This is a genomic window from Streptomyces sp. NPDC055966 (assembly GCF_042269865.1).
Lineage (GTDB): Bacteria > Actinomycetota > Actinomycetes > Streptomycetales > Streptomycetaceae > Streptomyces.
This window is the reverse complement of record NZ_JBHJYK010000003.1, coordinates 342,595-397,387: the sequence shown is the minus strand read 5'-3', so window position 1 is coordinate 397,387 and position 54,793 is coordinate 342,595. Positions and strand designations below refer to the sequence as shown.

Here is a 54,793-nt window from a genome sequence, read left to right as displayed (position 1 = left end):
GAAGTCGACGTAGCCGGGCACCTTCTCGGCCGGCAGATAGCGTGCGGAGATCTCCCGGAGCCCCTCGATCGTCGCCGGGTCCGTCCTCACCACCGGGCCCTCCACCGACACGTACCGGATCGTCGGCTCCAGCCGGTCGACCAACAGAGTGAACCGGCCCGCCTCGCCGATCAGGCCGTACTTGCGGGACTCCCGCCCCGTCATGATCCAGACGTCCCCGCCGGGCTCGTACCAGTACCAGATCGGCACGGTCAGCGGGGCCCGCCCCGGGCCCGCGTCCACCGCCAGCGCGGCGACGTGCGGCTCGGCCAGGAACGCCTCGCGCTCTGCGCGGCTCAACGCCATGTCGGTCTCCTCCGGCTGTCCGGTGTGGGGCCGCGGTGACAGCGGCCGGTACGGACCGTCTTCCCGCACCGCCGCCCGGCCGATCAGTTCCGGCCGAGCACCACCGTCCCGGACGAACAGAACCATCCCCCCGTCCCCGAGGCGACCCCGAGCCGGGGCGGCTGCCCGTCCCGGCCCCGCACCTGCCGCTCGCCCGCCTCCCCGCGCAGTTGCCGTACCGCCTCCGCCAGCAGGAACAGGCCCCGCATCCCGGGGTGTTGGGCCGACAGGCCGCCGCCGTCCGTGTTCACCGGCAGTTCCCCGCCCCGCACCAGCAGCCGCCCCTTCTCCACGAACGCCCCGCCCTCGCCCTTCCCGCAGAAGCCCAGGTCCTCCAGGGTCACCAGGGTCATGTAGGTGAAGGCGTCGTAGATCTCCGCGAAGTCGATCTCGGCGGGGCGCACGCCCGCCCGCTCGAAGGCGAGCCGGCCGCTCACCGCCGCCGGGGAGACCGTGAAGTCCGCCCACTCGGACATCGTCGCGTGCGAGGTGTGCTCGCCGGTGCCGAGGATCCAGACGGGGGCCGTACGGCAGTCCCGTACGTACTCCTCGGCCGCCAGCAGCACCGCCGCGCCGCCGTCCGAGCGGATGCAGCAGTGCAGCTTGGTGAACGGGTCGGCGATCATCGGGCCGGCCAGGACGTCGTCCACCGTGACGGGGGTGCGGAACATCGCCTCCGGGTTCAGGGCGGCGTTCGCCCTCGCCTGCACCGCCACCTCGGCCAACTGCTCGACGGTCGTGCCGTGTTCGACCATGTGGCGGCGGGCGGCCATCGCGTACTTGGCGATCAGCGTGTGGCCGTAGGGGACCTCGAACTGGAGGGGGCCGCGCGCGCCGAAGGACAGGTCGCCCGTCCTGCGGCCCGCCTTGATGTCGGCGCGGGCCGTGGAGCCGTAGACGAGGAGGACGGCGTTCGCATGGCCCGCCGCGATCGCGTCCGCCGCGTGCGCCGCCATCACCTCCCAGGTCGAACCGCCGACCGAGGTGGAGTCCACCCAGGTCGGGCGCAGGCCCAGATACTCGGCGACCTCGACCGGCGCCAGCGTGCCGAGGCCGGCGGAGGCGAGGCCGTCGACCACCGCGCGGTCCAGTCCGGCGTCCGCGAGGGCGCGGCGGGCCGCCTGCGCGTGCAGGGTGTACGGCGTCGCGTCGGCCACCCGCCCGCAGTCCGACAGCGCCACCCCGACCACGGCGACCTTCCGGCTCCCGGCAGTCATACGGTCCTCCGTCCCCTGTGCATCTCGCTTCGGCGCTTCTAATATGACGGACCGTCAGATCCGGTGGAAGAGGCCGGGACGAGGCAGCGAAGAGGCAGGGGAAAGCCATGGACACGCGTCTCACCGCCGAACAGCACGAGATCCGCCGCACCCTGCGTGAACTCCTCCACAAGCGCTGCGGCCCCGAGGAACTGCGCGCCGCACTCGCCGCCCCCGCCGGACACGACCCCGCCCTCTGGACCGCCCTCGCCGACCGGCTCGGCCTGCCGGGGCTCGCCCTGCCCGAGCGGTACGGCGGGATCGGCTGCCCGGTCACCGAACTGGCCCTCGCCTGCGAGGAGACCGGTCGCGCGCTCGCCCCCTCCCCGCTGCTCGCCACCGCTGTGCTCGTGGCGCCCCTCGTGCTCGCCCTCGGTACGGAGGCCCAGCGCTCCGGGCTGCTGCCCCGCCTCGCCGCCGGCACCCTCACCGCCGCCCTCGCCGTACCGGGCACCGGCCTCGCCACCGCGCTCGCCCTGACCGGCGACAACGGCGGCTTCTCGGCCGGCGGCGGCCGGGCCGGCGGTGTCCAGGCCCGGCGCGCGGCGGACGGCTGGCTGCTGTACGGGCAGGCCGACCAGGTGCTCGACGGGCACAGCGCCGGACTGCTGCTCGTCGCCGCGCACACCGGCGGCTTCGCCCGCGCCCGGACCCGGCTGTTCCTGGTGCCCGGCGACGCGCCGGGCCTCGTCCGCGCCCGGCAGACCGCCCTCGACGCCACCCGCCCCCAGGCGCGCGTCCAACTGCGCGACGTGCCCGCCGAGGTGCTGGGCGAGGAGGACACGGAGGTGCTGTCCGCCCTCGCCGGCCTCGGGGACGGGGTCGCCGCCGTGCTCGCCTGCGAGGCCGTCGGGGCGGCCGACCGGGTGCTGGAGCGGACCGTGGAGTACGTCGGGCAGCGCGAGCAGTTCGGCCGCCCGATCGGCTCCTTCCAGGCGGTGAAACACCGGCTGGCCGAGGTGTACGTGGCGGTGCAGGCGGCCCGCTCGGCCGCGTACTACGCCGCCTGGGCGACCGCTCAGGAATCAGAAGGTGCGGCGCGAAGCGCCTCGTTGGAAGGGCGGTGGCGGGAGGCGGGTGGGACGGCCGGCGGGCTGGCCCTCGCCCAGGCCCTGGAGGCGCTGCGGCTGGCCGCCGCCGAGGGCATCCAGCTGCACGGCGGGATCGGCTTCACCTGGGAGCACGACGCCCACCTGTACTTCAAGCGGGCGGCCGGGGACGAGCTGCTGTTCGGCCCGCCGCACCGGCTGCGGGAGCGGGCCGCCGAGGCCGCCGGGCTGTTCGGGCGCGGGGAGGTGGCGGTGTGATCGGCGTCCGGATGGTGCAGAAGGTGTCCTCGACGCGGGGGTTCGCGAAGGTCGCCCCGCATGTGATCCCGGCCCTCGACCGCACCGTGCACCGGCTCACCCGGGGCAGGGTGCTGCTCAGCGCCCAGATGCTGCCCGGGGTGATCCTCACGTCCACGGGCGCCCGAAGCGGGCTCCCCCGCAGGACCCCGCTGGCCTGCATGCCGGAGGAGGACGGACGGAGCTGGCTGCTCGTCGGCTCCAACTTCGGCCGTCCGGGCCATCCGGCGTGGACGCACAACCTCCTCGCCCATCCGGATGCCTCGATCAGCTGGCAGGGGCGGGACATCCCGGTGGCGGCCCGGCTGCTGACGGGGGAGGAGAGGGCGGTGGCCTGGCGGTCGGCCGTCGCGTTCTGGCCGCCGTACGTCGCCTACCAGGAGCGGGTGACGCGGGAGATCCGACTGTTCCGGCTGGTCACAAGGTAGCCAGGCGCTCCGCCAGCAGGATCGCCCCGATGCCCAGCATCGCCGCTCCCGACGTCCGCGTCACCGCCCGGGCCGCCGCCGGCCGGGCGGACAGCAGGGCGCGGGCCAGGACGCCCACGGTGAGATAGACGGCCGCGCAGCACGCCATGTGCAGCAGGCCGAGGGCCGCCGTCTGGGCCGGGACCGGCAGACGGGTGCCGCGCAGGGTGAGGAACTGGGGGAGGACGGAGAGGTAGAGCAGCAGGCCCTTCGGGTTCAGACCGCTGATCGTGGCGCCCCGGAGGAAGAGCCGCCCCCCGGCCGCGTCCGGGACCGCGTCCGGGGCCCCGGACGCGACGGGTACGGCCGGGCGCCGCAGGACCCCCCACCCCAGCCACAGCAGATACCCGGCGCCCGCGACCGTCAGCGCGGTCAGCAGCTTCGGCGAGCCCGCCACCAGGACCGCCAGGCCCGCCGTGGCGAGGGCCGTGTGCAGGGCGTACCCCGAGACCAGGCCCGCCACCGCGCGCGGCACCGAGCGGCCGCGCAGGGCGGTCGCGATGACGTACGCCCAGTCGGCACCCGGTACGCACACCAGCAGCAGGTCCACGGCGAGGAAGGAGAAGAGGAGTCCCGAATCCATGCCGGTGACATTAGGTGGGAATGGCCCGAAAGTGTTCCCGATGTTTTCCCGTGATCGCGTGCTTCGGGGGAAGATCTGCCGTATGGACGACGTGGACCGGAAAATCCTTGCCGAGCTCCAGCAGGACGGGCGGCTGACCGTGACCGAGCTGGCCGCGCGGGTGCGGCTGAGTGTCTCGCCCTGTCACCGGCGGCTGCGCGAGCTGGAGCGCTCCGGCGCCATCGAGGGCTACCGCGCGGTGGTGGACCCGGCCGCGCTCGGGCTGAACTTCGAGGCGCTGGTCTTCGTGTCCATGCGGCAGGAGGACCGGGACACGGTGGCCGACTTCGAGCGGGCGGTCAGCGAGCTGGAGCACGTGCTCGACGCCCAGCGGCTCTTCGGCGAGCCCGACTATCTGCTCCGCATCGCCACCGCCGACCTCGCCGCCTTCCAGCGGCTGTACGACGACCGGCTCGCGACCCTGCCGGGCGTGCAGCGGCTGACGTCGACCCTGGTGATGAAGCACGTCGTACGGGACCGGCCACTGCCGGCGTAGCACGGCAGGCGGCAGCTCATCTCGATGAACTACCGCCTGCCAGACAGGACTTGGGAAAGGGAAAGGAGGAGGGGGTTACTTCGTCGGCTTCTTTCCCGTCACGCCCAGGTGGACCAACAGCGCCAGGTTCGGCTTCAGTTCGGCCTGTTTCACGCCCCAGGACGAGAAGCCCTTCTGGTGGGCCGCCACCGCCGCGAGCATCGCGACCAGCGAGCCGGCCACCGCCGCCGGGTTCACGTCCTTGTCGACCCTGCCCTTGGCCTGGAGTTCGGCGATGGAGTCCGCGAGGGAGTTGTTCACCGAGTTGAGGATCTTCATCCGGAGCTTGTAGAACCGTTTGTCCCCTTCGGCCGCGCCAAGGTCGACCACCCGCAGGATGGCGTCGTTCTTCCGCCAGAACTCCAGGAATCCGTCCACGAGTTCCTGCGCGGTCTGCCACCCGGACTTGCCGGCCCATGACCGCCCTTCGAGCAGCTCGGTCAACCCGGCGCCCTCGGTGGCCATTTGCTCGGCGATCTCCAGGACGGCACCTTCGACGTCCGGGAAGTACTGATAGAAGGTCGCGGGCGAAGTGCCCGCTTTCCGGGCGACATCGATGACCTTGACGTCCCGGTACGGGGAGGAGCTGAGCATCTCGCTGAGGCAGTCGAGCAGCTTCTGCCGGGTCGCCTGCCCACGCCGGCCGGCCACGCGGCCGTCGACGGTACGCACTTGTCCTGTCATGCCGTCAGCTTACCGAGGGGTGATCGGAGCGCGATTCGGCCGACTGCAAATGGGGTGCACGGGGGCTCTGAGGGTGGTGTGCCTGGTCTGCGGGGTGCGGGCGGCCCGGTTACTTTGGCGGCATGGCCGAAAACAGGGCATCCGCGAACGAAGCGCCGGATGAGGCGGAAGAGGTGGTCGAGGGGGAAGTGGTCGAGGCGGCAGGTGCGGATGAGCCGTACGGGGAGGGCGTGCCCTGCTGGGTGGACGCCCAGCTGCCCGACGTCGAGGCGGGCAAGCGCTTCTACGGCGAGCTGTTCGGGTGGTCCTTCGAGGACGCGTACGGCTCCTCGGTGTGGGCCCGGCTGGACGGACGGCCGGTCGCCGCGCTCGTGCCCAAGACCGACGGCAGGATGCCCACCGTCTGGACGGTGTACTTCGCCACCCCCGACGCCGCTGCGTTCACCCGGCGGATCCTCGCGGCCGGCGGACAGGTGGTGACGGCGCCCACCCCGCTGGGCGACCTGGGCGCCGCCGCTCTCGCCGCCGACTCCGAGGGCGCGGTGTTCGGCCTGTGGCAGCCGGGCCGGCACCGGGGCTTCGGGGTCCGCCGCGAGCCCGGCAGCTTCGTCTGGGCCCAGCTGTACACGCGCGACATCTCCGCCGCCAACACCTTCTACGGCACCCTCTTCCACGACGCCCTCTTCGGTGCGGGCGCCGAGCCCGACTTCGGGCGGGCCGAGGTCACCGAGGTGTTCCCGGCCGAGATGCCCCCGCACGTCCTCGCCCACTTCCGGGTCGCCGGTCTGGGTGACGCGCTCGGGGCCGTCCAGCGGCTCGGCGGCCGGGTGCAGGCGCCACCCTTCGAGACGTCGTACGGAGCTGTGGCGGTCGTCACCGACAATCAGGGGGCGTCGTTCGCACTATTGCAGCGGTGATCCGGCCGACGCGGCGGCGATCCGTCAGCTTTGGTCGGATTAAGTGCCAGACACCCCGATATTTCGCCGGGTTCGCAACGAGCCGCCCGGCCAGGAAGAATCAGGGTGCGTGCCGCCACGGCGGTGCGGTGGTGAGACGCTGCACGTCGGTCGCGTACATATGGGGTGGCGCGGCCAGTACGGGGAGGTGGCAGGCAAGTGGTGGATCAGCTGACGCAGCACGATCCGCGGCGGATCGGGCCGTTCGAGGTGCTGGGGCGGCTGGGCGCCGGCGGCATGGGGCTGGTCTATCTCGCGCGCTCGGCGTCCGGCCGGCGCGTGGCGATCAAGACAGTGCGCACCGAACTGGCCGAGGACCAGCTCTTCCGCGTCCGCTTCACCCGTGAGGTGGAGGCGGCCCGCGCGGTCTCCGGGTTCTACACGGCCGCGGTGGTCGACGCCGACCCGCGCGCCGCCGTGCCCTGGCTGGCCACGGCCTACGTGCCCGCGCCGTCCCTCGAAGAGATAGTGAACGACTGCGGGCCCCTCCCGGCCCAGGCCGTGCGCTGGCTCGCGGCGGGCGTCGCCGAGGCCCTCCAGTCCATCCACGGCGCGGGACTCGTGCACCGGGACCTGAAGCCGTCCAACGTGCTCGTGGTCGAGGACGGCCCCCGGGTGATCGACTTCGGCATCGCGTCCGGCGTCTCGAACACCCGCCTGACCATGACCAACGTCGCCGTCGGCACCCCCGCCTACATGTCCCCGGAGCAGGCCAAGGACTCCCGCAGCGTCACCGGCGCCAGCGACGTCTTCTCGCTCGGCTCCATGCTGGTCTTCGCGGCGACCGGCCACCCGCCCTTCCACGGCGCCAACCCGGTCGAGACGGTCTTCATGCTGCTGCGCGAGGGCCCGGACCTGACCGGCCTGCCCGACGAGCTGCGCCCGCTCATCGAGGTCTGCATGCAGATGGAGGCCACGGGCCGTCCCTCCCCGGCCGACCTCCAGGCCCAGCTCGCACCCCATCTCTTCGGCTCCGGCTCCGACGACAGCGGCACCGCTTCGGCCTGGCTGCCCGAGAAGGCCGTCGCCCTCATCGAGTCCCGCCGCGGCGGCGGCCGCCCCGCCCCCAGGCCCGCCACCCCGGCCGGCACCGGCGGCGGGCGCAGCGGCGGCGGCCGTCCGGCGGTCCCCCCGCTGCCCTCGTACGACCCGCCCGTCCCCGCCCCGGCGCCCGCCGGTGTCCCGGACGCCGGCCCGGTCCGCCTCGCCGGCGCCCAGGTGCCCATCGGCCCCGGCCCGCGCGTCGCCGACGCCCGCGCCGCCGCCGTCAAGGCACCCCCGCCGGAGGCCGGCCTGGTGGCCACCTGGTCCCGCCCGCGCCCCGGCGTCGCCGGCGCCGGCGACGACCTGCCGGCCGCGCCGCCCGTGCCCCCGGAGACGGCGAGCGGCTGGCGCCCCTGGCGGTTCCGCATGTCCAACGACGTCTGGGGCACCCCCACCGTGGGCGGCGACCTGGTCTACGTCACCTCCTTCGAGGTGCACGCCCTGGACGTGGCCACCGGCCGCCGGCGCTTCAAGACGCGGGACGTCGCCTGGTCCATGGCCGTGGCGGACGGCCGTATCCACGCCTCCGACGGCCCGACCCTGTTCGCCCTGGACGCCCGCGAGGGCGGCGACCTGTGGCGGCTGTCGACGGACGCCTGGGTGTACTCCCTCAAGGCCGACCACGGCACGGTCGTCACCGGCACCCGCGGCGGCGGCGTCCAGGCCTGGGAGGCCGCGACGGGTCAGAAGCTGTGGGAGATCAGCGGCTGCCAGACCGACTTCGAGTCCCCCGAGGCCGGCCCGCTCGTCCACGACGGCACGGTCTACGTGTGGCAGAACGCCCGGCTGCGCGCCCTGGAGGCCCGCACCGGCGAGGAGCGCTGGTCGTACCCGGTCGGCGACGCGGCCTCCTGCGGCGGTGTGCCCGTGCGCCTCGCCCCGGCCGCCGACGGCTACGTCTACGTCTCCGCGGGCACCCGGGTGATCGCCGTCGAGGCGGCGAGCGGCATGGTCCGCTGGCACTTCGAGTCCCCGGCCGTCTTCCTGAGCCCGCCGACCTTCGCGCCCGGCCCGGCGGTCACGGGCGGCGGCGTCTACCTCGCCGACTACCTCGGCACGGTCTACGCCCTCGACGCCACCGACGGCCGTGACCGCTGGCGCATCGCGACCGAGGCCCGCTCCTCGATCGAGCCGGTCCTCGTCGCCGCCGGCCACGTCCACGTGGGCAGCGGCAAGGCCCTCTACACCCTGGACGCGGTCACCGGCACGCCCAAGTGGCGCTTCCAGGCGGGCGGCGACGTCGTGGGCGCGCCCGCGGTGGCCGAGGGCCGCATCCACTTCGGCTCCACCGACCACCTCCTCTACACCCTCAAGGCCGACGACGGCCGGCTGCGCTGGAAGCTGGCGACGGGCGGCGAGATCACCGGCTCCCCGGTGGTCAGGGACGGCGTGGTGTACGCGTGCAGCAAGGACCGGTGCGTGTACGCGCTGGACGCGGAGAAGGGCACGGGCACGGCGCGGACGGCGTAGCGCGGCCTCGCCCGGCGGCGTGCGTGACGGCCGTCGTACCGGTTGTCACGGAAAGGGCTCCGGACGGCGGCCGTCCCAGGGCTGACGCTACCCCCGGCCCCGGACACCCGCCATGCGGTGCCGCCGGTGACGACGCACGGTCACCGCACCCGGAACCCGCCCGTCCGCCGCCCCGCGAACAGCTCCGCCTGCCGCTCGGCCGGCAGGTTGCCGAGGGCGATGAGGTGCGGCGCCTGCGCGAACGCGTGCGCCAGCGCCGCCTCCCGCGCCGCCCACAGCGCCCGCACGGTCCCCTGCACTCCCTGCGCCGGATACCCGGCGATCACGCCCGCACAGCGCACCGCGGCGGCCAACGCCCCGCCCTCCTCGGTGACTTCCGACACGAGCCCGATCTCATGGGCCCGCCGCGCGGAGACCCGTTCGGCGGTGCCCATGAGCATCATCCGGGCCACCTCCCCGTACGGCATCCGCGCGGCCAGCAGCATGGACTCGTACGCGCTGACCATGCCGTACGAGGTGTGCGGATCGAAGAAGACGGCGCTGGCGTCGGCGATGACGAAGTCGCACTCGCCGAGCAGATAGAAGGCACCCCCGCAGGCCATCCCGCGCACGGCGGCCACGACCGGCTTCCACAGGTCGTTCGCCTTGGGCCCGAGCCGCAGCAGCGGATCGTCCTGCATGTACGGCGACGACGGCTGCGGCACGACGACGTCCCGGTCGATCCCGGTGCAGAAGGCCCGCTCCCCGCCGCCGGTGAGCACGACCGCCCGCACCGCGTCGTCGACCCTGAACTCCCGCCACACGGCGGTCAGTTCGCGCACCATCTCCAGATCGACGGCGTTGAGCCGCGCGGGCCGGTCCAGTGTGACGACGGCGACGCCGGTGTCCTTGTCGACGTCGACCCGGACGGTGTTCACGACAGGACCCACTGCGGGAGGCCGCCCGCGAACACGACATGCACCCGCGCCCCGATCCGCAGCCGCCCCGGATCGAGGGAACCGAGAGGCGCCCCGGCCCGGCTGACCACATTGCCCACGAGCCGGATGCGCGGGGCGTCCTCCAGCTCCACCACGACGACGTTGTACGGCGCCTGCTCCGCGTACGCGGGCAGCAGCGGCGGATGCGGCACCACGTACGACCAGATCCGCCCCCTCCCGGACACCGCCCGCCACTCGCTCGCGAACGACTGGCAGTGCGGGCAGCAGGGGCGGGGCGGGAAGCGGAGCTCGTCGCAGTCGGCGCAGGCCTGGACGCGCAGTTCGCCCCGGGCGGCGTACTCCCAGAAGGGGGCGCCGTCGGCGTCGGTGACCGGGGTCAGCATGGTCGGCTCCTTCAGTTCCTGAGGAGGAGGGCGGAGGTGGGCACGCCCTCGCCGGCGGTGACCAGGCAGGCGGCGGCGCCGGGCACCTGGGCGGTGCTGGTGCCGCGCAGCTGCTTCACCCCTTCGGTGATGAGGTTGAAGCCGTGCACATAGGCCTCGGAGAGCCCGCCCCCGGAGGTGTTGAGCGGCAGCCGCCCCCCGATCTCGATCGCGCCCCCCTCCGTGAACGCGCCCCCTTCCCCCCGCCCGCAGAAGCCGTACCCCTCCAGCGAGAGCGGGACGAGGGCGGTGAAGGCGTCGTAGATCTGCGCCACGTCGACGTCGTCCGGGGTGAGGTCGGCCTGCTTCCACAGCTGCCGGGCGGTGCTCCAGGCGGGCCCGGTGAGCGGGTCGTCGTTCCAGTAGTTGACCATCCCGTGGTGCTGGGCGGGCAGCCCCTGGGCGGCGGAGTGGACGTAGACGGGCCGCTGCCGGCAGTCCCGCGCCCGCTCCCTGCCCACGACGACACAGGCGAGCGCCCCGTCCGTCTCCAGGCAGTTGTCGAAGAGGCACAGCGGCTCGCTGATCCAGCGGGCGGTCATGTACATCTCGCGGGTCAGCGGCCGTTCGTACATCACGGCGGCCGGGTTCTGGTTGGCGCGGTTGCGGCAGGCGAGGGCGACATTGAAGAGATGGTCGCGGGTGGCGCCGTACTCGTGCATGTAGCGGCGGGTGAGCATCGCGATCTCGTCGGCGGGCCGCAGCAGCCCGAAGGGCCGGGTCCACTGGGCGGGGGTGGGCAGTTGGACGGTGGTGTTCGTCCACGGCCGGGGCCCGCTGCCCCGCTTCCGGGACCGCCATGCCACGCCCACGGAGGCCTGCCCGGAGGCGATGGCGGCGGCGAGGTGCGCGACGGTCGCACAGGAACCGCCCCCGCCGTACCCGACCTTGCTGAAGAAGGTCAGATCCCCGAACCCGACCGCCTTGGCCAGCTCGACCTCGTCGGTCTCCTCCATGGTGTAGGAGGCGAGCGCGTCGACCTCGCCGGGCGCGATCCCGGCGTCGTCGAGCGCGGCGAGCACGGCCCGGCAGGCGAGCGTCTTCTCGTCGTCCGGCAGGTGCTTGGCGAACGAGGTCTGCCCGATCCCGACGACGGCGGTGGCGTCCTTCAGCCCGGCGGCTGCCATGGTGTCCCCCTCATCGCGTCCCCACACCTGACTGAGTGTCAGATTACAGCTAATCTGACGGCTAGTCAGGTGCGAGATGGTGAAGGAGGCCTGCCATGGGCGACTGGGGGACTGTCCCGGAACTGGTGCGCTGGTCGGCCGAGCGGTACGCGGACGGCGAGGCCGTGGTGGACGGCCGGACGAGGATCACGTACGCCGAACTCGGCGCGCGCGTGGACCGCTCGGCGGCCGCCTGCATCGCGAGCGGCGTACGGACCGGCGACCGCGTCGCCGTCTGGGCCCCCAACTCCCTCGACTGGATCGTCGCGGCACTGGGCGCGGTGAGCGCGGGCGCGGTCCTCGTCCCGCTCAACACCCGCTTCAAGGGCGCGGAGGCGGCGGACGTACTGCGCCGCAGCGGAGCCCGGCTGCTCTTCGTGACGGGCACCTTCCTCGGCACGTCGTACGTGGCCTCCCTGCGCCGGGCGGCGGGAGAGGTCACGGCGGCACCCGGCACCGACGCGGGCGCCGGCACCCGGGGCCCCCTGCCGGGCCTGCCGGAACTGACGGACGCGGTGGTCCTGTCGGAGGACGCGCCACCGGAGTTCCGGACGTGGAAGGACTTCCTGGCGGCCGGGGAGGGGGTGTCGGAGACCGAAGTGCGGGCGAGGGAGGCGGAGTTGTCCGCCGATTCCCTCTCGGACATCGTCTACACGTCGGGTACGACGGGCCGCCCCAAGGGCGCGATGATCACGCACGGGCAGACACTGCGGGCGTACGGCATCTGGGCCGACCTGGCCGGCCTGCGCGCCACGGACCGCTACCTCATCGTCAACCCCTTCTTCCACACCTTCGGCTACAAGGCGGGGGTGATCGCCTGCCTGACGCGCGGGGCGACGATGATCCCGCAGCCGGTCTTCGACGTGGAGACGGCGCTGGCGAACATCGCGGCGGAACGGGTGTCGGTACTGCCCGGCCCGCCGACCCTCCATCAGTCGTTGCTGGACCACCCTTCCCGGGACGCCCACGACCTCTCCGCCCTGCGCCTGGTGGTGACCGGCGCGGCGGTCGTGCCGCTGCTCCTGGTGGAGCGCCTGCGCGGGGAACTGGGCGTGGAGACGGTTCTCACGGCGTACGGCCTGTCCGAGGCGAGCGGGGTCGTCACGATGTGCCGCCGGGGCGACGACCCGCTGCTGATCGCCTCGACGTCCGGCCGGGCGATTCCGGGCACGGAGGTGAGGGTGGCCGACGCGTCGGGCGCGCCGGTGCCGGACGGCGCGGCGGGCGAGGTCCTGGTGCGCGGCTTCAACGTCATGCAGGGCTACTACGGCGACACCGAGGCGACGGCGGCGACGATCTCACCGGACGGCTGGCTGAGCACGGGCGACGTGGGCGTCCTGGACGCCTCGGGCAACCTCCGCATCACCGACCGGATCAAGGACATGTTCATCGTCGGCGGCTTCAACGCGTACCCGGCGGAGATAGAGCAACTCCTCGCCCTCCACCCGGAGGTGCGGGAGGCGGCGGTGATCGGCGTACCGGACGCACGGCTGGGAGAGGTCGGCAAGGCCTACGTCGTCCGCCACCCGGGCTCCCCCCTCACCGCCGACGACCTGATCGCCTGGTCCCGCCGCGAGATGGCGAACTACAAGGTGCCGAGGGCAGTCGAATTCGTCCCCGAACTGCCGAGGAACGCGAGCGGGAAGGTACTGAAGGGGGAGCTGCGGGGGAGGGGACGAAGGTAGGGGGTTGAGCTGATCCGGGGTCGGAGAGGTTGCCCTTGGGCCGCCCGCTTCTCTCTCAGTGTCGTGCTTCCGCGAGGTGTGTAAAGGGCGCTCCCGTTCCGCTGCGCTCCACTCCCGCGTCGGCTGCGCCGATGGCCCTGCGGGCCACCCTTGACACACCTCGCTCCAGCACGCGGAAGAAGCGAGCGTGCAGCCCGGGGAAAGTGGGCGCCTTACCGGGGTTGGCCCCCGAGGCCTACTGGGCAGTCGCCGTGGGCTGCGGGTGCACACCCGCGCCTCGCCTGCACGCCGGGTGGGGGCGGCGGCTTGCGGGTTGGGGGAGGCTGGGGGAGGGGGGCGTCCCTTCCCTTCGGCCTCATCAGTCACACCACTCCTACCAGTCACGAGGAATGGGGAAGTTGGATGATTTGGGCGCGTTGGGGGTGGGAGGGGGACGGATAGGGGCGGTCGGTGCGGGGGCTGGCGGGGCCGTGGCCATGGGGATGGCCCAAACCTTCCAAATGCTCCCCGATCCCTGCCATCCGAGTCCGCTCAGGTCCGCGCCGCCTCCCAATCCGCCTGGACCCCGATTCCCCCACCCCCCACTCGGCCGCAGCCGCTGAGCCAACCCGGCGTCCCCGCCTACTGATGCGCCTCCACCCTCATCCGCAGCCGCCGAGCCCACCCGGTGCGCCCCTCCTGCCCCGGCCCGCGACACGAGTGACGGTAGGAGCACGCCGGTCGGGGCCCCCGGCCCCACGGTCACTTGGAGGCACCGGTCAGGTCGGCCAAGGTGGACCTGATCTCCTCGACCATGTACGCAGGGCGGTGGAAAACGTCCTCGGCGCTGAAGCGGAGGAGGCCGCGGATCTCCGGGCACCGTAAGAGCTGGTTGAAGCGGGTGATGTCCTGGCGGTGGGCGTCACGGGTGGCGTGGTAGACGTAGCCCTCGATCTCCACGCCCAACCCCGCAGCCCGGAAGAGGAAGTCGAGGGTGCGGCGGCGTCCGTCCGGTGTGCGCACCTCGGCCTGGCTCTCGGGGTGAAGAGCGGCGTCGTATATGCGGAGTCGGGCAACCGTCTCCGCCGGGGAACCGGCGAGCGGGTCGCACAGGGGCAGCCAGCGCCGGGCCCGGGCCGCCCCCTGAGCCTGCCCAGCCGACTCCAGCGCGGCGACGATGTCGTCCCACCGGGTGAGCGGTGCGCGGCGGACGTGCCCGACCCTGCGGTAGGTCAGCGCCGAGTCCGCTGCGACGACCGCCTCGTCCCTCGGACCGCGTCGGAGCAGGTCGGTGACCGTGCGGGTGGGGTTGGTGAGGCGCAGTCCCTGCCGTTCCACCACGTCGGTCGGGTCGATCTGGAGGCGGTGTACGTGTACGTCGCTGCTCAGGCGGCGGAGGGTGAGCTGGGGGTCGGTGAACTCCAACGGTGCCTTACGGCTACCACGGCTGTCGCCGAGCAACTCGATGTGCCAAAGGGTGGCCGCCGAACCATGGCTCACGATCAGCCGGGGTTCACGGAACAGCACCGCCCGGAGCCGAGTGAGCAGGTCCGGGCTCTGCCCCGGCTCCGCCCAGGCGCCGTGCCGGAGTTGGGTCCAGCCCTCCGCGCGCAGCGCACGCGTGAGACTGCGCCGGGGCCAGCCGGCCTCGACGGCACGTGAGGTGAGCAGGACGCCCCTGTCCGCCAGCGCCCTCAAGTCCCTGCGCTCCACCAGGGCAAGATCGCAGAAACCCCGCCCTGCCGCTTGCCCTGTGGATAACCCTGGTCAGCCCTTGAGCGAGCTGACGAAGGCGTCCCAGACGAGGGGCGGGAAGAGGAGCACCGGTCCGTCCTGGGCCTTCTTCGAGTCGCGGACGGGGATCACGCCGGGGTGAGCATCGCAGACTTCGACGCAGTCGCCGCCGCTTCCGTTGCTGTAGCTGCTCTTGCGCCACACGACGGTACTCAGGTCAATCCCGGTGCTTGCCATCTCGGTAGTCCTCTGCCGCTTGTTCGACCATGGCCAGGGACGCCTCTGGCGGTAGTGCCGCGGCCCTGAGCAGATCGTACGACCTACGGTAGTCCTTCACGAGCGCCGGAAAATCGATGAGTTGGCCATTGTGGAGGCCCTCGGTGTAGGCCACCGGTGGGGCGTCCGGGAAGGTCATGACCTTCACCATGCCCATCATGAACGGGTAGGCCTGCGCCGTTTCCGGAAGGATCTGCAGAACGCCCTGCGTGGAGCGGATCACGTGAGCGATGTGCTCCAGTTGCACCGCCATCTCCGCCGACGGCAGGAAGGGCTTGCGGACGAGGGACTCGTGCAGGACGGCCCAGAACGACGGCCGCTCCTCGCGTTTCCAGATCTCCGCCCGCTTCAAACGGGCCTGAACCTGCTTGTCGACCCTCTCGGACGGCAGCCACGGCAGCGACGTGTGTACGACAGCCTCGGCATAGGCCTGCGTCTGCAGCAGCCCTGGCACCAGCATGGGTGCCCACTCCTCGATCGTCTCCGCATGCTGCTCCATCTCCGCCACATCCGCGAAGTACTCCGCATGACCCGACTGCCGTGCCCTGCGCGCATCTTCACAACGCCGCTCGAAAAACCCGTCCGTCTTCAGGACCTTGTCGACATGCCGGGCCAGATCCACCGGCATGCGTCGCTCGGCGCGTTCGATCTGGCTCAGGAAAGGGACGCCACGGAAGCTACCTTCCGCCAGTTGCTCCAGGGTCAGTCCCGCCAGTTCCCGTCGATAGCGCAACTCGGCGCCGTAGAAGGAGGGGACGTTGGCCGATGCGTCGGGGTCCTTGCGTGGGGGCACAACTCATCACCGCCGTTTGCTTGTTGCTCTGCGTAGTCGAAAGCTCTTCAAACGGTACCGATGGAGGCGTCACTGTGTGACTGTTCGTCACAGAAAGCACAGGGAGGCGTACGAAGTCATGCCGTCGTCCGAATCCGACAACTCCGTCTACGACATCACCCTCTGCGTAGATGACCTGCGCGCTGCCTTGTCCAGCCACGGCATCACCCTGCCGTCCCTCCGGGTGGACCTGCCGAGCTTCGCGGGCGCGTACCGGCCACCGGTCGGCCTGGTTGCGCTCGGCAACTGCAACGCCGCCATGGCGCGCAGGCTGGCGGCGGCGCTGAGGGGCTCCGACGCGGCACCGGGCCGGGCGCCGCTGGATGTCGAGCTTCCCGCCGTACCGGAGGCGCTGCGGGGGCTTCGGCGTACCGTTCGCCGCTACCTGGGCGCACCCTGTCCGGACGCCGAACTCTGCGTCACGGAACTCGTCACGAACGTGATCCGGCATGTGGGGGAGGGGATTTCCATCCGTGTGCGGGTGGTCCGGTCGGACGGTGATCGCATCCGCGTCGAGGTGACGGACCCGGCCGGGCAGGCCCTCCCCCTGTCCCGGTCCGCCGCACCCGACGACGAGGAGGGACGCGGCCTCGCCCTGCTGGAGGCGGTGGCGCTGCGCTGGGGTGTGGAGCGGGGGGTGGAGGCCAAGACGGTGTGGTGCGAGCTGGGTGGTGCCGGTTGATTCAGCTGACGTTGCCCGTGATGTGGATGTTGTCCGGCGACACGATGGTGGCGTGGGTGTTGTCCGGGCTCACCGGCTGGTGGTTGTCGGCCAGGGCCGGGCTCGCGGCGGCGACGGTCGCGCCGAGCAGTAGAGCAGTGGTGGCGACGATCTTCGCGATGCGGGTCATGAAGGTCTCCTTGGAGAGTCGACGTCGAAGGTACTGATTCCAGACACACGTCGGCCGCGACGGCTCCCCCTCGGCGCCGTCGCGGCCGGCTCCCCCGTGCGGGAGTTGGCTCAGCTGGGGTCGGACGTGATGTGGGTGTTGTCCGGGCTCACCGTGCCGTCGGCGGCCACCGCCTCGACATCCGTGATGTGGGTGTTGAGCGGCTTGACGTCGGCGGCAGCCTTGGCGTCCGTGATGTGCGTGTTGAGCGGCTTGACCGTGGAGCCGGCCTCGGCGTCGGTGATGTGCGTGTTGTCCGGCTTGATGACCGTCTCGTCCTTGGTGATGTCGCTCATCAGGTCCTCCCCTTGGAGATCGCGTTGCGGCTGTGCCGGGCCCGTCCGGCCGCTCCCCCGGGGCCGGCCGGACGGGCCGCTGGAGCCGCCCACTCTAGATCGCGAGTGTGACGGTCTCACTGGCCGGTCCGTCTGCCCCCCGACGCGACGGCCCGACACCCAAGAGAGTGCCGTGGGGCGATAAACGAACGATGAACGACGTATCCGGTCCCGGTGCCCGGATCAGGCCGCGGCGGCCGGTGTCAGGAGCGTCTGGACCTCCGCCGCTTCCGGAGAGTTCAACCGCTCGTAGATGTCCAGCGCCTCGCGCCAGCAGACCTGGGCCCTGCCGGTGTGGCCGATGCCGTTCAGGGACTTCCCGAGAACGGTCAGTGCGTTGCCGCGGCGCCATTCGCCGCCGATCTCCCTGAGCAGCGTCAGCGCCATCTCGGCGTTGGCGGCGGCCTGGGCGGGGCGCATGGCCTGCAGGTCCACTTCCGCGAGACGGAACAGGGTCATGCCCTCCCACAGACGCTGCCGACTGGTGCGGAAGACGAGCAGGGCCTGACTCAGATGCCTGCCGGCATCCTCCAGCCTGCCGCTCTTGCCCAGTGCCAGCCCGAGGGCGTAGTGGCCGTTGGCGGCTTTCAGGGAGTGACCCAGCTCCTCGTACATCTCGGTGCCCTGCCGTGCGAGATGTACCGCGCTGTCGGGCCGTTCGGTCTGGAGGTGCAGACGGGAGAGGTTGCACAGCGCGGCCGCCGCGCCGGACAGGTCGCCGCAGGCACGGAAGTCCTCGATGGCGCGCTCCAGGTGGGCCTCACCCTCGGCATAGCGGTTCTGGTAGTAGGCGAAGACGCCCAGGATGTTGGCCGCCCAGCAGCGGGGCAGAGCGTCGTCGGCCGCCTCCGAGAGGGCGAGCGCCTGCTCCGCCTCCGCGTAGGCCTGCTTGAACTGCCCCGACCAGTGACGGGCGTTGGCCAGCACCAGGATGGCGCGTCCCTCGGCCTTGCCGTCAGCCGCGGCATGGGAAGCGGCGCGCAGCGCGGTACCGGCCGCCTCGTACTCCTTGAAGTTGGCTCCCGACTCGGCGAGGTCGACCGCCGTCCACAGCAGGTCGACGGCGCGCCGCAGCGTGGCACCGCTCGACGACTGCCGGACGCAGGCCAGCAGTGGGACGGCTTCGGAGTAGAGCCAGTCCCGAGCGGCACGGCGATCGGCGAAGACCAGCCCGGAGACGCCGGTCTCCTCCAGATGATCCACCAACCGGTCCCCCGGCCGCTCCATCGCGTACACCTGTGCCGCCGTGGCCAGGTAGAAGTCCAGCAGGCGGGACATCGCCGCGTCCCGTTCGCTCGGCGGCTGTTCGTCCCGCTCCGCGCACGCACGCGCGTAGAGCCGGACCAGGTCGTGGAAGCGGTAGCGGCCGGGGGCGGCCGATTCCAGGAGGGAGGTGTCCACGAGGGACTCCAGGAGGTCCTCCGTCTCCTCCGCCGGGAGGTCCAGGACGGCGGCCGCGGCCGCGAGCGAGATGTCCGGGCCGTCGGCCAGGCCCAGCAGGCGGAAGGCGCGGGCCTGGGCCGGTTCCAGCTGGCCGTAGCCCAGTTCGAACGTCGCCTTCACCGCCAGGTCGCCCGCCTGGAGCTCGTCCAGGCGGCGGCGTTCGTCGGCCAGCTTGGCCGCCAGGACGGAGACCGTCCAGGTGCGGCGGGCCGCCAGGCGGGACGCCGCGATGCGGATCGCGAGGGGGAGGAAGCCGCAGGACGCGACCACGTCCAGGGCGGCCTCCCGCTCCGCCGCCACCCGTTCCTCGCCCACGATCTTCGTGAAGAGGGCCAGCGCCTCCTCCGGGGACATCACGTCCAGGTCCACCAGGTGGGCGCCCGCCAGGTCGACCATGCGGACGCGGGACGTCACCAGGGCCGCGCAGCCCTCCGTGCCCGGCAGGAGCGGGCGTACCTGGGCCGCGTCCTTGGCGTTGTCCAGCAGGACCAGTACCCGCCGGCCGTCCAGGACCGAGCGGTACAGGGCCGCCCGTTCCTCCATGCTGTCCGGGATCGCCGAGTCCGCCGTGCCCAGTGCGCGCAGGAACGAGCCGAGTACCGTCTCGGGTTCCGCCGGACGCGGGCCCGCGCCCTGGAGGTCCACGTACAGCTGGCCGTCCGGGAAGGCCGTGCGGGCCCGGTGGGCCACGTGCACCGCCAGTGTCGTCTTGCCCACGCCGCCGATGCCCGCCAGCGCCGAGACCGCCATCACCCGGTTGCCGGCGTCCGCCGACTCCGACGCCGAGGCGAGTACATCGCTCAGTTCCGCGACGAAGGACGCCCGGCCGGTGAAGTCGGGTACCGAGGCGGGCAGTTGGGCCGGTCGGACCGCGCCGACGGCCGGTTCCGCCGACGGCGACGAGGGCTCCGCCAGTGCCGGGTCGGCCTGGAGGATGCGCTGCTGCAGCTCGCTGAGGCCCGCGCGCGGGTCCACGCCGAGCTCCTCCGCGAGGAGGCGGCGGGTGTCGGCGTAGACGGCGAGGGCCTCGGCCTGTCTTCCGCTGCGGTACAGCGCCAGCATCAGCAGCTCGCGCAGGCGCTCCCGCAGGGGGTGGGCGGCGGTCAGCGCGGTCAGTTCCGAGACGGCCTCCGCGTGGCAGCCCTGCTCCAGGTCCATGTCCAGGCGGGATTCGAGGAGGCCCAGGCGCCATTCCTCCAGGCGGACGCGCTGGGTCTCGGCGTAGGGGCCGGGCACGCCGGCCAGGGGTTCGCCGTCCCAGTGGCCGAGGGCGTCGTTCAGCAGGTCGCGGGCCCGGTGCAGGTCCCCGGCGGTGCGGGCCTTGTCCGCCAGCGCCGCCAGCTCCTGCGCCTGCGCCAGGTCCAGGGCGCCCTCGCGCAGGCCCCGGACGGCATAGCCGCCGGACTCGCTGACCAGCACGCCGGGGTCCAGCACCTTGCGCAGCCGGGAGGCGTAGGTGCGCAGGGCCGCCAGCGCCTGCGACGGGGGCTCGGCGCCCCACAGGGCGTCGATGAGCTCCGCCGCGGTCGCCGTACGGCCCTCGCGCAGCAGCAGGGCGGCCAGCAGGGCGCGCTGCTGCGGGGAGCCCGTGCTGAGCGGCTCGGTGCCGCGCCAGGCCCGTACCGGACCGAGCACGCCGAACCGCAGCGCCTCCGGTTCCGTGACGGTCACGGAGCCGGGACGCCGCTGCTCAGGCACTCGCGGCCCATCGTCCATGCGTTGGTCCCCCTCGGGTCCACGAACAACCCCGTCAGTTTGCCTTGTTCCGGGCGGTTGCGTCAGCCGTGGGAGACGGCGATCACAGGTCGGCGCGACGGGGTGCACAAAGCCCTCACACGGTCTTCGCACACAGCGGACCGCGACTCACTAGCTGACGGGTCGTCAGATCGGCGCTACCGTGAGGCCCATGGAGACACCACAGTTCCCGCTGATCATCTCCGTCGACGACCACACCGTGGAGCCCGCCACCGTCTGGCAGGACCGGCTGCCGAAGAAGTACCTGGACGTCGGACCCCGGATCGTGCGCGCGCCGCTGAAGGAGATGACCTTCCTCGGCGGACGGTTCAAGCCCGTCATGGGTGATCCCGGCGGCACGGACGGACCCGTCGGCGACTGGTGGGTCTACGAAGACCTCCGGCGGCCGCTCACCCGGCTCGACACCGCCGTCGGCGTCGACCGCGACGAGGTCAGGCTCGAAGTCATCACGTACGAGCAGATGCGGGCCGGGTCGTACGACGTCCCCGCCCGGCTCGCCGACATGGACGTCAACCACGTCCAGTCGGCCGTCTGTTTCCCGACCTTCCCGCGCTTTTGCGGACAGACCTTCACGGAGGCCGCCGACAAGGAGCTCGGCCTGCTGTGCGTGCGCGCCTACAACGACTGGATGGTGGAGGAGTGGTGCGGGCCGAAGGCGCGCGGCCGGCTGATACCGCTCACCCTCATACCCCTGTGGGACGCCGAGCTGGCTGCCGAGGAAGTGCGGCGCAACGCGGCGCGGGGCGTGCGGGCCGTCGCGTTCTCCGAGATACCGCCGCACCTGGGCCTGCCGTCCGTGCACACCGACGACTGGGATCCGTTCCTCGCGGCGTGCGACGAGACCGGCACGGTCGTCGCCATGCACATCGGCTCCAGCAGCCGCATGCCCTCCACCTCCGCCGACGCCCCGCCCGCCGTGGGCTCCACCATCACCTTCGCCAACTGCTGCTTCTCGATGGTGGACTGGCTGATGAGCGGGAAGTTCGAGCGCTTCCCGAACCTCAAGGTGATGTACGCGGAGGGGCAGATCGGGTGGATTCCGTACATCCTTGAGCGCGCCGACGTGGTGTGGGAGGAGAACCGGGGGTGGGGCGGGGTCGCCGACAAGGTCACCCGGCCGCCGTCGGAGACCTTCGCCGAGCACGTCTACGGCTGCTTCTTCGACGACGCCTTCGGGCTCAGGAGCCTCGACTCCATCGGCGTCGGCAACGTCCTGTACGAGACCGACTACCCGCACTCCGACTCCACCTGGCCCAAGTCCCGCGAGGTCGCCGAGACGCAGATGGGGCACCTGGCGGACGGCGTGGTCGAGCGGATCGTGCGCGGCAACGCCATCGAGCTGCTGGGGCTGACACGGGACGGGCTGTGGCGGGGGCCCAGGTGAGCGCCCCGGCATCCCTGACGTACGGCATGCAGTTGCCCGTCCAGTCGCAGAGCACGATCTACGCCGAGGAGTGGGAGGCCGGGGCCGGGACCGCGGATCTGGTGGAGATCGCGCGGGCGGCGGACCGGGCCGGGTTCGGCTATCTCGCCGTCTGCGACCACGTGGCGATCCCGCGCCGCCTCGCCCGGGCCATGAGCACGGTCTGGTACGACCCCGTCGCCACCCTCGCCCACCTCGCCGCCGTCACCGAGCGGGTGCGGCTGCTGAGCCATGTCGCCGTCGTCGGGCTGCGGCACCCGCTCCTGACCGCCAAGCAGTACGCCACCCTCGACCACCTCTCCGGCGGCCGGCTGGTCCTCGGGGTGGGCGCCGGACACGTGCGGGAGGAGTTCGAGGCGGTCGGGGCCGACTTCGAGCGGCGGGGGGCTGTGCTGGACGAGACGATCGACGCGTTGCGGGCGGCTCTCGGGCCGGCGGAGTTCCCCGAACACCACGGCAAGTTCTACGACTTCGCCGGGCTCGGCCAGCTCCCCCGGCCGGCCCAGCCGGTCGTTCCCCTGTGGGTCGGGGGCTCCTCGCCCCCCGCCGTGCGCCGGGCCGCCCTCAAGGGCGACGGCTGGCTGCCGCAGGGAGATCCCCGGGACCGGCTGCCCGCGCAGATCGCCCGCATCCGGCGGCTGCGCGAAGAGGCGGGCGTCGAGGGGGCGTTCACCGTCGGGGCCATCACCGAGCCGCTGTACGTCGGGCGGGCCGGCTGGGAGGTCGGGCGGCGGACCCTCACCGGGGCGCCGGAGGAGGTCGCCGCGTCGCTGCGGGCGTACCGGGCGATGGGCGTGGACCAGATCCAGGTGCGGTTCCGCAGCCGGAGCCGGGCCGAACTCACCGAGCAGATCGGACTGTTCGGGGCGGAGGTCGCGCCCCGGCTGGACTGAGGAGGACAGGACTCCATGGGCAAGCTGGACGGGCGGGTCGTCGTCATCACCGGGGCGGCCCGCGGGCAGGGCGAGCAGGAGGCGCGGCTCTTTCGGGAGGAGGGCGCGCGGGTGGCCGTCGCCGATGTGCTGGACGAGCGGGGCGAGGCCCTGGCGAAGGAGATCGGGGCGCTGTACGTCCACCTCGACGTGGGCGAGGAGGACGGCTGGCGCTCGGCCGTCGGGGCGGTGAAGGAGGCCTACGGGCGCATCGACGGGCTCGTCAACAACGCGGGCATCCTGCGCTTCAACGCCCTCGCGGACACCCCGCTGGACGAGTTCATGCAGGTCGTCAGGGTCAATCAGGTCGGCTGTTTCCTGGGCATGAAGGCGGTCGCGCCGGAGCTGCCGGAAGGCGGCACGATCGTCAACACCGCCTCCTACACGGCGCTCACCGGCATGGCGGCGGTCGGCGCGTACGCCGCCACCAAGCACGCCGTGCTGGGGCTGACCCGGGTCGCGGCGCTGGAGCTGGCCGGCCGGGGGATCCGGGTCAACGCGATCTGCCCGGGCGCCATCGACACCCCCATGTCCAACCCGGCCCGCCTGGACCCGGACGCCGACCCGGAGGAGATGAGCCGGGCGCTGGACGAGCTGTACCGCAAGCTCGTGCCGCTCGGCCGGGTCGGGCAGCCGGAGGAGGTGGCGCGGCTGGCGCTCTTCCTCACCTCGGCGGACTCCTCGTACATCACCGGGCAGCCGTTCGTGATCGACGGCGGGTGGCTGGCCGGGGTCAGCGTCATCTGACGGACATCCGCCCAATGGGCTGACGAGGTGTCAGCTATTGACGAATCTGACGGTACGTCAGAAAGTTCGTAGGACTCACAGGACTCGCAGGACCACCTGGACCGGGATGGTGAACCGCCGTGGAATTCGGGCTCTTTGTACAGGGATACGTGGGCAAGCGCGCCGAGACCGACCCGCTCGCCGAGCACAGGGCGCTGATGGAGGAGACCGAGTACGTCATCCAGGCGGACCGGTCCGGCTTCAAGTACGCCTGGGCCTCCGAGCACCACTTCCTGGAGGAGTACTCGCACCTGTCCGCCAACGACGTGTTCCTGGGCTACCTGGCGCACGCGACCGACCGGATCCATCTGGGCTCCGGGATCTTCAACCCGCTCGCCCAGGTCAACCACCCCGTGAAGGTCGCCGAGAAGGTCGCCATGCTCGACCACCTCAGCGAGGGCCGCTTCGAGTTCGGCAGCGGGCGGGGCGCCGGGTCCCACGAGATCCTCGGGTTCATACCGGGTGTGACCGACATGAATTACACGAAGGAGATCTGGGAGGAGACCATCGCCGAGTTCCCGAAGATGTGGCTCCAGGACGAGTACGCCGGCTTCCAGGGCAAGCACTGGCAGCTGCCGCCGAGGAAGGTCCTGCCGAAGCCGTACGGGAAGTCCCACCCGGCGATGTGGTACGCGGCAGGGTCCCCGGCGTCGTACGCCATGGCCGCGAGGAAGGGGCTCGGGGTGCTCGGCTTCAGCATCCAGAAGGTCTCCGACATGGAGTGGGTGCTGGAGCAGTACAAGACGGCGGTCGTGAACGCCGAGCCGGTCGGGGACTTCGTCAACGACAACGTGATGGTGACGACGACCGCGATCTGCGCGCCGACGCACGACGAGGCGATCCGGATCGCGGTCGGCGGCGGGCTGCACTACCTGCCGTCGCTGGTCTTCCGGTACCACGACACCTTCCCCCGGCCGGAGGGCTTCCCCGTCTGGCCGGAGACGCTGCCCCCGTACACACCGGAGTTCGTGGAACTGCTCATCGAGGAGGAGCTGCTGATCTGCGGCGACCCGGACGAGGTGCTGCGCCAGTGCAAGCGCTGGGAGCAGGCGGGCGCGGACCAGCTGAGCTTCGGGCTGCCGGTGGGGGTGCCGAAGGAGGAGACGCTCCAGACGATACGGCTGATCGGGGAGCACGTGATCCCGAAGATCGACACGGATCCCGTGCACCGGACGAGCCGGTTCCGCCAAGCGGTCTGAGGGGGTTCGCGGGAATGCTGGACCATGTGATCAAGGGCGCCACCGTCGTCGACGGCACCGGCGCCCCCGCCTTCACCGCCGACGTCGGCATCCGGGACGGCCGTATCGCCGTCGTCGGCGAGGTCACCGAGGAGGCCCGCACCGCCGAGGACGCCGCGGGCCTCGTCCTCGCCCCCGGTTTCGTGGACCCCCACACCCACTACGACGCCCAGCTCTTCTGGGACCCGTACGCCACGCCCTCGCTGAACCACGGGGTGACCACGGTCGCGGCCGGGAACTGCGGGTTCACCCTCGCCCCGCTGAACCCCGCCCGCCCCGAGGACGCCGACTACACGCGCCGGATGATGTCCAAGGTGGAGGGGATGTCCCTGGTGGCGCTGGAGGAGGGGGCGCCCTGGAACTGGAGCTCCTTCGGGGAGTACCTGGACGCGCTCGACGGCCGGATCGCCGTCAACGCGGGCTTCATGGTCGGGCACTGCGCGCTGCGCCGGCACGTGATGGGACCGGACGCGGTCGGCGGGCAGCCGACCGAGGAGAAACTGGCCGAGATCGTACGGCTGTTGCACGAGGCGATGGACGCGGGCGCCTGGGGGTTCTCCACCACCCAGTCCAGCACCCACTCCGACGGCGACGGCAGGCCGGTCGCCTCCCGGCACGCGAGGCCCGCCGAACTGCTCGCCCTGGCCCGGGCGGTCGGGGAGCACGAGGGCACGCAGATCGAGGCGATCGTCGCCGGGTGCCTGGACCAGTTCGACGACGACGAGATCGATCTGCTCGTGGAGATGAGCGCGGTCGCCGGGCGGCCGCTCAACTGGAACGTGCTCACCGTCGACGCGGCCGTACCGGAGCGGGTGCCCCGGCAGCTGAGCGCGAGCGAGCGGGCGCGGAAGGCCGGCGGGCGGATCGTGGCGCTCACCATGCCCATCCTGACCCCGATGAACATGTCCCTGGGCACCTTCTGCGCCCTCAACCTGATCCCCGGGTGGGGGCCCATCCTCGGACTGCCGGTACCCGAGCGGATCGCCGGGCTGAAGGACCCGGAGGTGCGGGCGGAGATGCTGCGCCGGGCCCGCTCCAAGGAGGCGGGGGTCTTCCGGCGGCTCGCGAACTTCGGCCGGTACGTCATCGGGGACACCTACAGCGAGGCCAACCGGGGCCTGAGCGGCCGGGTGGTGCGGGACATCGCCGAGGAGCGCGGCCTTGACCCCTTCGCCTGCCTGGTGGAGATCTGCGCGGCCGACGAACTGCGCACGGTGCTGTGGCCGATGCCGACCGACAACGACCCCGCCTCCTGGGCGCTGCGCGCCGAGACCTGGCAGCACGAGGACGTCCTGCTGGGCGGCTCCGACGCCGGGGCGCATCTGGACCGGATGTGCGGGGCGCCGTACACGACCCGGTTCCTCGGGGACTGTCTGCGGGGGCGGAAGCTGGTCGGTCTGGAGCGGGCGGTGCGGATGCTGACCGACGATCCGGCGCGGCTGTTCGGGCTGCGGGAGCGGGGCCGGATCCGCGAGGGCTTCCACGCCGACCTGGTCCTGTTCGACCCGGAGCGGATCGACGCCGGGCAGGCGCGGCTCGTGCACGACCTGCCGGGCGACAGCCCCCGGCTGGATTCGGCGGCGATCGGGGTGCGGGCCGTGTGGGTCAACGGGGTCGAGGCGATCCGCGACGACGTGGTGAGCGGCGCCGTACCGGGCAGGGTGCTGCGCTCGGGCACCGACACACGGACGGTGGGGACGCGGTGAGCGACGGGCAGCGGCTGTTCGTCGGCGGCCGGTGGACCGAGCCGGACGGCGGGTACTACCCGGTGACCGACCCGGCCACCGAGGAGACCGTCGGCCGGGCGCCGGAGGCCTCGCCGGAGCAGGCCCGGGCGGCCTGCGCGGCGGCCCGGGAGGCGTTCGGGCCGTGGTCGCGGACCCGGCCGGAGGAACGGGCGGCGCTGCTGGCGCGGGCGGCGGAGATCATCCGCGGCCAGTTGGTGCCGTACGCCGAACTCGCCCGCGCCGAGACCGGGGCGACCACCGCGACCGCCCGGGCCATGCAGGTCGGGGTGGCCGCCGCCCGGTTCCGCCGGTACGCGAGCGTGGAGAGCGCCGAGTGGCCGGTCGCCCCGCAGATCAACGAGGCCGGGCCGATGGGGAGGGCCGGGGTGATGGGCGCGCTGGCGCTGCGGCAGCCCGTCGGCGTCGTCACCTGCGTCACCTCGTACAACAACCCCTGGGCCAACCCGGCCGGGAAGGTCGCCCCGGCGCTCGCCATGGGCAACACGGTGGTGGTGAAGCCCGCACCGCAGGACCCGCTGTCCGTCTACCGGATGGCCGAGGCGCTGGAGGCGGCCGGCGCACCGCCGGGCGTGGTGAACGTGGTCTGCGGGCGGGACGTGGCCGTGGGCGAGGCGGTGGTGGCGTCCGCGGACGTCGACATGGTCAGCTTCACCGGCTCCACGGCCGTCGGCCGGCGCATCGCCGAGGTGTGCGGGCGGGACATGAAACGCCAGCTGATGGAGCTGGGCGGCAAGGGCGCGGCCCTCGTGTTCGACGACGCCGACCTCGGCTCGGCCGTGGCCGGCATCGGCACCACCTTCTCCTTCTACAGCGGGCAGATCTGCACCGCGCCGACGCGGGTGCTGGCGCAGCGGGGCGTGTACGAGCGGCTCGTGGAGCAACTCGCCGGGTACGCGCGCAGGTTGAAGGTGGGCGATCCGTCGGAGCCGGACACGGTCGTCGGACCGGTGATCTCGGCGGAGCACCGGGCGCGCGTCGAGTCGTACGTCGAACTCGGCCGCAAGGAGGGCGCGACCGTGGTGGCGGGCGGCGAACGGCCGCCGCTGGAGCGCGGGTTCTACGTCGCGCCGACGCTGCTCGCCGACTGCGCCAACGACATGCGGGTGGCCCGCGAGGAGATCTTCGGGCCGGTGGTCTGCGTCATCCCCTTCGACGACGAGGACGAGGCGGTCGCCCTCGCCAACGACTCCGACTACGGCCTCATCGACTACGTCTGGTCCGGCGACGTCGCCCGCGCCTTCCGGGTCGCCCGGCGCCTGCGGGCCGGCGGGGTCGGCATCAACACCGTCGGCCGCAACATGGAGGCCCCGTTCGGCGGGTTCAAGAGGAGCGGGGTGGGGCGGGACGTGGGCTCGTACGCCCTGCATGCGTACAGCGAGGTGCAGGCGATCGTGTGGCCGGGGTGAGCGCCGCTCCGCTCCCGCTCAGTCCTCCAGATCCACCCGCACCGTCAGCAGGTCCGTGCCGAAGGCCCGTACCGCCGCGCTGTTGAAGAAGGGGAGGGCGCGCAGGCGGGCGACGGGGTCGTCGTCGGGGAGGAGGCGGGCGGTGCCGTGGTGCCAGCGGCCGGCGAGGCGGACGCGGACCCTCGGGTCGGCCTGGATGTTGCGGACGTACTGCGACTTGTGGCCGAACTCGGAGACCAGCCAGAAGGACTCACCGACCCGGCGCCCGCCCACCGGGGTCCGCCGGGGCAGGCCGGAGGTGCGGCCGGTGGTCTCCAGGAGGGTCTGGAACGGCAGGCGCCGGTTGAGGGGGTTGGCGATGCGCCGCTGGAAGGCGGTCACCATGCGGTGCTTGCGGTCTGCGGGGGCTGGCATGCCGGTTGCTCTCCTGGTCTGACGGCACGGCGTCACGGCGGGGATGGTGTGTCGACTCGGTGCGGGGCGCGTGACACCCGGACTTCCCGCCGGGTGTCGCGTGTTAGCCTCCCCCGCGGTCGTGATCATTTCAACGGGGGAGCCTGATGGGCGCGTCTTCGGACGGTTACACCGTCAAGTCCGGGATGTCCGGACAGGCGAAGGACCTGGACGCCGCGGGCGACGACGCGGGCAAGATCGGCGAGGCGATCCAGCCCGGCATGTGCTACATGGACGACGCGCTCGGCGGTCCCGACGCCGCCGCGGCGTTCAACGCGTACGCCGCCGCCTGGGAGGCGGAAGTCAAGGCCCTGGAATCGGCGCTGCACGAACTGGCCGACAAAGTACGGCTGTCCAAGGGGGCGTACCACGGCAGCGACAGCCTCGTCGACACGAGTGTCCGCAGTGTGCGGGTCGGCGACAGCTCCTTCAGCACCATGCCCGCTCCCGTCGGCGACGGCTACCTCACCACCATGCCCGCCCACGCCACGCGCCCCTCGGCGCTGGCCGACTACTGAGGGGCGGGCGATGACGGAGTCCACGGGCGACCGCCGCACGCGGCTGGGCGAGCTGTGCAAGACCATCGCCTCCGCCGACAGCAAGAACGACCTGATCGACGCCATCAACGACGCGCTCGCCGTCTGTGCCCCGGTCGGCGACACGGCGACGCTGGAGTCCCTCGGCAAGCTGTACCAGAAGCAGGACCTCGACGACCTCTACAAGCGCATCGACAGGGTGGCCAAGAAGGGCCTGCCGGACGTCTGGGCCGGGAACACGAGTGTCCTCGCCTCGGACGCGGTGGCCGCTGCCGGGCGGGCCGCCGGGGCGGTGGGCCGGGCCTTCTACGGCGGCGGACTGGCGCTGCTCACGTTCGCCGACGCCCTCAAGGACGCCAAGAGCCAGGACGGCGACGGGCGGGGTTCGCTGCGCGAGGCGCTCGGGATGCTCGGCGGCAAGGACGACTGGTTCGACGACCTCTTCGAGTCCGACGACGAAGAGGCCGTCCGGCTGAACGCCCGGTCCCTCGCCTCCCTGGGCGCCGAGGACATGCACAAGGCCGCGATCGCCGCCGACGACGCCGCCCACGCCGCCGCCAGGAACCTGAACAAGTGGGCCTCCGAGGCACGCATGCGCAAGCTGGGCACGGGCAACCTGACCGCCGTCGACAAGCTGATGCTGGCCGAGACCAGCGCCGTCGACGGCGACCCTACGCTGAACGAGATCCTCACCGCGCACGACCTGGAGCGCGCCGGGCGGCGCATGGACCAGCTGAGCGCCGCCGACCGGGCCGCCGTGGACCAGATGCTGGCCGGGTCGCAGAGCCCGCAGGAGCGGGCCTATCTGATGAAGGCCCTGGCCGCCGGGCACAGCGTGGCGGAGATCGAGCAGTTCCAGGGCAAGATCCAGGGCCACGACCCGGAGTGGCTGCGCAGGCATCTCACGCCCGTCGTCACCCAGGTGGACAGCATGGACGACGAGGGCCTGGCTTCCGACGGCTCCAACAACAACAAGGACTACGTCACCTTCGACGGGCAGCGGTGGATCCAGGGCGGCGACGGCTCGGAGGGCACCTGCGTGGCCTCGTCCACCGTCACCGCCCGCGCCATGGTCGACCCCCTCTACGCCCTCGGACTCACCGGCGGCCCCAGCGGACAGGAGGACGACCCCGGGGCCTTCAGGCAGCGCCTGGTGGCCGAGCAGCACCGGCTGCACACGGAGGGCCACGGCGGTGACCACTGGGAGGGCATGGGCCCCGACGGGCAGGAGCACATCGACGACTCCACCATCGGCGCCGCCACCGGCGACGACTACCAGCGCCACGACCTGGCGGGCGCCGCCGACCGCAGGGCGGTGCTGAGCGATGTCGAGAAGGCGGTCGCGGACGGCCGCCCGGTCCCCGTCGACGTCAAGGGCAAGGACGGCGCCCACGCGATGACCGTCATCGCGCAGGAGGGCGACAAGCTGCAGATCTACAACCCCTGGGGCACGACGACCTGGGTCAGCGAGAACGACTTCATCAACGGACACATGAGCAAGGCAGCGGACAGTGGACTCAACGACGCGTACAGCGTGTACCTCCCGACGGCGAAGTAGGCGGAGCCTTCGCCGTCGGGGCAGGACGGCGGGCGGCGCCGTCGCGGCGGTCGCGCTGCTCACGCTCGTCGCGGGCTGCGGGTCGGGCACCGACGAGCCCGCCCCCGTCGCGCACCCCACCGGCGAATCCCGCATCACCGCGAAGGTCGGGGAGCGCTTCACCCTCACCGTCCACGAGAACGCCTCCACCCGTGAGCACTGGTACCTGTCCGACCCCCGGCCCGACACCGCGGTGGTCCGCGACCGAGGGCAGCACAGCGTGTCGGACTCCGGTGACAAGCACCTGGTGGGCGGCGGCGGCAGCCTCACGTTCACCTTCGAGGCGACCGGCAGGGGCAGCACCCGGATCGTGCTGACCCACTGCACGTTCGCCACCACCTGCGGCGACGGCGACGGCACGCCGGCTCCGGCATCGACCGGACCGTACCGGCAGACCGCGCCCGAGAGCGTCGTGTACACCGTCACCGTCCGCTGAGCCGGCCCCGTCGAGAGCGATTCCGAGACCACCATGAACCCCGACCGCACGGACGACGAACTGGCCCGGCTCGACATGGGCGTGCTGCTCCGCTACGGCCTGACCGCGCCGCCCGGCCCCCGGCGCACCGCCCTGTTCGGCGACGGCGTCGCGGGCGCGGCCGTGCTGCTCGACCGCCTCGGCACCCAGCCGCGTTCGGTGGCCTTCCTCGCCGACACCGTCCGCGCCGGCGGTCTCGCCTACGCCGCGGGGCTCCCCGAGCCGCTGCCGAGCCCGGAGGCGAGCGCCGTCGTCCGCGACTGGCTGGCCGTCGGCACCGAACTCGCGGCCGGTGTCACCGCCGACGACACCGCCGCCCGCTGGCTGCGCGCCGTCGCGACGCTCATCGAACTGCGGCAGCTGACGAGGACCGCACGCAGCCGACCGTCATGACCCGGCGAGCGACCCGAGGAACACCGGGTTCGTGAACGCGGCCAGTGCCCCCGGCACCGGTCCCGCCGCCGTCTCGTGCCGTACCTCGGCGCGCACGTAGGCCGCGTACGAGGGCGTCGTGCGCCACTCGACCGTGCCCGTGCCCGCCACCGGCAGCGGATCGCTGGTGAACAGCACGCCCTGGTCGGTGACGAACCGCACGGAGCAGCGCGGCGCGCCGGAGACCTCCAGCCGTACGGTCACCGGGGTGTCGGCGGCCACGTCCAGCCGCTCCCCGATGCCCGCCTGCTGCCCGCGCCCGCCCGACACCGTGAAGCCGAGGGTCACGTTCTTCGACTCGGCCACGTAGGAGTGGCCCGCGCGGATGCCCTCCTGGACGGCCTCCCGGGTCAGGTCGTCGGCGAGGACGACCGTCTGGGGCGAGCCGACGGCGTCCGGGTCGCGGTGGGCGTCGCTGTTGCCCATCGCCGGGAGCCAGGCCCGCCCCTGCCGTACGGAGGCGACCAGCTGGTTGTCCCAGTCGGCCAGGGTGATCTCGTCGTCCGGGGTGTACGGGCCGTTCCACACCTCCACGGCGTCCGCCTCGGCGAAGCCGAACTTCCAGCCGCAGCCGACGCAGGTGGCGTGCGGGTGGGCGGGGACGACCAGGCCGCCGGCGCGGCGGATGTCCCGGGCGAAGCGGGCCCAGCGGTTGTCCCGGGCGCGGTAGCGCCAGTCCACGAAGGTGCCGGGCTCGGTGCCGAGCGCGACCACGTGGCCGTTGCGGGTGGTGATCTCCTCGCCGAGCATGATCAGCAGGTCGTCGCCGGCCTGGTCCGCCCAGTGCGGGTGGGCGGAGTGGGTGTTGTGGTCCGAGGAGTTGATGAAGTCCAGGCCCGCCGCCCGTGCGAGGGCCGCGATCTCGGCCGGGGTGCGGCGGCCGTCGGAGTACCAGGAGTGCAGATGGCAGTCGCCCCGGTACCAGGCCCGGCCGCGCCCCTTCGCCCGGGACGGCGGATACACGGGCCTCGGGGTCTCGCCCGCCGCGCCGTACGTGAGCGTGATCGTCAGCTCGTAGGCGAGGCCCTGCGGCGCCACCGTGTAGGGGCCCAGCGCGACGTACCAGGTGCCCTCCCGCACCGGGCCGGGGACGTAGCCCGGGGTCGCGTCGTCGGCCCGGACGAAGAACTCCGTGCGCGCCCCGCCGGACCAGCCGCGAAAGCCCCGGCCGCCCAGCTCGGTGCCGCGCTCGTCGAAGAGGCCGATGTCGAGCGCGTTGCCCTGGGTGCCGGCCGGGACCGAGGGCCTGTCGTAGGTGTAGGAGACCGTGATCTCCCGTACACCGGCCGGGACTTCGACCGGGACGTACACGAAATCGGGGGAGCCGGGCGGCAGCGTTCCGCGTACCGTCCGCGTCTCGTGGTCCTGCCCGTCCGCCGCTGCGAAGCTCACGCTTCCCAACGTAAGGGCAGCCGCGGCGCCCGTCACGAACAGCGCGCGTCTGCCGATGCCATGGGCGTGATCGTGCGTGTCGTCACACATGGTGCTCACTGTCCCCTCTCGACGTGAACGTCCCCGGAAGAAAAGGGAATCCACAGGCATCCGTATCCCTGTGCGCGGCGGCATGGAAGACGGGACACGGGACGCCATGGGATGCCGACCAGTCGGTATGGACACTTCGCGCCATCCCCGGTACAGATGGGTCATGCGCATCGCCGTCACGATCTTCCTCACCGACGAGACCATCGCTCCGGTCCGGCTCGCCCGCGAGCTGGAGGACCGCGGCTACGCCGGGCTGTACCTGCCCGAACACACCCACATCCCCGTCGAGCGGACCACCCCGTACCCGGCCGGCGGCGACCTGCCGCGCGAGTACGGCCGCACCCTCGACCCCTTCGTCGCCCTCGGGCAGGCCGCCGCCGTGACCGAACGCCTCGGCCTCGGCACCGGCATCACCCTGGTCGCCCAGCACGACCCGATCGCCCTCGCCAAGCAGATCGCCACCCTGGACCACCTCTCCGGCGGCCGCTGCACGCTGGGCCTCGGCTTCGGCTGGAACGTCGAGGAGGCAGCCGACCACGGCGTCGACTGGCGCACCCGCCGGGAGCTGGTCCGGGACCGGACGCGGCTGATGCAGGCGCTGTGGGCGGAGGAACCGACGGCCTACGAGGGCGAGTTCGGCGCGGTCCGGGCCAGCGACGCCCACCCCAAGCCGGCGCAGAAGGCGCGCGGTCCGGTCACCGGCCCGCGCACGCTCGTCGGCGGGGCGGCCGGGCCGAAGCTGTTCGCGCACATCGCCGAGTACGCCGACGGCTGGCTCCCGATCGGCGGGCGCGGCCTCGCCGAGTCCCTGCCGGTGCTGCGCACGGCCTGGGAGGACGCGGGCCGCGACCCGGCCGCCCTCCAGGTCGTCCCGTACGCGGTCCTGCCGACCCCTGGCAAGCTCGCCCACTACGCCGAGTTGGGCATCGAGGAGGCCGTGCTCCAGCTGCCGCCGGCGGGGGAGAAGGAGGTGCTGGGGGTGCTGGACGCGTACGCGAGCTTTCTGTAGGCCGGGCGGAGCCGCAGGAGCTGATCACACCGAACGTATGGTTGAAGGATGACGACTTCCGCGACCTCCGGAACCGGCCCGACCGAGAACTCCATGCGTCGCGCCCTCAAACGCGCCCGGGACGGCGTCGCCCTCGACGTCGCCGAGGCGGCGGTGCTCCTCCAGGCGCGCGGCGAGGCCCTGACCGACCTCGCCGCGTCCGCCGCCCGGGTGCGCGACGCGGGTCTCGAACAGGCGGGCCGGCCCGGTGTCATCACGTATTCGAAGAGCGTCTTCATCCCCCTCACCCGGCTGTGCCGGGACAAGTGCCACTACTGCACCTTCGTCACCGTCCCCGGCAAGCTGCGCCGCGCCGGGCACGGGATGTTCATGTCCCCGGACGAGGTGCTGGACATCGCCCGCAAGGGCGCCGCCCTCGGCTGCAAGGAAGCCCTGATCACCCTCGGCGACAAGCCGGAGGACCGGTGGCCCGAGGCGCGCGAGTGGCTCGACGCGCACGGTTACGACGACACCATCGCCTACGTCCGCGCCGTCTCCATCCGCATCCTGGAGGAGACGGGCCTGCTGCCCCACCTCAACCCGGGCGTCATGACCTGGACGGACTTCCAGCGCCTCAAGCCGGTCGCCGCGTCGATGGGCATGATGCTGGAGACGACCGCGCGGCGGCTGTGGTCCGAGCCGGGCGGCCCCCACTACGGCTCCCCGGACAAGGAACCGGCCGTACGGCTGCGGGTGCTGGAGGACGCGGGCCGCTCGTCCGTGCCCTTCACCTCCGGTCTGCTGATCGGCATCGGCGAGACGTACGAGGAGCGCGCCGAGTCGCTCTTCGCGCTGCGCAAGGTCTCCCGGGCCTATCACGGCGTCCAGGAGCTGATCATCCAGAACTTCCGCGCCAAGCCGGACACGGCGATGCGCGGCATGCCGGACGCCGAACTGGACGACCTGGTCGCCACGGTGGCCGTCGCCCGGCTCATCATGGGCCCGAGCGCCTGCCTCCAGGCGCCGCCGAACCTGGTGGACAGCGAGTACGAGCGGCTGATCGGCGCCGGCATCGACGACTGGGGCGGGGTGTCGCCCCTGACCATCGACCACGTCAACCCCGAGCGCCCCTGGCCGCAGATCGAGGAGCTGGCCGAGAGGTCCGCGGCGGCGGGCTTCGAGCTGCGCGAACGCCTCTGCGTCTACCCGGAGTTCGTGCGCCGCGGCGAGCCCTGGCTGGATCCGCGCCTGCGCCCGCACGTGGCCGCGCTCGCCGACCCGGAGACGGGGCTCGCGCGCGAGGACGCGGTGGTCGAGGGCCACCCGTGGCAGGAGCCGGAGGAGGCGTTCGTCGCGTCGGGCCGCACGGACCTGCACGCGTCGATCGACACCGAGGGCCGCAGCGCCGACCGGCGCGACGACTTCGACGAGGTCTACGGCGACTGGGAGGCGCTGCGGGAGGCGGCCGCGCCGGGGATGGCGCCGGAGCGGATCGACACGGACGTACGCCAGGCGCTGCGCACCGCGGCCGACGATCCGACCGGGCTGACCGACGCCGAGGCGCTCGCCCTCCTGCACGCGGACGGCCCGGCGCTGGACGCGCTGTGCCAGGTGGCCGACGACGTCCGCAGGTCGGCGGTCGGGGACGACGTGACGTACATCGTCACCCGGAACATCAACTTCACCAACGTCTGCTACACCGGCTGCCGCTTCTGCGCCTTCGCCCAGCGCAGGACGGACGCGGACGCGTACACGCTGTCGCTCGATCAGGTGGCGGACCGCGCCCAGCAGGCCTGGGACGTCGGCGCGGTCGAGGTGTGCATGCAGGGCGGCATCCACCCCGACCTGCCGGGCACGGCGTACTTCGACATCGCGAAGGCGGTCAAGGAGCGGGTCCCCGGCATGCACGTGCACGCCTTCTCCCCGATGGAGGTCGTGAACGGCGCCACCCGCACCGGCATGAGCATCCGGGAGTGGCTGAGCGCGGCGAAGGAGGCGGGCCTGGACACGATCCCCGGGACCGCCGCCGAGATCCTGGACGACGAGGTCCGCTGGGTGCTGACCAAGGGCAAGCTGCCGGCGGCCACCTGGATCGAGGTGATCACCACGGCCCACGAGCTGGGCATCCGCTCGTCCTCGACGATGATGTACGGCCATGTCGACCAGCCCCGCCACTGGCTCGGCCATCTGCGCACGCTGGCCGGGATCCAGCAGCGGACGGGCGGTTTCACGGAGTTCGTCACGCTGCCCTTCATCCACACGAACGCGCCGGTGTACCTGGCGGGCATCTCCCGGCCCGGCCCGACGACGCGGGACAACCGGGCGGTGACCGCGATGGCCCGGCTCCTCCTCCACCCCTGGATCCCGAACATCCAGACAAGCTGGGTGAAACTGGGCGCGGAAGGTGCGGCGGAGATGCTGCGCTCGGGCGCGAACGACCTGGGCGGCACGCTGATGGAGGAGACGATCTCCCGGATGGCGGGCTCCTCGTACGGCTCGTACAAGTCGGTCCGCGACCTGGTGGCGGTGGCCGAGGCGGCCGGCCGGCCGGCGAGGCCGCGCACCACGCTCTACGGCGACGTCCCGGCGGAACGGCGGCGCGCGGCCGAGGCCTCCGACGGGCACCTGCCGGAACTGCTGCCCGTCCTGGACTGAGTACGATGATCCGACCCCGGACCGCGTAGGGACGGGGACCCGTAGCGGAGGAGATGCGTACCCGTGGCTGCCCGACTGCCCTCCTGGGCCTGGGTCACCGGTCTGACGGCTGGGGCGACCGCGGCCGTCGTCGCCCTCGCCGTACAGGCGAACCACGGGCCGCATCCCACGGCCGCCGTGGCGAAGCCGGTCCCGTCGGCCTCGGCGGGCGTGCACGCGTCCGCCACGCCGCACTCCTCCGCCCCGCCCGCCCTGCCGGGTTCGTCCGGCGAGGGGCGGCGGATCGTCTACTCCGTGGGTGCGAAGCGGGTGTGGCTGGTCGACGCGACCGGCCGGGCCACCCGCACCTTCCCGGTGTGGCCGGGCACGGTGAGCCCGCAGCCCGGCCGCTACTCGGTCACCCTGCGCATCCAGTCCCTCAAGGGCTCGGACGGCGTGGAGATCGAGCACGTCATGTACTTCACCAAGGCCGACGGCGTGAACGTCGCCTTCTCCAACGCCCTGGACGGCGCCTCGCCGCCGCCCGCGGACGGCAAGAAGCTGGGCGGCATCCGGATGGACAAGGGCGACGGAACCGCCCTGTGGTCCTTCGGCGACCAGGGCACGACGGTGACGGTCGTCAGCTAGCGTCCTCCTGTCGCCCGCCGGTCAGCAGATTGACGAGGAGGGCGACACCGGCGAGCGTGAAGACGCGGATGGCGGCGTCCTCGCCGTTCCACGTCTTCGACTGCCACATCGAGAACCACTCGCCGCCGATCGCGATGAACCCGGCGCCGAAGAGCAGCAGCAGCATCAGCAGGCCGTAGGTGGAGATGCGCCGGGCGAGGTCGTCTTTGCGCCACGCCCAGAACCAGGTGCCTCCGATCAGCACGAGCGCCGCCACGGTCTCCCACACGATGATGAGGACATAGGCCGTGTCCTGAAGACCGGTACTGGTGACGGCCCGCCACATCAGATCGTGGTCCTTGAACGTTGTGTCCATCGCCAGCACATGCCGCACGAACTGCTGGTTCGTACCGAAGTCGGTGATGTTCCCGAGGGCGACGAGGGCGATGTAGAGGGCGAGTATGCCGGTGAGGACACCGGCGGCAAGCCTGACGCTGGAGTTGCGCGTGGGGGTGGTGGTCATGGCTGAATTCTCCCCTGTTCCGGGTCCGGTCAGCACGTGCCCATTGCGCCACAATGAAGCGGCGGGCCTCGGGGGAAGGGCGGGCGTACGGATGGTGCGGGCACGGCCGTCGATGCAGGAGTTGATCGGACGGCGCAGACGGGCCGGCTTCGTCGGCCGGAGCGACGAACGGGCCGCGTTCCGGGAGAACTTGGACCTCCCGCCGGAGGACGAACGCTCTTCGAGGCCACGACCAACGCGCAACAGACGCAGAGCCTCGCTCCGCCGCGCGCCTTCGTGGGCCGTGTTCGTGGCCATCGAGCGGCATCCGCAACGGGCGGCCCGGTTGCGGGAATTGGAAGCCGTCGTGGATGTGGGGGGAGCAGGATCCGGTGCCCGCCATCGCGGAGATCCGGGCGATCCGCGAGGCAGCAGAGGCGGAGGCCGGACTGTGACGGACCGGGCTTGGGACTACAACCCGAGCGCGCAGTACGTCGCGGGACGCGGTGTCATCAGCTTTCTCGCCGTACCTCGTCACGAGTGCGCCTACGTCTGCAACGTCACGTGGTACGGCTGACTTCACCCTGACGTCCCCCCTCAGCGCCCCGCCGCCTCCCCCGTCACCACCGGTCGCACCTTCGTGAGCAGCAGGTCCAGGAACTGGTCCGGGTGGCGGAAGGACGCGAAGTGGGCGGCGTCCCGGATGAGGGTGAAGTCCTTGGCCGGGGCGGTGACCGCGTCGTGGAAGCGGCGGGCCGGTTCCGGTGGGGTGAGGACGTCGTGGTCGCCCTGGAAGAGGAAGAAGGGGAGGCGGAAGGCGGTGCCCTCGGCGTACTCGTCGATCGTCGTCGACTGGGGGGCGAGCCGTTCCGAGAAGGTCATGCCCTTCAGGTAGGCGCGCAGGTCGCGCAGGGTGTGGAAGGGGGAGAACCAGAGCGAGCGGATCACGACCGTCTTCATCGTGTCGTAGGTCAGCGGGTCGGTCGTGACCACGGTCTTGGCGAAGTCCGACCACTGCTCGGGGCTCCAGGCGGTGCGGTCCGGGCCCATCGCCGTGATCCGCGCGTGCTCCTTCTTCTTGCCGGCCTTCGCCAGCCGGGCCAGCAGCGCCTCGTAGGAGGAGGTGTCGTGGCCGCCTCCGATGATGTTCTGGTCGGTGCCGACGTAGGCCGAGTAGAGCTCGGGGTGGTCGCGGGCGAGGCGCAGGCCGGTGACCGTGCCGAAGCTGTTGGCGACCAGCAGGACCTTGTCGACGCCGAGGCGGGCGCGGAGGTGGTGGGTCACCTCCAGGGCGTCGGCGTACACGCGGTCGAGGGTCATCTCACCCTGCCCCTCGGGGCCGCCCGCCGCGAAGGTCAGACCGGCGCCGCGCATGTCCCAGCGGACGATCGTGAAGTGCCGCTCCCAGGCGCGGGTGCGCGGGGCGAAGACGAGGTTGGAGGCGCCCGGGCCGCCGTGCACCTCCAGGATCACCGGGTTCGCCAGGTCCTCGCCCCGGATCGAGATCCACTGGTCGATGCCGCCGATGCGGACGTACGACGCCTCGTCGATGCCGTTCGGCGTCCGGATCTCCAGCTTCTTGGCGTTCGCGCGGCGCTTGAGGGCGCGGTAGGTCAGCAGCATGGTGTTCCCCCTAAACTGTTTATGCCGTCATCCGTTTGGATGTGCTTACGGTATATACAGTTGTCGGCGGCGTCAATGGGTCGGCACGTGGCGGGGCGAAGCGCTCGCGACTGGGCGGGAATGAACCTTCGGGGTCGGTTTGCCCCACTGAACGGACCGTTCCAGGTCGATTACAGTGCTGAGCGTCGTACGGACGGACGGTGCCGTGAGGAGGTCTCAGTGGGTACGACGTCCGGCGCCGTCTGGGGACGCGCCGAGCAGCAGGACTTCCGGAGCAGGGTGCGCGGCACACTGCTCGGGGCCGCCGTGGGCGACGCGCTGGGCGGGCCCGCCGATCCGCTGTCCCTGGAGGAGATCCGGGCCGCCTACGGTCCCGAGGGGCTGCTCGACCTCGCCTTCGGGCAGGGCCGGCGCGGCACGGTCACGCACCACACCCAGCTCACCCTCTTCACGGTCGACGGGCTGATACGCGCCCAGGTGCGCCGGGACACCGGCGCCTGGCATCCGCCGACCGACCTGCACCGGGCGTATCTGCGCTGGGCGGCGACCCAGCGGGACTGGGGGCCCGACGAGCGCCGCAAGGACGACGGCTGGCTGGCCCGCGAGGAGTGGCTGTACGCCCGCCGCGAGCCGAGCCGGGGCCTGCTCACCGGGTTCGGCGACGAGGCCATGGGGACGCTGGAGAAGCCCAAGAATCCCGGCGAGTCGGGGCCGGAGGCGGTCGCCCGCTCGGCGCCGTTCGGGCTGCTGGTCGGCTGGGAGCCGCAGCTCGTCGCCCAGCTCGCCGTGGAGTGCGCGACGCAGAGCCACGGACATCCGATCGCCTACCTGTCGGCGGGCGCGTACGCCGTGATCGTGCACGCGCTGGCCCGCGGCGAGAGCCTCGACGGGGCCGTCCAGCGCGCCCTCGGCCTGCTCTCCGCGCGCCCCGGCCACCAGCCCGTCGCCGATGCCCTCCAGCATGCGCTGGGCGCGGTGCGCCAGGGCATCCCGAGCCCGACGCGGGTGGAGGAGCTGGCCGGGGACGGGACGGCGGACGGGCTGCTGGCCGCGTCCGTGTACTGCGCGCTGGTGGGGGAGGACGTACGGCACGGGCTGTGCCTGGCGGTGAACCAGAGCGGCCCGTCGGCCGCCGCGGGCGCCCTCACCGGCGGCCTCCTGGGCGCCCTGCACGGCGAGACGGCGCTGCCGCCGGGCTGGCTGGCGGAGCTGGAGGGCCGCCCCACGATCCTGGAGCTCGCCGACGACTTCGCGATGGAGATGACCCAGGGCCCCGCGCTGCACGGGCCTGCGGGCTCCTCGCCCGGGTGGCTGGCGCGCTACCCGCGGTAGGACGCGGCGCGCTTCCGGATCCGGGGTGCGGGGTTCTGAGCCGGGGGCTCGGGGGCCGGGAGTGGGGGCTCGGGGTCGTGGGTGCCGGTCGGGGGCCGGATGCCGTACGGGCCCGGGGACCGTCGCCGGGTGGCCGGCGCGCTCCCCGCGGGGCGGCGCGCCAGCGATGGGCGGTCTGCTACGGCGCCGGTACGGGCGCGGACACCGCCGCGTCCCCGTCCGTGTTGACCCGTTCGATGATCGCCAGCCGCTCCGGGGTGTCCTCCGGCTTCAGGTAGCCGATGAGGACGTAGAGGACGAGCGAGACGGCCAGCGGGACGGACACCTGGTACTGGAGCGGGACCCCGCCCGAGATCTCCCAGTTGAGGGGGTAGTTGACCAGCCAGAAGGCCAGCAGGCCGGCCGCCCAGCTGACGAGGGCCGCCGTGGGGCCGGAGCGGCGCAGCGGCCGGAGCAGGCCCAGCATCATCGGGATCGCGATCGGACCCATCAGCCCGGCCACCCACTTGATGACGACGGTGATGATGTCCTTGAACGTGGGGGAGTTGACCTGGGTCGCCACCGCCATCGACAGGCCGAGGAAGACCACCGTCGTCACCCGGGCCGCGACCAGTCCCGAGCGCTCGCTCCAGGACCGGGCCTGCCGTGAGAGCACCGGCGCGACGTCCCGGGTGAAGACGGCGGCGATCGCGTTGGCGTCGGAGGAGCACATCGCCATCGTGTGGGAGAAGAAGCCGACGACGACCAGGCCCAGCAGGCCGTGCGGAAGCAGCTGTTCGGTCATCAGGCCGTAGGAGTCGGAGCCGTCCGGCTTCTGCGCGTGCACCAGGAGCGGGGACATCCACATGGGGAAGAACAGGACGACCGGCCAGACCAGCCACAGGACCGCCGACAGCCGGGCCCCGCGCTCGGCCTCGCGCGGGCTGCCCGTCGCCATGTAGCGCTGGGCCTGGTTGAGCATGCCGCCGTTGTACTCGAAGAGCTTGATGAAGAGGAACGCCAGCAGGAAGACGGCGCCGTAGGGGCCGACGAGCGGCTTGCCGTGGCCGTGCAGGGCGGGCTGGTTCCACGCGTCGAAGAAGCCGATGTGCTTGTCGTGCAGCTTCAGTACGACCGCCACGAACATCGAGGCACCGGCCAGCAACTGGATGACGAACTGGCCGAGTTCGGTCAGCGCGTCCGCCCACAGGCCGCCGATCGTGCAGTACACGGCCGTGATCGCGCCGGTGATGAGGATGCCCTGGTTCAGCGTGATGCCCGTGAACACCGACAACAGGGTGGAGATGGCGGCCCACTTGGCGGCCACGTCCACGATCTTCAGCAGCATGCCGGACCAGACGAGCGCCTGCTGCGTGGAGAGGTTGTAGCGGTTCTTCAGGTACTCCAGCGGGGAGGCCACATGGAGCCGCGAGCGCAGCCGGTTGATGCGGGGCGCGAACAGCTTCGACCCGATGGCGATGCCCAGCGCGATGGGGAAGGACCAGGTGACGAACGAGGTGACGCCGTAGGTGTAGGCGATCCCCGCGTACCCGGTGAACATGACCGCGCTGTAGCCCGACATGTGGTGGGAGATGCCGGACAGCCACCAGGGCATCTTGCCGCCGGCCGTGAAGAAGTCGGAGACGTTGTCCACGCGCTTGTGCGACCAGACGCCGATCGCGACCATCACGCCGAAGTAGCCGATGAGCACGGCCCAGTCGAGACTGTTCATGGGCTCGATCGTGGGTGCGGTCACGTGAACACGACAAGCAAGCGTAAGGTCAAGTCACCGTAAAATCGTTCGATTTGATGACCTACGTTCACGTCCTTGAACTCACCGCATCACCTCACCCGCGTTGACCAGCAGCGACTGCCCGGTGATGGCCCGCGCCCGGTCGGAGGCGAGGAAGGCGACGGCGTCGGCCACGTCCCCGTCGGTCGCCAGCTCGGGCAGCGCCATCCGCCCCGTGAGCCGTCCCAGCACCTCGGACTCCGGCACCCCCTCCGTCAGCGCGGTGAACTGGACGTAGGCCTGCACCGGCGGGCCCCACATCCAGCCCGGCAGCACGGTGTTGACCCGGATCCGGTCCGGGCCCAGCTCGTGCGCCAGGGAGTACATCGCGCTCGTCAGCGCCCCCTTCGACGCCGCGTACGCCGCCTGCTTCACCTGCGAGGGCGCGGCGACGGCCGACTGCGTCCCGATGAAGACGACCGAGCCGCCCCCGCCCTCCCGCAGCGCGGGCAGACAGGCCCGGGTCATCCGCAGCGTGCCCAGCAGGTTCACGTCGATGACCGACTGCCAGGTCGCGAAGTCCGCGTCCTCCACCCCGCCGAAGTACGAGTCCCAGGCCGCCACGTGCACCACCGCGTCGATCCCGCCGAACCGCTCCCGCGCGAGTGCCGCCAGCGCCGCGCACTGCCCCTCGTCCGTGATGTCGGTGGCCCGGTACGCCGTGCGCCCGCCCGCCGGATCGATCTCCGCCGCGCTCTTGGCGAGGTTCGCCCCGGTGCGCGCCCCGAGCACCGCGTTCCCGCCGTCCCGTACGACGGCCGCGGCCACCTGGTGGCCGAGTCCTGCGCCGACCCCCGAGACGACGACGGTCTTTCCGGCGAGCAGGGACATCCGTACCTCCCGGGCTATGGCGCTTTATCTGACGGACCGTCAGGCTATGGGCGAGCGCGGAAAGACGGAAGGGCACGGACGCGCACGGGAGGGGAACCGCATGAGCGAGGAGACGGACACCCGCAGCGAGGCGTACGGGGAACTGGCCGCCCTGGGCCCCTACGGCGTGCGCCCCGGCCACGCCCTGATCACCATGGTCGAGCCGCACCCCGGGCACGAGTACGCCTACAACCGCTGGTACGAGGACGACCACTACTACGCCGGCGCCATGGCCATGCCCTGGATGTACGCGGGCCGGCGCTGGGTGGCGACCCGGGACCTGCAACTGCTCCGCTACCCGGAGAAGTCGGCCGTCGCCCAGCCCGTCACCGCCGGCTGCTACCTCTCCACGTACTGGATCACCGCCGGCCGCTACGACGACCACATGAGGTGGACCGTCGCCATCAACAAGCGCCTGAACCGCGACGCCCGCGTCCACCACGCCCGCACCCACGTCTTCACGGCCTTCCAGGACCACGAGACCACGGTCTACCGCGACGGCGCCGCCGGCCCCCGCGACTTCCACGCCCTCGACCACCCGTACGCCGGCCTGGTCCTGGAGGTGATCGACGCGCACGGGCCCGAGCAGCGCCCGCAGCTCCTCGAACGGCTCCGCACCCGCGACCTCCCCCGTCGCCTGGCCGGCTCCCCGGCCGCCATGGTCACGGTCTTCCGGCCCACCCCGCTGCCCGGCGACCGCATGACCTACGTCAAACAGGTCGAGGGCACGGGCACCCGCCTGACCCTGCTGTGGTTCCTGGAGCAGGACCCGCGCGAGTGCTGGCAGGACCACTTCACGGGCCTGGACGAGCAGGTGAGCGAGTCGGGGCTGGGCAGGGTGGAGCTGGTGGCGCCGTTCATTCCCACGATCCCGGGCACGGACCGATATGTCACCGAGCTGCGCGGCTGACGGTTTCGGACGGGCGGGTGGGAAAGCTACTTCAACTCGTCCGGACAGGGAGTGCCGCGAGGCAACTGGTACGGCGCCGCCAGCCGATACGTTCCGGCCCGCGGAGCGATCAGCATCGTCCACTTGTCGCCGTTCACGTCCTGCTGCGTCTCCGTCAGACACCCGTTGAGGTTGTCGTACGACTTCGGCGTGCCGTCCGCCCGGTGCTTGGAGGCCTCCGTCTCCTGCGGCGGCTTCACGCTCTTGCCGTGCGCGTCGACGATGCTCAGCCACGGCGAGTACGGGATGCGGATCAGGATCCGCCCGGCCTTGCGCACCCGCAGCGTCATCTCGCCCTGGTCGGCCCGGTCCACCACCGCGTTCGGCTCGGCGAGCGGCGCCGGATCGGTCACCTGGAACAGCTGCCAGTTGGCATCGCCCCAGATCTGCTTCAGATACGGCATCCCGCGCTGCAGCAGCGCCCGCTCGCGCACGCCGCCGTCCCCGTCCGGGTTGTCCTTCGGCAGCACCACGAAGTGCACGGCCCACCGCTGGAGCCACTCGTGGTAGTTCGCCGAGTTGAGCGTGTCGTCGTAGAAGAGCGGGTTGCGCTCCATGTCGGCCTGCCGGTTCCAGCCGCGCGCCAGGTTGACGTACGGCGCGAGCGCGGACGCCTCCCGGTGCGAGCGCGCCGGGACCACCTCGACCCGGCCCTTCTCGGCGCCGACCTTCTGGAGCTGGTTCACCAGCGGCGCCAGCTCGCGCGCCCACGACGCGGCCGGGGTGGTGTGGATGATGTCGTCGACCGACTTGTAGCCGACCCAGCCGACGAAGCCCAGGAACGCCAGCACGGTCAGGTACCACTGGCGCGACCTCGGCACCGTGAACGGCAGCGCCGCGACCAGCGTCGCACCCGCGAACAGCATCGGCAGCCGCGAGATGTTCGACCCGATCTGCGAGCTGATCAGCCACACCAGCACCACGCTGAGGCTGTAGACGGCGGCCGTCAGCCGGACGGTCACCCACTCCTTCGGCACCAGGAACAGGCACAGCAGGCCGTACAGCAGCGGCATGACCACCGAGCCGAACGTCATCGGCTGGGTGCCGGAGAACGGGAAGAGGAAGTAGGAGGCGGCGACCACCGCGGCCGGGGCGAGCCCCAGCGTCCAGGTGCCGGGCCGCCGCTTCTGCAGGAACAGCGCGACCGCGACGAAGCCCACGAACAGCCCCGAGACCGGCGAGGCCATGGTCGACAGCCCGGCCAGCGTCGCGGCCACCGCCGCCTTCGACCGGCGTCTGTGCCGCCACCGGTGCGGCCAGCAGAACACCGCCGCGACCGCGCCGAGCCCGAACATCGTGCCGAGCCCGAAGGTCACCCGGCCCGACACCGCGTTGGCCAGCAGCGCGAACACCCCGGCGAGCGAGACCCACAGCGGGTTGCGCACCGCCCGGCTGCGGATCAGGACCAGGGTCAGCAGGCCCGCCGAGGCCGTCCCGGCGATCATCATCGTCGTACGGACGCCGAGGACGGCCATCAGATACGGCGAGACGACGCTGTACGACACCGGGTGCATGCCGCCGTACCAGGCGAGGTTGTACGCCGAGTCCGGGTGCCGGCCGACGAACTCCGCCCAGGCGTCCTGCGCCGCGAGATCGCCACCGCTGTTCGCGAACGTGAAGAACCAGATGATGTGCAGGACACCCGCGAGCGCGGTGATCGACAGCACGGGATGCCGGAGCATCCGCTGCCGCAGGGGCTCGGCGGCGACGAGGAGCCGCGCGAGCCTGCCGGGCCGTACGCCGTCGGTTCGACCGTCCGTGTCGGCCGTGGACAGGCCCGTGTCAGCCGTGGACGGGCGTATTCGCGGGCCGGACCCCGGGGGGTTTCCCGGGCCCGGATCGGCGTCGTCGGCGCGTGTCGGCTCCGCTGTGGCCACCTGAAGGCACTCCCCGTGTCCCGTCTTTTGTTCTCGGCCGGGCCCCTCGGAGGCCCGCCGTGGGTTCCGAGGTGTTCGCGGCCGCTTCTCGTTCTGTTGGCCGTCCCGTCCCGTGACCGACGACCTGCCCCGATTCGTGACGCTAGCACGCACCCCGCCGCGGGGCTCCCGGGGTGGGGCTCCGACGACGGGGTGCGGGGTGGTGCGGGGGTGCTGCGTCTGCCTGGCGGGTCAGCTCACGCGGGTGAGCTTCGCGCCGAAGCCGGGCTCGGCGAGATCCGTCCGGAGGGCCACCGGAACCTTCACCGCTCCGGCCGAACCGTCACCCACGGTCAGCGTGCCCACCGTGGTGCCGGCCTTCGCGGTGTGCGGAACGGAGTCGGAGGCGAAGGACAGCTTCACCTTCAGCCCGGACCAGCCGACCGCCGTGACGTCCTTGGTCACCACGATCGGGGTCTGCCCGCCGAGCTGGTCGTCCACGTAGCCGACCACGTCACCCTTCTGCAGGATCTTCGCGCCGGTCAGCGCCTGCTGGGCGCCGAGCAGCGCGGTCTTGCTGACGTCGTTGACCGTGTCGAGGATCGACGGCTTGTGCTGGCCGAGGATCGCGCCGACGATCGTGACCGTCTGTCCGTCGACCGTCTTGCGGGAGGCGAAGAGCAGATTGCCGCCGGCCGCGGTGGTGCTGCCCGTCTTGATGCCGATCGCGCCGATCTTGTACGGCAGCGCGTTCCAGTTGGGCCAGTTGTGACCGGTGGGGTCCGTCCAGCTGGCCGCGCTGGTGATGGCCACCAGGGCGGGGATCTTCACGACCGCGCGGCCGATCTTCACCTGGTCCTCGGCCGTGGAGACCGTGGTCTCCTTCAGACCCGAGGGATCGGTGTACGTCGTGTTCGTCATCCCCAGCTCCTTGGCGGTCGCGTTCATCTTCTTGACGAACGCAGCCTCCGAGCCCGCGTCCCAGCGGGCCAGCAGCCGGGCGATGTTGTTCGCGGAGGGGATCATGACGGCCGACAGGGCCTGCTTCTCGGTGAGGTAGTCACCGGCCTTGATCGTGTTGAGGGTGGACTCGCCGCTCTTGTCGTAGCCGCCCTCCTTCTCGGCCGTCGAGTCGACCTTTATCCTCGGGCCCTCCTCGCCGGGCTTCAGCGGGTGGTCGCGGAGGATGATGTACGAGGTCATGGTCTTGGCGACCGAGCCGATGGCCACGGGCGTCTGCTTGCCGAAGCGGCCCATCGTGCCGATGCCGTCGCCGTCCATCCAGCCCTGGCCCTCGCTCGGCCAGGGCAGGCTCACCGCGCCGCCGTCGAAGGTGTAGCTGTCCTTCGCGGTCAGCACGAGAGTGGGGGACGGCAGCGGGCGCAGCGCCTGTACGACGACGAAGACGATCGCCAGCAGCACGACGAGCGGGGTCCAGATCTTGACCCGGCGCACGAGCGTGCGGACCGGGGTCTCCGGGGGCGGCGGCGTGTTCGTCAGCTCCGCCAGCAGGTCCAGCGGGGGCTTGGGCGGCAGGGGCTGCTGCGTGGTCCGCTCCGGGCCGACCTGCGGGACCGGAGTGGTGACGTCGGCCTTGGCCTCCGGCTTCGGCTCCTTCAGATCCGGCTTGAGCGCGACGAACTTGCTGGTGCGCTCGGGGTCGGACGCGGGGTCCTTCGGAGCCTCGGGGGCCTTGGCGGACTTGGCGGCGCCGCCCAGCTTGAGCATGGTCGTCGGCTGATCGACCTGCGGCTTCCGTACGGTCTTGAAGACGGCGGTCGGCTGGTCGACGGCCTTCGCCTCCGGCGCGTCGGCGGGATCGTCCGCCGCCTCGGCCTCGCCGTCCTTGTCGTCGGCGTCCTCGGCCTCGTCGGCGGCGTCCGCGGCTTCCGGTTCGTCACCGTCCTCAGCGGCCTCAGCGGCCTCAGCGGCCTCAGCGGCCTCAGCGGCCTCATCGGCCTCAGGCTTCTCGGCCTTCGCGTCCGGCTCAGGCTTCTCGGCCGCCTCGGCATCGGCCTCGGCGTCCTCGTCCTCCGCCTCGTCCTCCGCGTCGGCCTCGTCGTCGGCCGTCACGGCGTTCCCGGCCTTCGGCTCCGCCTCGGTGTCCGCCTTCCCGGCGTCCTCGGCCCCGTCCTCGTCGGCGCTCTCGTTCGCATCTGCAAGCGCTTCCGCGTCGGTACCGGCGGCCGTGTCGCCCTCGGTCTCCGTCTTCGCGTCCTTCGGCTCCCCGTCGGCCCCCCGCACCCAGGCGGACACCGCGTCGCGCAGGGCGGCGTCCGCCTCGGAGGCGGTCGTCGTCCCGGTCTCGGCGGGTTCCCCGGAGCCGGCCGTGTCGGTCGTGCCGGCCGTGTCGGCCGCGTCGTCATCGGACTCGGTGTCCCGCACCGTCAGGATCTTCGTCGCCGTGTCCACGCCGCCGCCCGAGGAATCCTTTTCCCGGGAGACCGCGAGGCGCGGATCGGGGGCCTCGGGAACCGAACCCCCGCTCCCCGGCGTCGGTTCCGCCGACGACTCGCGCTGCTTCGACCTGTCGGGGGACTCGCCCGCCACCGATGCCTCCTCCGTGCGGCGCACGGCTCTGTCCGCGCGCCCTGTCCGAACCATGTACCAGTGTCCTGTGTGGGGGCTTGGCCCCTGGGCTAGACGAGAACGACATACCTACCGGTTCCCTCACGAACCGGTCACGCACCCTCGACAGACCAATGTGAGAGGGGTCACCCTGTCATTCATCCACGCGGGGAGGCATGGATGGGCAGGAGCCGCAGAACAATTCCGGAGGAGCTTCTGCTGCTGGCATTGGACCCGACCACGGGTACCACTGCGCAGCCGCAGTCGCTCGACCTCGGTCTGGCCGGAGCACAGCTAGTGGAGCTGGCGCTGGCCGGACGGATAGCCCCAGACGGGGATCGTATCGCCGTGGTGGCCCCACGGCCGACTGGAGATCCAACACTGGACTCCGCGTTGGAGTTGCTGCGCAGGCGCGGCGCTCCCGTGCGTGCCGTCCACTGGATCGGCGGGCCCCGGCTGGGGCTCCGTCAGACGTATCTCTCGCATCTGGAGCGGTGCGGCATGGTCGCCGCCGTGCCGGGTCAGATGTGCGGGGTGCTGCCGACGACGCGCTACCAGGCGACGGACACCGCCATCAGCCGGGAGATCAGGGCCCGGCTGGACTCCGCGATCCGCACCGGCGTACCGCCGGACCCGCGGACCGCGGCGCTCGCCGCCCTGGCGCACGCCGTCGGGCTCGGAAAGCACCTGTATCCGGGGAACGAGGGCCGCTCGTCCCGCTCCCGGCTGCGGGACCTGATCCGGCACGATCCGATGGGCGGGCTCGTCGCGCACGCCGTGATGGACGTCCAGAGCGGTGCGGCCGCACAGCCGCGCCGCGCTCCCGCCGCCGCCGGGCGGCAGGGCGCGGCCGGCGCCAGGACCGCGCCGGAACCCGCACGCGGGGTTCCGATGCAGCCGCACCGCGGGTCCATGGCGCGCGTCGTGGCCCACTAGGCCGCAACCCCGGTCCCCCCGGACCCGGTTCGGGAGCCGCTGGTCGGAGCGGGACGGTGCGACCCTCGATTCGAGAGGGGTCGCACCGTCCCGCTCGACTGCGTGTGTGGCGGGTGGTGGCGAACTGACGTGCACGCGCCGCATATCCCTCGTTTCCCAGCGGTAGAAAGCACCTTGGTGGCAGTCTGCTCAACAGCAGATACGGAAAGTGTTAAGCAACAGGCAGGCAGCCGGAGGTGCACGTCCCGTGGCGTCCAATGTCAATCCCACCGTCAGGCGGCGCCGGCTCGGCCAGGAGCTGCGCAGGCTCCGTGAGCTCAAGGGCATGACGGCCGAGGAGGTTGCGGAGCGGCTGCTCGTTTCGCAGTCGAAGATCAGCCGGCTGGAGAACGGCCGCAGAAGCATCAGCCAGCGCGACGTGCGTGACCTGTGCGGGGTGTACGAGGTCGAGGACCAGCGGATCGTCGACTCGCTGATGGAGATGGCCCGCGACTCGCGCCAGCAGGGCTGGTGGCACACGTTCGGAGACATCCCGTACAGCGTGTACATCGGACTGGAGACCGACGCCGAGTCGCTGCGGGTGTACGAACCCCAGCTGGTGACCGGTCTGTTGCAGACCCACGCCTATGCCGAGGCCCTCGTCCAGGGTGCCCTGCCGGAGACGTCGCCGGCCGACATCGAGAAGCGGGTGCAGGTGCGCCTGCGCCGACAGGAACGTATCACCGCCGAGGGCAACCCGCTCCGGCTGTGGGTGGTGCTCGACGAGGCGGCGCTGCGCCGGGTCGTCGGCAGCAGGCTGGTGATGCGCGAACAGCTCGACCACCTCATCGAGATGTCGCAGCTGCCGCATGTCACCGTGCAGGTCCTGCCGTTCGAGGTGGGCGCGCATCCGGGGCTCAACGGCCAGTACGCGATCCTGGAGTTCACCGACGCGGCCGACTCCAGCGTGGTCTACCTGGAGGGTGTCACCAGCGACCTGTACCTGGAGAAGGCACAGGACGTCCAGAAGTACGCCGTGATGTACGAGCACTTGCGGGCACAGTCCCTCAATGTGGAGCAATCCCGGCAGTTCATCGCGAAGGTGGCCAAGGAGTACGCGGACTGAGCCGCTGTCACGAAAGGCGCCGGATCGTACACCGCCGGTCCACTCCATTGGAAGGCCCGTCTGGAATATGCCATCCGGTCGAGTGAACGACTACTCCAGCGGGGCCAGTTGCCCGGTAGCGTCGATCACGCCAATCAGCCAAGAAGGTTGGCGTGAACCGCACCATCGCAACTCGCACAACAGGAGTGGACATGGCACTGATTCAGGGCGCTTCGGAGACGTGGATGAAGTCCTCCTACTCGGCGGGCAACGGCGCCTGCGTGGAGGTCAGGTCGGCCACCGCCGCCGAGCTGTCCGTCCGTGACTCCAAGGACGTCGCGGGCCCGGTCCTGGCCTTCCCCGCCGACGCCTGGAACGCCTTCGTGGCCACGGTCAAGGCCTAGGGGGCTCTCCCTGACTCCTGGCGTCACTGGCGAGGATCGCAACGGCGTCGCTGACGAGGATCGCAACGCAGAGCCCACAGACGACACAACTGCACAGCACCACCTCCCACAGAGCCCTCTCGACCGGTCGCCGTCCTTGCCGAGAGGGCTCGGTGCTGTCCAGCGACTCCTATCGGGTCACTGGAAAGGCCACGTCGCACACCGGGTCCTCCGGCCCGGCCGTGTCCCAGTCGGCGAAGTAGACCTCCCGGCACGGCCCAGCCATCTCCAGCCCCTGGCCCGCCATCCACTGCTCCACCGCCTCGAAGGCGGCCAGGATCTGCGGATGCGCGACCTGCGCCTTGGTGATCCGCACGAAGGCCAGCCGCGCGGCCGGCTCCACCCGCACCCGCGCCCGCCGGGCCCGACCGGCGCGCTCGGCCCACGCCCGCGCCGCCGCCTCGTCGGCCACCGGCACGCAGGACTCGGCCGGCCCGTCGCTCTCCATCGACACCTCGGCGTGGTAGACGACGAACGGCGCCCCGGTCACGCCGCCGCACTCCCGCGCGGCGCCCACCAGCCGCTCCAGCGACCCGCCGATCCACGTCGGCAGCTCGTCCGCGAGGGTGTGCCGCGACTCGGTGATCACCACCTGCGCCGGTACGTCGACGGTCTCGACCACGAACTTCCCGTACATCTCGGAGCTCCTCCCCGACAGTCGTCCACGGAGGTACTCGGCGAGGGTCCGCTGCCCGGCCACCCGGGTCTCCACGTCCGCCCACCAGCCGGTCAGCCGCTCGGCGGCCTGGGCGCCGGTCTCCGCCCCGACCACGTCGGCGATCCGGGCGAGCGGCATGTCCAGCTGCCGCAGCAGGGCCACCAGCCGGGCGCGTTCGACCTGGTCGGCGCGGTAGCGGCGGTAGCCGCTGACCTCGTCGACATGCGCCGGGGTCAGCAGGCCGAGCCGGTCGTACAGCCGCAGGGCCTTGGCCGACAGCCGGGCCCGTGCGGCGAACGCGCCGATCGTGAGCAGTTCGTCGTCCACGAGAGCATCCTCCGTCACCGGGCGCGGTCCGCCCGGTGACAGGGACGCTCGGCCTTGCCCCAGGGGCAAGGTCAACCGGTCAGCCCAGCTGGGCCTCGATGGCCGTCACGACCTCGGCGGACTCCGGCTCGGTCTGCGGCGAGAAGCGCGCCGCGACCTGCCCGTCCCGGCCGATCAGGAACTTCTCGAAGTTCCAGCGGATGTCCCCGCTGTGCCCCTCGGCGTCCGCGAAGTCGACCAGCCGCTCGTACAGCGGGTGCCGGCCCTCGCCGTTCACCTCCACCTTCTCGGTGAGCGGGAAGGTCACGCCGTACGTCGCCGAGCAGAACTCCGCGATCTCCTCGGCGCTGCCGGGCTCCTGCCCGAGGAACTGGTTGCAGGGCACACCGAGGACGGTGAAGCCCTGTGCGCCGTACCGCTCCTGGAGCTTCTCCAGGCCCGTGTACTGAGGCGTCAGGCCGCACTTGGAGGCCACGTTCACGATGAGCACGGCCTGGCCGGCGTACCGGTCCAGCCCGGCGGGGCCACCGGCGAGCGCGCCGATCTCGACATTCAGGGGGCTGTGGTCAGCAGTCGTCATGCCCGAAGGCTAGCCCTGCCCCCCGGAGGTCTTCGTCGGGGCCCGTGCCCGCGGCCTCCACCAGGACGTCGCCCGCCGGCGTCCGCCCGTACAGGACCGACCGGCCCGTCCGCCACCGCTCCGCCAGGCCGGCCTCCCGGAGGACCTTGAGATGGCGGCCCACCGAGCCCAGGCCCTGGCCGGTCAGCGCGGTCAGCTGGGTGGTGGTCAGGGGGGAGCCGAGGAGGACCAGGACGGCGGCCCGGGCCGGGCCGAGCAGCGCGCCGAGGCCCGCCGGGACGGTCCGTGCGCCGGTGTCGGCGAGGACACCGGCGCACGGGTAGACGGCCGCGTACCGCACCCCGTCGTCCCAGGCCACCCACCCCGCCCGCTGCACGGTCACCGGCACGAAGAGCAGCTCGGCGCCGGAGATCTCGCGTGGCGGGTACTCGTGCAGATTGATCTGGAGCCGGTTCTCACCCAGCCAGCGCGTCCGCCCGGGCCGCAGGGCGTCCAGGACGCTCACCCAGCCGCCCCGGCTCACCTGCGCCGTCCGCGCGACCACATCCGCCTCCAGCACCCGCCGGCGCCGCTCCCAGGACGGCCGTACGGTCTCCTCCCACACCCACTCCAGCAGCGCCGCCGCCCGCTCGGGCAGATCGTCCCGCTCCAGCCCGGCCGGGAGCGGACCGGCGAGGGCGGTGCGCAGATGCGCGCGGGCCACGGCGGGCGGCGTCGAGCGGACCCGGGCGACCTCCTCCGCGAAGGCCTCCCCGCCGCGCGGGGCCGGCGTCAGGAAGTCGGCGATCCACTCCCTCCCGAGCCCGGCCCGCACCAGCGGCTCCGCCACCGGGTCCGCCGCCAACAGCGCCCGGTAGCCCGGCAGATGACGGCCCAGCCACGTCCGCTCGCCGGGATGCGCCACGTCACCGACGTGCAGCAGCCGCAGCGACGCGAAGGTCTCGGCGAGCTGTGAGATCACGAACCGGCTCCCGGCCAGCGTGTCCGCGTTGAGCTGCCACCACCCCACACCAGCCACCCCCTGGAACCACGTTCACAGCCCCAATGACCTTTCGCATGGTGGCGAAACCATAACGACCCGCCCGCGGTGCCCCCGACACTCCGGAGCATGCCCACCTACCGCTCCCTGTTCCGCACCCCGGAGTTCACCCCGCTCTTCCTCGGCACGGCCGCGCAGACCGCCGCGCAGACCGTCGGCGGGCTCGCCCTCGGCACGCTCGTGTACCGGGCGACCGGCTCCCCGCTGCTGTCCGCGGTGAGCATGTTCGGCCCCTCGCTCGCCCAGGTGCTGGGCGCGACGGTCCTGCTGTCCGGCGCCGACCGCCTTCCCCCGCGTACGGCCCTGTCGGCGATCGCACTGACCTTCGCGGCCGGTACGGCGTTCCAGGCGCTGCCCGGCCTGCCGGTCGGCGTGGTCCTCGCCGTCGTCCTCGTCCTCGGCCTCGTGGCCTCGCTCGGCGGCGGGGTCCGCTGGGGCCTGCTGAACGAGATCCTGGCCAAGGAGGGCTATCTGCCCGGGCGTTCGCTGTTCAACATGATGAGCGGGCTCATGCAGATCGCCGGGTTCGCCACCGGCGGCGCGCTGCTGACCGCGCTCTCCCCGAGGGTCTGTCTCCTGCTGTCGGCCGTCCTGTACCTGACGGCCGCGCTGGTGCTGCGCCTCGCCCTGACCGCCCGCCCGCCCCGCACCGCGGGCCGTCCCTCCGCGCGGGCGACCTGGCGTGCCAACTCCACTCTGTGGTCGTCCCGTTCGCGCCGCCTGACCTATCTGGGCCTGTGGCTGCCCAACGGCCTGGTGGTCGGCTGCGAGTCGCTCTACGTGTCGTACGCCCCGCACGCGGCCGGCACCCTGTTCGCCTGCGGGGCGCTCGGCATGTTCGCCGGGGACGTGACGGTGGGCCGCCTGCTGCCGCCTGCGGTGCGCCGCCGCCTGGCCGTCCCGCTGCTGCTCCTGCTGGCGACGCCGTACCTGCTGTTCGCCGCGCACCCGCCGCTGCCGGTGGCGATGGTGTGCGTGACGCTCGCGTCGGCCGGCTTCGGCGCGAGCCTCGTCCAGCAGGAGCGGCTGATGGAGCTGACACCGGACGAACTCGCCGGCCAGGCCCTGGGGTTGCACTCCGCGGGCATGCTGACCATGCAGGGCGTGAGCGCCGCGCTGGCCGGCACGGTGGCCCAGGTCACCTCGCCCGCCGCGGGGATGACGACGATGGCGGCGGGCTCGGTCCTGGTGACACTGGCGCTGGCTACGGCCGGCCGTCGCTCTCCTGAGCCTGAGCCGGGTCTGAAGCAGGAGCCGGGGCCTGCTGCGGCGACTGGGG

Annotated in this window: 52 protein-coding genes (3 of these 52 only partly in view); 27 read left to right on the top strand and 25 right to left on the bottom strand. The window is 72.1% G+C overall.

The features are described from left to right. Positions 1-345, bottom strand: the 5' portion of a protein-coding gene (locus ACFC8N_RS08725; protein ID WP_356020070.1) for a pyridoxamine 5'-phosphate oxidase family protein. Its footprint begins 81 nt before the window's first position; only the first 345 of its 426 coding nucleotides appear in the window; the start codon lies at positions 343-345; the stop codon falls past the left edge of the window. Between the two features lie 83 nt (positions 346-428). Continuing rightward, complete coding sequence (locus tag ACFC8N_RS08720; protein WP_356020069.1) at positions 429-1,601, bottom strand: acetyl-CoA acetyltransferase; 1,173 nt, start codon at positions 1,599-1,601, stop codon at positions 429-431. A 107-nt stretch (positions 1,602-1,708) separates the two neighbouring features. Between ACFC8N_RS08720 and ACFC8N_RS08715 the strand changes: the two genes are divergently transcribed. Then, entirely contained in the window at positions 1,709-2,947 is a 1,239-nt protein-coding gene (locus ACFC8N_RS08715) for an acyl-CoA dehydrogenase family protein (RefSeq protein WP_362816710.1), read from the top strand. After that, a complete protein-coding gene (locus tag ACFC8N_RS08710) occupies positions 2,944-3,414 on the top strand; it encodes a nitroreductase/quinone reductase family protein (protein ID WP_376287550.1) in 471 nt (156 codons plus the stop codon). The genes ACFC8N_RS08715 and ACFC8N_RS08710 overlap by 4 nt, the downstream gene beginning before the upstream one ends. Here ACFC8N_RS08710 and ACFC8N_RS08705 read toward each other — a convergent pair. After that, positions 3,404-4,036: a LysE family translocator gene (locus tag ACFC8N_RS08705; RefSeq protein WP_356020063.1), complete on the bottom strand. Its 633-nt coding sequence runs from the start codon at positions 4,034-4,036 to the stop codon at positions 3,404-3,406. The genes ACFC8N_RS08710 and ACFC8N_RS08705 overlap by 11 nt on opposite strands. Positions 4,037-4,118: 82 nt before the next feature. Here ACFC8N_RS08705 and ACFC8N_RS08700 point away from each other — a divergent pair, with 82 nt between their 5' ends. Next, positions 4,119-4,571: an Lrp/AsnC family transcriptional regulator gene (locus ACFC8N_RS08700; RefSeq protein ID WP_356020060.1), complete on the top strand. Its 453-nt coding sequence runs from the start codon at positions 4,119-4,121 to the stop codon at positions 4,569-4,571. Between the two features lie 75 nt (positions 4,572-4,646). Here ACFC8N_RS08700 and ACFC8N_RS08695 read toward each other — a convergent pair whose 3' ends face one another. Then, positions 4,647-5,294 carry a TetR family transcriptional regulator gene (locus tag ACFC8N_RS08695; protein WP_356020058.1) on the bottom strand — a complete coding sequence of 216 codons (648 nt, stop codon included), beginning with the start codon at positions 5,292-5,294 and terminating at the stop codon, positions 4,647-4,649. Between the two features lie 122 nt (positions 5,295-5,416). On the opposite strand from ACFC8N_RS08695, the gene ACFC8N_RS08690 reads away from it, so the two are divergent. Continuing rightward, the gene (locus ACFC8N_RS08690) at positions 5,417-6,211 is read left to right on the top strand and encodes a VOC family protein (RefSeq protein WP_376287548.1); all 795 of its coding nucleotides are present in this window, start codon (positions 5,417-5,419) and stop codon (positions 6,209-6,211) included. Between the two features lie 198 nt (positions 6,212-6,409). Then, positions 6,410-8,764, top strand: coding sequence for a serine/threonine-protein kinase (locus ACFC8N_RS08685; RefSeq protein WP_356020056.1), 2,355 nt, complete (start codon positions 6,410-6,412; stop codon positions 8,762-8,764). 140 nt (positions 8,765-8,904) lie between these two features. On the opposite strand, the gene ACFC8N_RS08680 is transcribed toward ACFC8N_RS08685, so the two are convergent. From ACFC8N_RS08680 to ACFC8N_RS08670, 3 genes are read right to left on the bottom strand one after another with little or no spacing between them, the layout of a single operon-like run. After that, the gene (locus tag ACFC8N_RS08680) at positions 8,905-9,681 is read right to left on the bottom strand and encodes an enoyl-CoA hydratase/isomerase family protein (protein ID WP_376287546.1); all 777 of its coding nucleotides are present in this window, start codon (positions 9,679-9,681) and stop codon (positions 8,905-8,907) included. Further along, complete coding sequence (locus tag ACFC8N_RS08675) at positions 9,678-10,085, bottom strand: Zn-ribbon domain-containing OB-fold protein (protein ID WP_376287544.1); 408 nt, start codon at positions 10,083-10,085, stop codon at positions 9,678-9,680. The genes ACFC8N_RS08680 and ACFC8N_RS08675 overlap by 4 nt, the downstream gene beginning before the upstream one ends. A gap of 11 nt (positions 10,086-10,096) precedes the next feature. Then, positions 10,097-11,251: a lipid-transfer protein gene (locus tag ACFC8N_RS08670; protein ID WP_356020048.1), complete on the bottom strand. Its 1,155-nt coding sequence runs from the start codon at positions 11,249-11,251 to the stop codon at positions 10,097-10,099. A gap of 95 nt (positions 11,252-11,346) precedes the next feature. Between ACFC8N_RS08670 and ACFC8N_RS08665 the strand changes: the two genes are divergently transcribed. Further along, positions 11,347-12,975: a FadD3 family acyl-CoA ligase gene (locus ACFC8N_RS08665; RefSeq protein WP_356020046.1), complete on the top strand. Its 1,629-nt coding sequence runs from the start codon at positions 11,347-11,349 to the stop codon at positions 12,973-12,975. 741 nt (positions 12,976-13,716) lie between these two features. On the opposite strand, the gene ACFC8N_RS08660 is transcribed toward ACFC8N_RS08665, so the two are convergent. Genes ACFC8N_RS08660 through ACFC8N_RS08650 form a run of 3 tightly spaced genes read right to left on the bottom strand, consistent with a single transcriptional unit; the run spans position 13,717 to position 15,757 of the window. After that, entirely contained in the window at positions 13,717-14,667 is a 951-nt protein-coding gene (locus tag ACFC8N_RS08660; protein WP_376287542.1) for a hypothetical protein, read from the bottom strand. Between the two features lie 54 nt (positions 14,668-14,721). Continuing rightward, a complete protein-coding gene (locus tag ACFC8N_RS08655) occupies positions 14,722-14,925 on the bottom strand; it encodes a DUF397 domain-containing protein (protein WP_376287540.1) in 204 nt (67 codons plus the stop codon). Beyond that, positions 14,906-15,757, bottom strand: a complete 852-nt coding sequence (locus ACFC8N_RS08650; RefSeq protein ID WP_376287538.1) for a helix-turn-helix domain-containing protein — start codon at positions 15,755-15,757, stop codon at positions 14,906-14,908. The genes ACFC8N_RS08655 and ACFC8N_RS08650 overlap by 20 nt, the downstream gene beginning before the upstream one ends. Before the next feature lie 118 nt (positions 15,758-15,875). On the opposite strand from ACFC8N_RS08650, the gene ACFC8N_RS08645 reads away from it, so the two are divergent. Then, positions 15,876-16,478 carry an ATP-binding protein gene (locus ACFC8N_RS08645; RefSeq protein ID WP_376287536.1) on the top strand — a complete coding sequence of 201 codons (603 nt, stop codon included), beginning with the start codon at positions 15,876-15,878 and terminating at the stop codon, positions 16,476-16,478. A gap of 1 nt (position 16,479) precedes the next feature. On the opposite strand, the gene ACFC8N_RS08640 is transcribed toward ACFC8N_RS08645, so the two are convergent. The 3 genes from ACFC8N_RS08640 to ACFC8N_RS08630 form a co-directional block, all read right to left on the bottom strand. Further along, a complete protein-coding gene (locus ACFC8N_RS08640) occupies positions 16,480-16,647 on the bottom strand; it encodes a hypothetical protein (RefSeq protein ID WP_356020036.1) in 168 nt (55 codons plus the stop codon). Positions 16,648-16,757: 110 nt separating this feature from the next. Next, on the bottom strand, positions 16,758-16,982 hold the full coding sequence (locus ACFC8N_RS08635) for a hypothetical protein (protein WP_356020034.1): 225 nt from the start codon (positions 16,980-16,982) through the stop codon (positions 16,758-16,760). 222 nt (positions 16,983-17,204) lie between these two features. Next, on the bottom strand, positions 17,205-20,180 hold the full coding sequence (locus tag ACFC8N_RS08630; RefSeq protein WP_376287534.1) for a BTAD domain-containing putative transcriptional regulator: 2,976 nt from the start codon (positions 20,178-20,180) through the stop codon (positions 17,205-17,207). A 190-nt stretch (positions 20,181-20,370) separates the two neighbouring features. On the opposite strand from ACFC8N_RS08630, the gene ACFC8N_RS08625 reads away from it, so the two are divergent. The 6 genes from ACFC8N_RS08625 to ACFC8N_RS08600 all read left to right on the top strand — a co-directional run bounded on the left by ACFC8N_RS08625 (position 20,371) and on the right by ACFC8N_RS08600 (position 27,752). After that, positions 20,371-21,603, top strand: a complete 1,233-nt coding sequence (locus ACFC8N_RS08625) for an amidohydrolase family protein (protein WP_356020030.1) — start codon at positions 20,371-20,373, stop codon at positions 21,601-21,603. Positions 21,604-21,629: 26 nt separating this feature from the next. Next, a complete protein-coding gene (locus ACFC8N_RS08620) occupies positions 21,630-22,535 on the top strand; it encodes an LLM class F420-dependent oxidoreductase (RefSeq protein ID WP_376287742.1) in 906 nt (301 codons plus the stop codon). A gap of 15 nt (positions 22,536-22,550) precedes the next feature. After that, complete coding sequence (locus ACFC8N_RS08615) at positions 22,551-23,321, top strand: SDR family NAD(P)-dependent oxidoreductase (protein WP_376287532.1); 771 nt, start codon at positions 22,551-22,553, stop codon at positions 23,319-23,321. A gap of 119 nt (positions 23,322-23,440) precedes the next feature. Further along, positions 23,441-24,559, top strand: a complete 1,119-nt coding sequence (locus ACFC8N_RS08610) for an LLM class flavin-dependent oxidoreductase (protein ID WP_362816683.1) — start codon at positions 23,441-23,443, stop codon at positions 24,557-24,559. A 14-nt stretch (positions 24,560-24,573) separates the two neighbouring features. Then, positions 24,574-26,304, top strand: coding sequence for an amidohydrolase family protein (locus ACFC8N_RS08605; RefSeq protein WP_376287530.1), 1,731 nt, complete (start codon positions 24,574-24,576; stop codon positions 26,302-26,304). Beyond that, positions 26,301-27,752 carry an aldehyde dehydrogenase family protein gene (locus tag ACFC8N_RS08600; RefSeq protein ID WP_376287528.1) on the top strand — a complete coding sequence of 484 codons (1,452 nt, stop codon included), beginning with the start codon at positions 26,301-26,303 and terminating at the stop codon, positions 27,750-27,752. The genes ACFC8N_RS08605 and ACFC8N_RS08600 overlap by 4 nt, the downstream gene beginning before the upstream one ends. A gap of 18 nt (positions 27,753-27,770) precedes the next feature. Here the strand turns inward: ACFC8N_RS08600 and ACFC8N_RS08595 are convergent, their stop codons facing one another. Beyond that, positions 27,771-28,166: a nitroreductase/quinone reductase family protein gene (locus tag ACFC8N_RS08595; RefSeq protein ID WP_376287526.1), complete on the bottom strand. Its 396-nt coding sequence runs from the start codon at positions 28,164-28,166 to the stop codon at positions 27,771-27,773. Between the two features lie 146 nt (positions 28,167-28,312). Here ACFC8N_RS08595 and ACFC8N_RS08590 point away from each other — a divergent pair, with 146 nt between their 5' ends. From ACFC8N_RS08590 to ACFC8N_RS08575, 4 genes are read left to right on the top strand one after another with little or no spacing between them, the layout of a single operon-like run. Continuing rightward, entirely contained in the window at positions 28,313-28,723 is a 411-nt protein-coding gene (locus ACFC8N_RS08590; RefSeq protein ID WP_356020017.1) for a hypothetical protein, read from the top strand. Positions 28,724-28,733: 10 nt separating this feature from the next. Beyond that, complete coding sequence (locus ACFC8N_RS08585) at positions 28,734-30,299, top strand: peptidoglycan-binding protein (RefSeq protein WP_356020014.1); 1,566 nt, start codon at positions 28,734-28,736, stop codon at positions 30,297-30,299. Next, positions 30,253-30,774 carry a protease inhibitor I42 family protein gene (locus ACFC8N_RS08580; RefSeq protein WP_376287523.1) on the top strand — a complete coding sequence of 174 codons (522 nt, stop codon included), beginning with the start codon at positions 30,253-30,255 and terminating at the stop codon, positions 30,772-30,774. Before ACFC8N_RS08585 ends, ACFC8N_RS08580 begins: the two co-directional genes overlap by 47 nt. 33 nt (positions 30,775-30,807) lie before the next feature. After that, positions 30,808-31,206: a hypothetical protein gene (locus ACFC8N_RS08575; protein WP_376287521.1), complete on the top strand. Its 399-nt coding sequence runs from the start codon at positions 30,808-30,810 to the stop codon at positions 31,204-31,206. On the opposite strand, the gene ACFC8N_RS08570 is transcribed toward ACFC8N_RS08575, so the two are convergent. Continuing rightward, positions 31,201-32,727 (bottom strand): CehA/McbA family metallohydrolase, encoded by a 1,527-nt coding sequence (locus ACFC8N_RS08570; RefSeq protein WP_376287519.1) that lies wholly within the window; start codon positions 32,725-32,727, stop codon positions 31,201-31,203. The two genes, ACFC8N_RS08575 and ACFC8N_RS08570, sit on opposite strands and share 6 nt — an antisense overlap. Positions 32,728-32,890: 163 nt before the next feature. Here ACFC8N_RS08570 and ACFC8N_RS08565 point away from each other — a divergent pair, with 163 nt between their 5' ends. The 3 genes from ACFC8N_RS08565 to ACFC8N_RS08555 all read left to right on the top strand — a co-directional run bounded on the left by ACFC8N_RS08565 (position 32,891) and on the right by ACFC8N_RS08555 (position 36,997). Continuing rightward, a complete protein-coding gene (locus ACFC8N_RS08565; protein WP_376287514.1) occupies positions 32,891-33,736 on the top strand; it encodes a TIGR03619 family F420-dependent LLM class oxidoreductase in 846 nt (281 codons plus the stop codon). A 48-nt stretch (positions 33,737-33,784) separates the two neighbouring features. After that, complete coding sequence (locus tag ACFC8N_RS08560) at positions 33,785-36,370, top strand: bifunctional FO biosynthesis protein CofGH (protein WP_376287512.1); 2,586 nt, start codon at positions 33,785-33,787, stop codon at positions 36,368-36,370. A 63-nt stretch (positions 36,371-36,433) separates the two neighbouring features. Continuing rightward, the gene (locus tag ACFC8N_RS08555) at positions 36,434-36,997 is read left to right on the top strand and encodes a hypothetical protein (protein WP_356020001.1); all 564 of its coding nucleotides are present in this window, start codon (positions 36,434-36,436) and stop codon (positions 36,995-36,997) included. On the opposite strand, the gene ACFC8N_RS08550 is transcribed toward ACFC8N_RS08555, so the two are convergent. Beyond that, positions 36,990-37,499: a DUF2165 domain-containing protein gene (locus ACFC8N_RS08550; RefSeq protein WP_356019999.1), complete on the bottom strand. Its 510-nt coding sequence runs from the start codon at positions 37,497-37,499 to the stop codon at positions 36,990-36,992. The two genes, ACFC8N_RS08555 and ACFC8N_RS08550, sit on opposite strands and share 8 nt — an antisense overlap. A 430-nt stretch (positions 37,500-37,929) precedes the next feature. Between ACFC8N_RS08550 and ACFC8N_RS08545 the strand changes: the two genes are divergently transcribed. Continuing rightward, positions 37,930-38,055, top strand: coding sequence for a hypothetical protein (locus ACFC8N_RS08545; RefSeq protein WP_356019997.1), 126 nt, complete (start codon positions 37,930-37,932; stop codon positions 38,053-38,055). 20 nt (positions 38,056-38,075) lie between these two features. Here ACFC8N_RS08545 and ACFC8N_RS08540 read toward each other — a convergent pair whose 3' ends face one another. After that, on the bottom strand, positions 38,076-39,101 hold the full coding sequence (locus ACFC8N_RS08540; protein ID WP_356019994.1) for an alpha/beta hydrolase: 1,026 nt from the start codon (positions 39,099-39,101) through the stop codon (positions 38,076-38,078). Between the two features lie 219 nt (positions 39,102-39,320). On the opposite strand from ACFC8N_RS08540, the gene ACFC8N_RS08535 reads away from it, so the two are divergent. Beyond that, positions 39,321-40,433 (top strand): ADP-ribosylglycohydrolase family protein, encoded by a 1,113-nt coding sequence (locus ACFC8N_RS08535; RefSeq protein WP_356019992.1) that lies wholly within the window; start codon positions 39,321-39,323, stop codon positions 40,431-40,433. A 178-nt stretch (positions 40,434-40,611) separates the two neighbouring features. On the opposite strand, the gene ACFC8N_RS08530 is transcribed toward ACFC8N_RS08535, so the two are convergent. Next, positions 40,612-42,144: a sodium:solute symporter family protein gene (locus tag ACFC8N_RS08530; protein ID WP_356019990.1), complete on the bottom strand. Its 1,533-nt coding sequence runs from the start codon at positions 42,142-42,144 to the stop codon at positions 40,612-40,614. Between the two features lie 102 nt (positions 42,145-42,246). Beyond that, positions 42,247-43,035 carry an SDR family oxidoreductase gene (locus ACFC8N_RS08525; protein WP_362816667.1) on the bottom strand — a complete coding sequence of 263 codons (789 nt, stop codon included), beginning with the start codon at positions 43,033-43,035 and terminating at the stop codon, positions 42,247-42,249. A 100-nt stretch (positions 43,036-43,135) separates the two neighbouring features. Between ACFC8N_RS08525 and ACFC8N_RS08520 the strand changes: the two genes are divergently transcribed. Then, positions 43,136-43,984 carry a hypothetical protein gene (locus tag ACFC8N_RS08520; protein ID WP_356019986.1) on the top strand — a complete coding sequence of 283 codons (849 nt, stop codon included), beginning with the start codon at positions 43,136-43,138 and terminating at the stop codon, positions 43,982-43,984. Positions 43,985-44,010: 26 nt separating this feature from the next. On the opposite strand, the gene ACFC8N_RS08515 is transcribed toward ACFC8N_RS08520, so the two are convergent. Beyond that, complete coding sequence (locus ACFC8N_RS08515) at positions 44,011-45,900, bottom strand: MFS transporter (protein WP_356019983.1); 1,890 nt, start codon at positions 45,898-45,900, stop codon at positions 44,011-44,013. A 231-nt stretch (positions 45,901-46,131) separates the two neighbouring features. After that, positions 46,132-48,453: a D-alanyl-D-alanine carboxypeptidase gene (locus ACFC8N_RS08510; protein ID WP_376287507.1), complete on the bottom strand. Its 2,322-nt coding sequence runs from the start codon at positions 48,451-48,453 to the stop codon at positions 46,132-46,134. A gap of 174 nt (positions 48,454-48,627) precedes the next feature. Here ACFC8N_RS08510 and ACFC8N_RS08505 point away from each other — a divergent pair, with 174 nt between their 5' ends. From ACFC8N_RS08505 to ACFC8N_RS08495, 3 genes are all read left to right on the top strand, one after another. Then, the gene (locus ACFC8N_RS08505; RefSeq protein ID WP_356019979.1) at positions 48,628-49,383 is read left to right on the top strand and encodes a GPP34 family phosphoprotein; all 756 of its coding nucleotides are present in this window, start codon (positions 48,628-48,630) and stop codon (positions 49,381-49,383) included. Between the two features lie 247 nt (positions 49,384-49,630). Beyond that, positions 49,631-50,488, top strand: coding sequence for a helix-turn-helix transcriptional regulator (locus ACFC8N_RS08500; protein ID WP_071377081.1), 858 nt, complete (start codon positions 49,631-49,633; stop codon positions 50,486-50,488). 191 nt (positions 50,489-50,679) lie between these two features. Beyond that, positions 50,680-50,871, top strand: coding sequence for a DUF397 domain-containing protein (locus ACFC8N_RS08495; protein WP_071379290.1), 192 nt, complete (start codon positions 50,680-50,682; stop codon positions 50,869-50,871). Between the two features lie 169 nt (positions 50,872-51,040). On the opposite strand, the gene ACFC8N_RS08490 is transcribed toward ACFC8N_RS08495, so the two are convergent. The 3 genes from ACFC8N_RS08490 to ACFC8N_RS08480 form a co-directional block, all read right to left on the bottom strand. Next, positions 51,041-51,913: a MerR family transcriptional regulator gene (locus ACFC8N_RS08490; protein ID WP_376287505.1), complete on the bottom strand. Its 873-nt coding sequence runs from the start codon at positions 51,911-51,913 to the stop codon at positions 51,041-51,043. A 61-nt stretch (positions 51,914-51,974) separates the two neighbouring features. Further along, positions 51,975-52,475, bottom strand: a complete 501-nt coding sequence (locus ACFC8N_RS08485) for a glutathione peroxidase (protein WP_356019975.1) — start codon at positions 52,473-52,475, stop codon at positions 51,975-51,977. Continuing rightward, on the bottom strand, positions 52,462-53,484 hold the full coding sequence (locus ACFC8N_RS08480; RefSeq protein ID WP_356019973.1) for an ArsR family transcriptional regulator: 1,023 nt from the start codon (positions 53,482-53,484) through the stop codon (positions 52,462-52,464). Before ACFC8N_RS08480 ends, ACFC8N_RS08485 begins: the two co-directional genes overlap by 14 nt. Before the next feature lie 99 nt (positions 53,485-53,583). Here ACFC8N_RS08480 and ACFC8N_RS08475 point away from each other — a divergent pair, with 99 nt between their 5' ends. Then, a protein-coding gene (locus ACFC8N_RS08475; protein ID WP_376287503.1) for an MFS transporter crosses the window boundary here: on the top strand, positions 53,584-54,793 show its 5' portion. Its footprint extends 32 nt past the window's final position; only the first 1,210 of its 1,242 coding nucleotides appear in the window; the start codon lies at positions 53,584-53,586; its stop codon lies off the right edge, out of view. Then, positions 54,719-54,793 carry the end of a slipin family protein gene (locus ACFC8N_RS08470; RefSeq protein WP_376287501.1) on the bottom strand. The gene runs 804 nt beyond the window's last position, so the window shows 75 of its 879 coding nt (coding positions 805-879); the start codon falls outside the window, past its right edge — the gene reads right to left on this strand; its stop codon occupies positions 54,719-54,721. The genes ACFC8N_RS08475 and ACFC8N_RS08470 overlap by 107 nt on opposite strands.

What these genes read in the sequence shown, in the direction of transcription:
- ACFC8N_RS08525 (WP_362816667.1), bottom strand. Translation starts at nt 43,035, where the DNA reads ATGTCCCTGCTCGCCGGAAAGACCGTCGTCGTCTCGGGGGTCGGCGCA.
- ACFC8N_RS08520 (WP_356019986.1), top strand. Translation starts at nt 43,136, where the DNA reads ATGAGCGAGGAGACGGACACCCGCAGCGAGGCGTACGGGGAACTGGCC.
- ACFC8N_RS08530 (WP_356019990.1), bottom strand. Translation starts at nt 42,144, where the DNA reads ATGAACAGTCTCGACTGGGCCGTGCTCATCGGCTACTTCGGCGTGATG.
- ACFC8N_RS08720 (WP_356020069.1), bottom strand. Translation starts at nt 1,601, where the DNA reads ATGACTGCCGGGAGCCGGAAGGTCGCCGTGGTCGGGGTGGCGCTGTCG.
- ACFC8N_RS08645 (WP_376287536.1), top strand. Translation starts at nt 15,876, where the DNA reads ATGCCGTCGTCCGAATCCGACAACTCCGTCTACGACATCACCCTCTGC.
- ACFC8N_RS08630 (WP_376287534.1), bottom strand. Translation starts at nt 20,180, where the DNA reads ATGGACGATGGGCCGCGAGTGCCTGAGCAGCGGCGTCCCGGCTCCGTG.
- ACFC8N_RS08570 (WP_376287519.1), bottom strand. Translation starts at nt 32,727, where the DNA reads ATGTGTGACGACACGCACGATCACGCCCATGGCATCGGCAGACGCGCG.
- ACFC8N_RS08560 (WP_376287512.1), top strand. Translation starts at nt 33,785, where the DNA reads ATGACGACTTCCGCGACCTCCGGAACCGGCCCGACCGAGAACTCCATG.
- ACFC8N_RS08575 (WP_376287521.1), top strand. Translation starts at nt 30,808, where the DNA reads ATGAACCCCGACCGCACGGACGACGAACTGGCCCGGCTCGACATGGGC.
- ACFC8N_RS08485 (WP_356019975.1), bottom strand. Translation starts at nt 52,475, where the DNA reads ATGACGACTGCTGACCACAGCCCCCTGAATGTCGAGATCGGCGCGCTC.
- ACFC8N_RS08705 (WP_356020063.1), bottom strand. Translation starts at nt 4,036, where the DNA reads ATGGATTCGGGACTCCTCTTCTCCTTCCTCGCCGTGGACCTGCTGCTG.
- ACFC8N_RS08700 (WP_356020060.1), top strand. Translation starts at nt 4,119, where the DNA reads ATGGACGACGTGGACCGGAAAATCCTTGCCGAGCTCCAGCAGGACGGG.
- ACFC8N_RS08675 (WP_376287544.1), bottom strand. Translation starts at nt 10,085, where the DNA reads ATGCTGACCCCGGTCACCGACGCCGACGGCGCCCCCTTCTGGGAGTAC.
- ACFC8N_RS08615 (WP_376287532.1), top strand. Translation starts at nt 22,551, where the DNA reads ATGGGCAAGCTGGACGGGCGGGTCGTCGTCATCACCGGGGCGGCCCGC.
- ACFC8N_RS08605 (WP_376287530.1), top strand. Translation starts at nt 24,574, where the DNA reads ATGCTGGACCATGTGATCAAGGGCGCCACCGTCGTCGACGGCACCGGC.
- ACFC8N_RS08505 (WP_356019979.1), top strand. Translation starts at nt 48,628, where the DNA reads ATGGGCAGGAGCCGCAGAACAATTCCGGAGGAGCTTCTGCTGCTGGCA.
- ACFC8N_RS08695 (WP_356020058.1), bottom strand. Translation starts at nt 5,294, where the DNA reads ATGACAGGACAAGTGCGTACCGTCGACGGCCGCGTGGCCGGCCGGCGT.
- ACFC8N_RS08550 (WP_356019999.1), bottom strand. Translation starts at nt 37,499, where the DNA reads ATGACCACCACCCCCACGCGCAACTCCAGCGTCAGGCTTGCCGCCGGT.
- ACFC8N_RS08715 (WP_362816710.1), top strand. Translation starts at nt 1,709, where the DNA reads ATGGACACGCGTCTCACCGCCGAACAGCACGAGATCCGCCGCACCCTG.
- ACFC8N_RS08585 (WP_356020014.1), top strand. Translation starts at nt 28,734, where the DNA reads ATGACGGAGTCCACGGGCGACCGCCGCACGCGGCTGGGCGAGCTGTGC.
- ACFC8N_RS08565 (WP_376287514.1), top strand. Translation starts at nt 32,891, where the DNA reads ATGCGCATCGCCGTCACGATCTTCCTCACCGACGAGACCATCGCTCCG.
- ACFC8N_RS08625 (WP_356020030.1), top strand. Translation starts at nt 20,371, where the DNA reads ATGGAGACACCACAGTTCCCGCTGATCATCTCCGTCGACGACCACACC.
- ACFC8N_RS08690 (WP_376287548.1), top strand. Translation starts at nt 5,417, where the DNA reads ATGGCCGAAAACAGGGCATCCGCGAACGAAGCGCCGGATGAGGCGGAA.
- ACFC8N_RS08540 (WP_356019994.1), bottom strand. Translation starts at nt 39,101, where the DNA reads ATGCTGCTGACCTACCGCGCCCTCAAGCGCCGCGCGAACGCCAAGAAG.
- ACFC8N_RS08635 (WP_356020034.1), bottom strand. Translation starts at nt 16,982, where the DNA reads ATGAGCGACATCACCAAGGACGAGACGGTCATCAAGCCGGACAACACG.
- ACFC8N_RS08655 (WP_376287540.1), bottom strand. Translation starts at nt 14,925, where the DNA reads ATGGCAAGCACCGGGATTGACCTGAGTACCGTCGTGTGGCGCAAGAGC.
- ACFC8N_RS08590 (WP_356020017.1), top strand. Translation starts at nt 28,313, where the DNA reads ATGGGCGCGTCTTCGGACGGTTACACCGTCAAGTCCGGGATGTCCGGA.
- ACFC8N_RS08670 (WP_356020048.1), bottom strand. Translation starts at nt 11,251, where the DNA reads ATGGCAGCCGCCGGGCTGAAGGACGCCACCGCCGTCGTCGGGATCGGG.
- ACFC8N_RS08640 (WP_356020036.1), bottom strand. Translation starts at nt 16,647, where the DNA reads ATGACCCGCATCGCGAAGATCGTCGCCACCACTGCTCTACTGCTCGGC.
- ACFC8N_RS08620 (WP_376287742.1), top strand. Translation starts at nt 21,630, where the DNA reads ATGCAGTTGCCCGTCCAGTCGCAGAGCACGATCTACGCCGAGGAGTGG.
- ACFC8N_RS08495 (WP_071379290.1), top strand. Translation starts at nt 50,680, where the DNA reads ATGGCACTGATTCAGGGCGCTTCGGAGACGTGGATGAAGTCCTCCTAC.
- ACFC8N_RS08595 (WP_376287526.1), bottom strand. Translation starts at nt 28,166, where the DNA reads ATGCCAGCCCCCGCAGACCGCAAGCACCGCATGGTGACCGCCTTCCAG.
- ACFC8N_RS08665 (WP_356020046.1), top strand. Translation starts at nt 11,347, where the DNA reads ATGGGCGACTGGGGGACTGTCCCGGAACTGGTGCGCTGGTCGGCCGAG.